The sequence below is a fragment of the Aeromonas sp. S41-2 genome (assembly GCF_027705845.1).
GTDB classification, from domain to species: Bacteria; Pseudomonadota; Gammaproteobacteria; order Enterobacterales; family Aeromonadaceae; genus Aeromonas; species Aeromonas hydrophila.
The window spans coordinates 1-56,678 of the sequence record NZ_JAPDCG010000006.1 but is presented as its reverse complement, the minus strand read 5'-3'; the positions used below and the strand labels follow the sequence as shown (position 1 = coordinate 56,678).

The following is a 56,678-nucleotide window of genomic DNA, read 5'->3' as shown; positions in this document are numbered from 1 at the left end:
CTCCAGCTGGGACGGCATCATCAACAAGTTTGCCGCCGAGCTGGTGATGCAGGCCAAAGAGAAGAACAAGGTCGAGGAAGACGAGTACGGCGACGTCGACGACATGTTCAGCTTTCTGGATTAAGGAGCCCATTCATGCAGTTAGTCATTCGCGATGCCAACCAGGGCCCCTTTCTGACCCAGGTGCTGCGCTTTGGCCGCGACAATGAACGTTTGACCGAGCAACAGCTGGCCGCCATCAAGGGCAAGGCGGTGCTGATGAGCCTCAAATTCGCCGACAAGTACTACAACAAGTACAAGATGCACCTGCTGGAGCAGGCCGCCCACGACGTCATCGGCGTGGTGAGCCTCGGCCTGCAGGAGCTATCCCAACGGGATCCGGCCAAGGCGCTGGCGCTGCTGCAGGCGCCGGAAGGCCCCATCAAGCCGTTCCAGAAGGGCTGGTCGATGCTCATCACCGTCAGCCCCAAGCAGGCTGGCAACAGCCTCTACGGTGACGTTGATGCGCGGCTCTTGGACAAGATCTCGAGCCCGCCGGACGTGGAAGAGTGGCAAGGGTGGCAGGAGTACGAGAAGGCGCTGACCGAGCACAACAAGAGCCGCCTGATGGCACTCATCGACCAGCACTTCTTCGCCTGCGAGAGCGACCACCCCACCATGGAGGACAAGCTGGCCGAGGCCCTGCTCTACCGCATCCTCTGCGGCAAGGGCAGTGGCGCCGCTCCGCTCAAGGTGAAGCAGGATCTCAAGCGCAAACTGGCGCGGGAGATTGAGCTCGACGAGCGCTGGTATGACACCGACTACCTCGCCGCCCAGCTCACCCTGATGCTGAACGCGCTACCCGCCGACATGGCCGCCGCCCTGCGCCAGGAGCTGAGCCCGGGCTTTGTGTCCAACCTGCTGCACACCCTCGGCTTTGTGCGCCAGTACCAGCTGCTGCAAAAAGAGAACGCCTCGCCGGAGAAGCTCGACAACATCGAGATGCGCGCCGGTCTCAAGCACCCGCTGCTCGGCTGGCCGCTCTATCACGACTTCTAAGGGGCCATGCCCCCTTGCAGGGCGGTACCCGCTGCTTTTCCCCACAACGCCCGGCTTGCCGGGCGTTGTGCTATCCGGCATTCCACTGACAGCAAAAACCCTCGCCATGACAGCCACCCTTGGCAGAGAACTACCCCGTAAGCGTCATTGGCCCCATTTTTGGCAAGGATATAATGACTCCCCCATACCAGAGCCGGGGAACGAGCAGTGAGTAGAAAGCCGGACCGCATTACCGCGATGCAGCAGATCATCGACGCCGTGAAGGCGGAATTTCCCCTCTACCAACCGGATACCTTCAAGTGCGGACCAGACAACACCTGCATCGGCTGCCCCAAGAAGCTGATGGAGCTGGTGGATACGGATCTCTGCTACTGGCAATATCAGATCGATCGCGGCATCCCGCCCTCCTTCGACGAGATCAACCGATTCGGCAAGATGTGCAAAAACATCCGCCGGGCCCTGGTACGCAATGGTCGCATCCCCGCCTGAGCGCCCCATCGCAGCCAAAAGAGAAAATCCCGCCGGCAACCCCCGAGAGGAACAGTTTATGACCCAGGAAAGGATACAGATCCGCTACACCCTGAATGGCCCCCTTGCCAGCCACGCCGAACTGGAGCAGGCCATCGCCCGGGCGATAGAGGCCCACAAGCAGGATTTCTTCCCCCTGCTGGAGCGGCTGGTGGATGTGGGTGACAGCCGGGTCAAGCTCAGTCAGAAAGAGCCGTTGCGGGTACTGGGGGTGGAAATCGACGGGGCTCACACCGGCGGCACTGCCCGCCTCAGCTACGAATCCAACTTCGCCGAGAGCTGCCGCCTTATCGATGAATATGACCACCACCAGACCAGCGTGGCCTTTCGTCTCGACGGGGATCAGCTGATATTCGATCTTGAGCTGCCCATCGAGTGGAACTTCGACAACTGATTTGCGGCGCTGCCATTCCCCTGGCTTGTTGTTGCCAACTGCGACTTCCCCTCACCCTGACCCTCTCCCAAGGGGAGAGGGAATATATCGCACCACCATGGTGCCCTCTGGTTGCCTTTACCCAAGCCGCACACCTCTAAGCCCCCTAATGCCACCGTCATCCGATATAGCTACGAGCAGAGCTCCCTTCTCCCCTTGCGGGAGAAGGGTCGGGGATGAGGGGGAACAAACCATCCCAACCGAAGCCATCGACAAGCAGCAGAGCGTTAAATCAAGCAGGAACACGTAGGGCCGATTAGCGCAGCGTAATCGTCCGCACCATCAGCACCGTGGCGATAAGCAAAAGAGAGAGAAGAGGAGTTACCAGCAGAACAGCGACAACCAGCTTTCACACACACCTAATGATGTTTCCTGCCTATCTCTCATATCCTGATTCAAAGGCTTCAATTCCCTCCCTAACAACAGTACACTGCTCTAAAAATTATGATTGGTATCTTAATTATTTTTGGATACCGAATTTTAAATAAACAAATGGAAATTAATGAGACAATACAATGATGAGCATACCTGACAGATATTCCGGTGAAAATGCATATATCTACTCATCACGTATTTTGAATTTCAGAGGTATCTCGTCAGTTAATAAATTATTATCATCAGATGTATTTTTAATGTCGCTAGATAGTAATAACACTTTATCTTATAAAAAAGATGGAAAAATAACACACGATATATTAGAAATACAAATGGCATTGAATGAACAAGGTATGCATGTTGAGAACCACAGAGATTTTATTGAATCCAACAGCCATCAGATCTATCATTACGCCTTCCTAATAGCTCTTAATATGCTTCTAGCAGAAAAAAGATTATTTAATTCCTCTTATTCATTTCCATTGCCAAAAATACGATTTTTCATGCATCCTGTGTCAATAGCCACGGAAAAATCTGACAATTTTGAGTTGTATCTCCCCTTAGTATCTATATATGATGATGGCACAATTCAGCTTTCCTTCAAGTCCATATCAGGATTTAATAATTATACCGAAAAAGAGTTGATGGAAAATACAATAAACAAAAGCCAGTTAAACGTCACTTCTTTTCTTTGCTGTAAAGATCTACTCTTAGCAGCCATAAATCATGAGTTATCTAAAGAGCCATTATTAACGAAATTCATTAATAGAAAAGAGCTTTACCACATAATAGAATTATCCCTGGAAAGACCCCACACAATAGAGTTTGGGGAAGAAGAATTAACTTTATTTAATCTTGTGCAAACTGATGTAATAACAATAACTGATATTTCAAGAAATCTACTCTCACTACTAGCTTCATCAATAGAAAAAGAGAGAATAACGTTAGATTTTAAGTGGTTTAAGAAAAGATTCCAAGATACATCTCTTGGTTCTTTCTGGTGTGCAAAACCAGTGGTTTTTATCGATGAACATTCCAGGCAAATGAAAAAATCATCTGATAATTGGAATTCTCATAAATATTTTGTTGACTCCGTGATGTCTCGAGTAACCCCTGCCCCAGAGCAGTTAAACAAAACAAAAGACATAAGATTATTCAATGACTTCAATCATTTTTTTAGTGACTCAATTTCTTTAGTTTTAATGGCTCAAAATGCGACTGAATATCTTAACGCTCAAGATTCTTACACTTTTGACAATGTCATTGCGGATACACTAACACTTAATGAGATTGGAGAATACATAAAAATTTATTATAACTACGCTGAAAAGCGGATCGAGAAATGTCAAAATACAATTGAGTTAGTTCAAGAGGAATTATCTATAATAAATTTTGAGTCATCATTAATATCAGCTCAAAAATATGGTGAGATTGCGGCTTTCATAGAGAATGTAAAAAGTGGCGATTTTGTTTCAAAAAGCATTGAAAATGTAAATAAAAGGCTTGAGGGTGTAAGAAAATCATTGGATTTGAATGAGAGAATATCCTCAGACATTGATAGCAAGAGAATTACAATTTTTTTTGGCGTGCTCGCCTCCGCATCACTATCCCCTGAATTTATACAACCAGCACTTCAGTCTATGGACTTAGCACCAAAGGAAGACAGCACTTTAAAAATCGTTGGATTCATAATATCCATTATATTTATTTGTTTGTGTTTACCTCTAACAAAATTAATATGGAGACACCACCCTAGAAAATAACCAAAACAGGTTAGTTAATATACTAATCATGCGTAATGGGTTTATTTTCTAATTTAATATAAAGGGCGCTTTCGCGCCCTTTATATTAATTACCCTTCCTGATTTTCCCCGGCTACCGGCTCGGCGCCGGCGGCGGATTCAATCTCGATACGATCGACCCGCTGCAGACCGCGGGGCAGCTTGGCGCCACGGCGGCCGCGCTCGCCGCGGTAGTAGTCAAGGTCAGATGGCTTGAGGGTGAGCTTGCGCTTGCCGGCAAACAGGGTGACCGACTGGCCCTGCGGGATGACGGCGGCCATCACCACAAACTCCTCCCGCGCCTTCACCCGCGCGGACGGGATGCTGATGAGCTTGTTGCCCTTGCCCTTGCCGAGCACCGGCAGGGTATTGAGCGGGAACAGCAGCATGCGCCCCTCGTTGGAGATGGCCATGCAGAGATCGGTGTCCGGCGCGCCTATCTTCTGGGGCGCCATCACCAGGCCCCCTTCCGGCACGGTGAGCAGCGCCTTGCCGTTCTTGTTCTTGCCAATGAGGTCGTCATATTTGCAGACGAAGCCGTAACCGGCGTCGGAACAGATCAGATACGGCTCGCCCTCGTTACCCATCACCAGATGGCGTACCTCTTCGCCAGCACCCAGCGCGAAGCGACCGGTGAGCGGCTCGCCCTGACTGCGGGCGGAGGGCAGTGTGTGGGCCTCCAGCGAGTAGGTTCTCCCCAGGGTGGAGAGGAACACCGCCTGCTGGTTGCTGCGGCCATGGGCGTGGGCGAGGTAGTTGTCCCCCGCCTTGTAGGAGAGGCCCTCCACATCGACGTCGTGGCCCTTGGCGGCGCGCACCCAGCCCTTGTCGGACAGGATCACGGTGACCGGCTCGCTCGGGGTGAGCTCCTTCTCGGTCAGCGCCACGGCGGTGGCGCGCTCCACCAGCGGGGTGCGGCGATCGTCACCGTACTTCTCGGCGTCCGCCAGGATCTCTTTCTTCAGCAATGTGCTGAGACGGCGCTCGGAACCCAGGATCAGTTCCAGCTTGTCGCGCTCTTCCGCCAGTTCGTTCTGTTCGGCGCGCAGCTTGAACTCTTCGAGCTTGGCCAGGTGACGCAGTTTCAGCTCGAGGATCGCCTCAGCTTGGGTTTCGCTGATGTTGAAGCGCTCCATCATCACCCGGCCCGGCTCCTCTTCGGTGCGGATGATCTCGATCACCTCGTCGATGTTGAGGTAGGCAATGAGCAAGCCTTCGAGGATGTGCAGGCGGGCCAGCACCTTGTCGAGGCGATACTGCAGGCGGCGACGCACCGTTTCACGGCGAAAGCTCAGCCACTCGGTGAGAATGGTCTTGAGGTCTTTCACCTGGGGCCGGTTGTCCAGACCCAGGATGTTGAGGTTGACCCGGTAGTTCTTCTCCAGATCCGTGGTGGCGAACAGGTGGGCCATCAGCCCCTCTACGTCCACCCGGTTGGAGCGCGGCACAATCACCAGACGGGTCGGGTTCTCGTGGTCCGACTCATCGCGCAGATCGGTGACCATGGGCAGCTTTTTGGCCACCATCTGGGCGGCGATCTGCTCCATGATCTTGGCGCCCGAGGCCTGATGGGGCAGCGCTGTGATGACGATGTCGCCATCCTCTTCGCTCCACACCGCCCGTTGCTTGATGGAACCCTTGCCGGTCTCGTAGATTTTGCGGATATCGTCGCGCGGCGTGATGATCTCGGCATTGGTCGGGTAGTCCGGCCCCTGCACATGGGCCATCAGGGCATCCAGGCCAGCATTGGGATTATCCAGCAGTTCCACGCAGGCGTGGGCCACTTCCCGGGCGTTGTGGGGTGGGATATCGGTCGCCATCCCCACCGCGATGCCGGTCACCCCGTTGAGCAGGATGTGCGGCAGGCGGGCAGGCAGCACCACCGGCTCTTTCATGGTGCCGTCGAAGTTTGGCGTCCACTCCACCGTGCCCTGGCCGAGCTCGGAGAGCAGCAGCTCGGAGAAGCGCGACAAGCGCGCCTCGGTATAACGCATGGCGGCGAAGGATTTGGGATCGTCCGGCGCCCCCCAGTTGCCCTGACCATCCACCAGCGGGTAGCGGTAGGAGAAGGGCTGGGCCATCAGCACCATGGCTTCATAACAGGCGATGTCGCCATGGGGGTGGTACTTACCCAGCACGTCACCCACGGTACGGGCTGACTTCTTGTGCTTGGACAGCGCCGACAGACCCAGCTCGCTCATGGCGTAGATGATACGCCGCTGCACGGGCTTGAGGCCGTCGCCGATATGCGGCAGGGCCCGATCCATGATGACGTACATGGAGTAGTTCAAGTAAGCCTGTTCGGTAAAGGTGCGCATTGGCTGGCGCTCTACCCCGTCCAGACTGAGCTCGATAGCATCACTCATATGTTTTTCTCTTGCTATGGCGCGCCCTCAGGGGGCACGCCTGAAATGCGGGTCGGCAGGTGACCGACGGCTTAGATGATGGCGAGGTTGCCCTTCTCTTCCAGCCACTCGCGGCGATCACTCGCCCGCTTCTTGGCCAGCAACATGTCCATCAGCTGCAGGGTCTCGTCCCCCTCGGCCTCTGGCCCCATGGTGAGCTGCACCAGACGGCGGGTGTTGGGATCCATGGTGGTTTCCCGCAGCTGTTTCGGGTTCATCTCACCCAGGCCCTTGAATCGGGTCACCATCACCTTGCCCTTCTTCTTCTCGGCCTCGACCCGCTGCAGCACGCCGTTCTTCTCGTCCTCGTCGAGGGCGTAGTAGACCTCCTTGCCGATGTCGATCCGGTAGAGGGGCGGCATGGCTACATAGACGTGGCCCTGATTGACCAGCGCGCGGAAGTGTTTCACGAACAGGGCGCAGAGCAGGGTGGCGATGTGCAGACCGTCCGAGTCCGCATCCGCCAGGATGCACACCTTGCCGTAGCGCAGGCCGGAGAGATCGTCGGAGTCCGGGTCGAGCCCGATGGCCACCGAGATATCGTGCACTTCTTGCGAGGCGAGCACCTGACCGGCCTCCACCTCCCAGGTGTTCAGGATCTTGCCGCGCAGCGGCATGATGGCCTGAAACTCCCGATCCCGCGCCTGCTTGGCACTGCCACCCGCGGAGTCACCCTCCACCAGGAACAACTCACCTTGCATGGGGTCGGCGCAGCCGCAGTCGGTGAGCTTGCCGGGCAGGGCCGGGCCCTGGGTTATCTTCTTGCGCACCACCGTCTTGGCGGCGCGCATCCGGCGCTGGGCGCTGGAGATGCAGAGCTCGGCCAGCTGTTCGGCCAGCTCGGTGTTGCTGTTCAGATAGAGGCTGAAGGCATCTTTCACCACGCCGGAGACAAACGCCGAGCTCTGGCGGGAGGAGAGCCGCTCCTTGGTCTGGCCGGCAAACTGCGGATCCTGCATCTTGATGGAGAGGATGTAGGCGCAGCGATCCCAGATATCTTCCGGAGTCAGCTTGACCCCGCGCGGCAACAGGTTGCGGAACTCGCAGAACTCGCGCATGGCGTCGAGCAGGCCCTGGCGCAGACCGTTGACGTGAGTACCACCCTGGGCGGTGGGGATCAGGTTCACATAGGATTCGGCGAGGCATTCGCCCCCTTCCGGCAGCCAGCACAGGGCCCAGTCCACCGCCGACAGCTCGGTGCTGAAGGCGCCGACGAAGGGCTGCTCCGGCAGGCAGGTGAACTGCTTGACCGCGTCGACCAGATAATCCTTGAGGCCGTCTTCATAGCACCACTCCAGCTTGATGCCGGTGTTCTTGTCGAGGAACTTGATGGTGAGCCCCGGGCAGAGCACCGCCTTGGCCTTGAGCAGGTGTTCCAGCTTGGAGACCGAGAACCTGGGCGAATCGAAGTAGTGGGCTTCCGGCCAGAAGCGCACCCGGGTGCCGGTGTTGCGGCGCCCGCAGGTACCGGTGATGGTCAGCTCCTGCACCTTCTCGCCCTTCTCGAAGGCGATGTCGTAGACCTGGCCATCGCGGCGCACCGTCACCTCGACCCGCTCGGAGAGGGCGTTCACCACCGAGATGCCCACCCCGTGCAGACCGCCGGAGAACTGGTAGTTCTTGTTGGAGAACTTGCCGCCCGCGTGCAGCTTGCAGAGGATCAGCTCCACCCCGCATACCCCTTCCTCCGGGTGGATGTCGACCGGCATGCCGCGACCGTCGTCGATCACCTCGAGGGACTGATCTTCATACAGGGTCACCTCCAGGGTACGGGCGTGACCCGCCAGCGCCTCGTCGACGCTGTTGTCGATGACCTCCTGGCCGAGGTGATTGGGCCGGGTGGTGTCGGTATACATGCCGGGGCGGCGACGCACCGGTTCAAGGCCATTGAGGACCTCAATGGCATCCGCATTGTATTGAGTAGACATGGAGGGCCTTGCGAATTGACGTTTGGGGAGAATCTTACTCGTTGGGAGGGTATTGGACAAACCCGGCGGCGGCAAAGCTTGATCCGGACGGGGTAAGTCGCCCCGCCGGCCCGTTCAGCGCGCCTCGGCCGCCACCGGCAGCGCCTGCTGCAACTGGGAGAGAGAGCTGTGCAGCCGCCACACCATGCCGGCCAGCTCCCGCGCCGTCGGCTCCCTGTGGTTGGCCAGGGCCGCGCTGATCCGCTGCAGCTCGGCCAGGGTGCGATCCAGGGAGGCGTGCTGCACTCCCTGCTCGGTGAGGATCCCCTGCAGAGAGCGGATGCAGTTGTCGCGCACCAGATAGAGGGGCTGATCCTCGCCGCGCCACTGACGCAGCTGCCAGACGATGTGGCTGCAGTTGAGCAGCACCACGCCCCAGCGCAGCACCCAGAGGCGGGCGGTCTGATCCTGGCTCTGGCTGAGCTGGCTGATGCAGTGATAGATGAGCGATTCGAACTGGCTCTCGCTCTGGCGCGGGGCCGGCTCCAGCTGATCCATGAAGTGGCGGCGCAGGGAGCGGATCAGGCGGCGGCTCTTGCGCCGATCCGAGCTCGGTCGCAGCAGCTGGAATGCCAACCCGGCGCTCATCACCCCCAGCGCCTGCCCCAGGCTGCTGTTGATGTACTGCAGATAGTCGTAGCTGGGCGGATTGGTGATGGCGAGAAAGGAGCCGAGCAGCACGATGAGCTGGCCCCACAGCACCGCCTGCCTGGGCTGTTGCTGCTTGAACAGCTGCATGGTGATGAGCACGGGGAACAGCAGGGCGCAAAAGAGCCAGAAGTCGTCGAGGCGGATCATCAGGCCGAATTTGACCGCGAAGCAGATGAGGCTGAGCAGCAGGATCGCCTTGAGCATGGTGTTGGCCCCCTTGGCGGGCGCCGGGGTGGCCGAGTAGAGCACGCAGCAGATGGAGAGCAGGGTCAGCGCCGAGCTGCCCGCATCCCACTGGCTGTGGATCCAGAAGGCGCAGCCCAGCAGCACGCAGAGGAAGGTGCGCCCGCCGTTGTAGGCCGCCTCCAGCGTGTCGGTATGGCTGGTGAGCGAAGAGTGGCGCGGCGGTGCCGGCCACTCCTGATCGTCGTAGCGGGCCAGCCGATCCAGCCAGCGCTGACACTCCAGATAGCTCCAGCAGAAGTGGCGCAGCCGCCGCCAGAAGGTGTGCAGCCGGTAGTCGCTGGCCGCCGTCGGCACCAAGGGGGCCAGCAGCCGGGCGATGCGGTACTTGTCGCAGCCGGGCTGACCCAGCTCGACCAGCAGCCGCTCCAGCAACGCCTGCAGCCCCTCCGGTTGCGTCGGCCAGTTGTGCAGCATGCGGCGCTGGCTGGAGATGAGGCTGATGAGCCGCAGCTGGCGGTGCAGCAGGAAGTTGAGCAGCCGGTTGTGGCGACGCAGCCGATGGTGGCTCCAGACCGCCTGGATGCGTAGCACGTTCATGGTGAGGATCTGGCCGATCAACCCCTCGTGGGCGGTGCGCACCTCCGGGCTCGCCTCCCCCAGCCAGAGCAGCTGGGCATGCTCCAGCAGTCGGGCCTGGGTCTTGTGCAGCGACTGCAGCAGGGTCTCACCATCCGAGGTGCTGGGCAGGATCATCATCAACAGGCCACCGCAGAGGATGCCGATGATCACCTCGCTCACCCGCGCCTGGGCGATGTCGAAGATGTGTTGCGGGTCGGTCACGTTGACGCAGGAGAAGGCGATGATGGCGGCGGTGTAGCCCGCCAGCGCAAAGGCGTAGGAGACGTTGTTCTGATGGTGGTTGGAGATGTAAGTGCAGAGCGCCAACCAGAGCGCGATGAGGAAGCTGAACAGCCAGGGGTCGCTGATGCCAAGGCCGGTGATCACCACCGCCGCCATGGCACCGATGAGGCTGCCCACCACCCGTCCCAGACTCTTGCTGATGACCCCCCCCACGGTGGGAAAGCTCACCACGGCGGCTGAGGTCATCGCCCAGTAGGGGGAATCCAGCTCCAGCACGAAGGCCAACCAGAGCGACAGGCACATGGCCAGGCTGTTGCGCAGGGCATAGCGCCACTGGCCGCCATTGGCCTTGCCCCAGGGGGTCTGGCGCCAGAGCGAGGCGGCCACCTTACTCCCCTATGGTGATGGTGCAGGTGGTGCCCGCAATCAGCGTCAGCCCGGGCGGCACCTCCAGCAGCTTGATCCGCACCGGCACCCGCTGGGCCAGCCGCACCCAGGGCACATTGGGTTTGACGTCCAGCAGCAGGTTGTCGGCCCCCTCCACGCTCTGATCGTGGATGGCGCGCCCTATGCTCTCCACTTCGCCGCGCAGCCGCTGCTCCCCGCTGTAGAGCACCACCTCGGCCGGTTTGCCCGGCGCTATGTGCCTGAGCTTGGTCTCCTCGAAGTAGCCCTGCACGTAGAAGGAGTGGATGTCTACCAGTGCCACCAGCGGCACGCCGGCGCTGGCATAGTTGCCGACCCGGGTCTGCAGGTTGGTGATGTAGCCGTCGCTCGCGGCATGTACCCGGGTCTTGGCCAGCGACCATCTGGCCTGCTCCAGATTGGCCTGGGCCACCTGGTAGGCCGCCTTCATCGCCTGGGCATTGAGGCGGGCCTCGTCCACCGCCTCGGCGGAGATGACGCTGCGCGACAAGCCGCTGCGCCGGCTCGCCTCGTGCTCTGCCTTGTCGAGATCCGATTTGGCCTTGGCCAGCGCCGCCTGGGCGTTGTCCAGCGTGATCCGGTAGGGCTCGGGATCCAGGGTAAAAATCTCCTCCCCCGCCTTCACCAGCTGGTTGTCCTTCACCGCTATCTTGATGATCTTGCCCGACACCTCGGGGGTGATGCTGACCAGCTCGGCCCGCACCTTGCCATCCCGGGTCCAGGGCCCCTGCATGTAGTAGTTCCACAGCCACCAGCCCGCCGCCAGCGCCAGCGCGCAGACCAGCAGGGTAGAGAAGTATTTGAGGGTCGCCAGGGGTGATTTAGCCATGTAGCAATATCCATAGGGCGCCGCTGACGGCGAGGATAAACAGGGAGAGATCCATCAGCAGGGGATGCCAGACATCCCCGCCGTAGAGCCAGTCGCGCAGCAGATGGTGCACCGGCAGCCAGCCCAGCAGGCCGAGCAGCACCGCCTTGAACAGGGGTGGAAAGTAGAGAGAGGCGCCCAGGATCAGATCCGGCAGTGCTGAAGTTGTCACAAGCGGGCTCCCTGTTGGCAAGCGAGATAATGCGGACTCAAGGCCCGCCATGCGGCGGGTCTGGCAAGACTATCACAGCCCCGCAGGGCGCTACAGGAGCAGATGAGACCCTGCCGGTCAGACCAGCCGATCCGCCGGATGGTTGATGCCATCGAGCAGTGGCACCTCGCCCAGCTCGAACGGATTGACGCCTTCAAGGCAGGCGAGGTTGTAACCATACTGGGCCGGATTGGAGCGGCGCTGATGGTGGGTGTAGATGCCGCAGATGCTGCAGAAGTAGTGCTTGGCGGTGCGGGTGTTGAACTGGTAGCAGCTCAGCACCCCCTCCCCCTGCAGGATGCGGATGCCGGCCAGCGGCACCGAGGCGACGATGGCGCCCCGGCGCCGGCAGAGCGAACAGTCGCAGCGGCGCGGATCCACCACGCCATCCGGCAGGGTCAGCTCCAGCACCACGGCGCCGCAGTGGCAGCTGGCCTTGTGTCGCTCCTGAATGGGGGTATTGCCGATGCGCTTGATCATGCTACCTCCTTGCAGACGGGTTCAGGTTCCGAGCCAATCAATCAAACAGGGTATCCTGCCGCCCCTGCAGCAAGTGCTCATGGAGAGTTCGCAGCTGGGACTCCAGTACCCGATGGCGGGAGAGCGGGGGCAAATCGTCGATGGGAAAGAACCCCGCCCCTTTGGTTTCATCGGTTTCGTCCAGCAGCTGGCCGCCGGTCACCTCACACAGGAAGAACGCCTTGTGAGCGTGGGGCAGCTGGGGCGGATGAGGGTGCTTGAGCTTGTCGAACAGCGCCAGCAGTTGCACGGCCCGACACGCCAGACCGGTCTCCTCCACCACTTCGCGCACCACGGCCTCCGCCGGCGAATCGCCGATGTCGCACCAGCCCCCCGGCAGAGTCCAGCAGCCGTCGCTGCGCTCCTGCACCAGCAGGATATGGCCTGCATCGTTCTGAATGAAGGCCCGCACATCGAGCTTGGGGGTGGGATAACCGCGATCGAGGGCGATCCAGTCGCTGATGGCTTCAGGTGCCAGCTCGCTCTGGCTGGCGATGAGCGCCACCGTAGCCGCTCGCAGCGCCTCGAAACGGCCGATGTCGAAGGGATCCTTGGAGTAGGTGAGGCCCGCTTGCGCCGTGGCCAGCACCTGTTCCAGAAAGGTGGCCAACAGCGGCTGCATGGCTAGAGCCCGAGGAAACGGACGATCTGGGCGGGGTAGCGCTCGAACGCCACGAAGGCGTGGTCGCCGCCGCACTCCAGCGAGAGACGGGCAAAGCGGTATTCGTCCAGCGCCTTGCGGTAGTCGAGCACCTCGTCCTCCTGCTGTTGCAGTACCCAGAGTCGCTCGGGGGCGCTCACCGGTACCGCCAGCGCCCGCAGCTCATCCATGTGTTCAGGCAGCAGTTGATACTGCTCCCCCGTGTAGGGGTTGGTCTGGGGGCCGAGGTAATCACAAAGCAGCTCGTGCGGGCGCACCGCCGGGTTGATCAGGGCGGCGTGGCAGCCGTATCGCTCGCTGACCCGGGTTGCCATAAAGCCGCCGAGGGAGCTGCCCACGGCACCAAGCTTGAATTCGTTGCCATAACAGCTCTGCAGATCGGCAATGGTTTGCTCAATGGCCATCCAGGCCGCCGCCGGGGTGTTGGGCTGGGCCGGGATCACTACCTCGATATCGGGTCTGTGCTCAGCCACCCAGGCAGCCATCTGCTGCGCTTTGGCAGAACCGGGCGAGGAGTTGAAACCGTGCAGATAGAGGAGAACGGACTTCATCGCGACTCCTCAATAACCGGTGGCATTGGGATCGGGCACGAACTGTCCCACCGGCAGACGCCACACCTGGCTGGCGATGCGGCCATCCGGGTAGAGGGTGAGGTAGCGCCAGCCCGGGCCGGATTCGTCCAGCGCGAAGCCATCAGAGAGCGGTTTGAACTGGATGCAGGTGGAGGGGCTGGCGATCAGCCGCACCCCGCGGTGCACCTCGTCAAACTCCTGGTGGACGTGGCCGAACAATATGGTCTTCTGCTGCGGGTGGCGAGCCAGCACGGCAAACAGGTCGTCGGCATTCTTGAGATTGTGCTGATCGAGCCAGGCACAACCCACCGGCACCGCCTGATGGTGCAGGGCGATCAGGGCATGACGCTCGGGATGCTGGCGCAGCGCCTGATCCAGCGCCGCCAGCTGGTGATCCCCCAGCACCCCGTGAGGTTTGCCGCGCACCTGGGTATCCAGCAGGATCACCTGCCAGTGTTCACCCACCAGCTGTTTGGCCTCGCTGATGCCGGCCGCGTGCAGGTATTCGGTCATCAGGGGGCCGTCGTCGTGGTTGCCGGGCAGCCAGTAGATGGGGCGCGCCAGCGGCGCCATCATGGAGGCGAAGCGCTGGTAGGATTCCGGACTGTGATCCTGGGAGAGATCCCCGGTGGCGAGGATCAGATCGAACGGATGGTCATTGGCCTGCACCCGTTCCAGCACGGCAGCCAGGCTCTCGGCAGTGCGCACGGCCAATAGCCGCCCCTCGGCACTCGCGAAGAGGTGGGTGTCGGTAATTTGCAACAGGCGCACACTGCCGTCCTGCGCCTGGGGTAGCTCTGTTTCCAAAATCACGCTTCTTTTTATGAGTTCAACTAGAGGATGTTTATCAGGCTGGTACCATGTCTGAGACAAAATTTTAGCCAATCGGCCAGAAACAGGTTTACCTGCTCCTTTTCATCCCGCTGGTGCATATTTTTATTGGGATAATCATAACGTGGTTGCAACCTTGAAATCTGTTGCGCCGCACACACTTCCGCCATCCGCACGTCATGGTACAAACGAATCTCTATTCGGGCCTGCAAATAACTCGGCAATTCCGGGTTGTGCTGGGCCAGGATCACCTGGCTGGTGAAGCGACTCTCCTCGCTCACCGTGAGCTGAAACTGCAGCCCGTTGCCCACCTGATAGCGGCGTTCGGCGCCGACACTGCCGCCCGGGGGCAGCAGTTTCATCAGGGTCATGTAGTTGACCTCACAGGTACGCTGCAAGGACATCAAATCAGGCACATAGCGCTTCATCGGGCTCTGGACTAACGACATTTCTCAGCTCCATCAATCCGAGCACATGCATAGTTGACCTCACAAGTACGCTGCAAGGACATCAAATCAGGCACATAGCGCTTGGCCTGGGTATGAACGAGCGCCACCTCAGCGCCCCGCCAGCCAGCGGGCACGCAGCTCGCCGTGATTGAGAGCCAGCCACTGCAGGGCGATGACGGAGGCGGCGTTGTCGATGCGCCCCTCTTTGAGCCAGGCATAGGCCTGCTCGCGGCTCACCACGTGGACCCGGATGTCTTCCCCCTCTTCCGCCAGACCGTGGATCCCCTCGGCCTTGCTGGCATCCACCTCGCCCACGTAGACCTCGATACGCTCGGTACTGCCGCCCGGGCTCACCAGATAGCTGATGGCGTGCTCGCAGCGGCCGACCTCGATGCCCGCCTCTTCCACTGCTTCGCGCCGCACCACCTCTTCAGCGACCTCGCCCGGGTCTATGATGCCGGCCACCAGCTCCAGCAGCCAGGGGGTGGCGCTGGTCTCGATGGCGCCGATACGAAACTGCTCCACCAGCACGATCTGGTCGCGCACCGGGTCATAGGGCAACAGGGCGGCGGCATGGCCGCGCTCGAACAGCTCGCGGACGATGGGCTCGTTCCAGCCCCCCGCAAATAACCTGTGCTGCAGACGATAGACGTTCACTTTGAAGAACCCGTTATATCCTGCTGATTTATCGATAATTTTTACGTCATCGGCAGAGTAGTGACGGGTTTGGGGCAAGGCTTGCTGCGACATACGAGACTCCCGCCAGCTTGACTTGGCTCGGTTAGGCCATAAAATCCGGGAACATGAATGAACATTCATTCACTCGCTCCCGTCGGAGATGAGGGACGGATTTTAGCAGCCACAGGACATTTGGCTAGGCACGAGGGGGAGAAAACTCACCCTCGTTCTTGACGTTCCTGTCGCTGGAAAAGAGACAGTTATCATAAAATTTTGCTTATAGTAGAGTGATTAAGCTGCAATCAAGCTTGGTCGGTGACAATATTTGCCCTCTCCAGCAACCAGTTTGGGTTACTACATAAGGTTAAATCGATCTATGAAAAGAACACTTTTGTCCGTCATGGTGTTGCTGGGCGTCAGTGCCGGTGCCCATGCCGAAAACCTGCTCGACATCTACCAGCAAGCCCAGATCAAAGACCCGCAGTTGCTGCAGTCCAAAGCCGTTCGCGATCAGGCCTTCGAGAAGATCAACGAAACCCGTGCCCCTCTGCTGCCCCAGATCGATCTGGGTGCCGGACTCAATTATCTGAAAAACAAGAACGATACCCAGAGCAACAACAACGCCAAGGGTGAAGTGACGCTGTCGCAGTCCCTCTATCGTCGCAGTAACTGGGTCAATCTGGATATCAGCGAGAAGCAGGCTACCCAGTCTGATGTCGCATACAACCTCGAGATCCAGAGCCTGATGCTGCGTACTGCCCAGGCCTATTTCAACGTGCTCAAGGCGATGGACACCCTGGAGTTCGTGCGCGCCAACAAGGTTGCGGTAGAGCGTCAGTTGGAACAGACTCAGCAGCGTTTCGAAGTGGGTCTGACCGCCATCACCGACGTGCACGAAGCCGAGGCCTCTCGTGACCAGGCGCTGGCGGACGAGATCAACGCCGAGAACTCGCTGGACAACAGCTACGAGACCCTGCGCGAGCTGACCGGTATCGATCACCGTCAGCTGGACGTGCTCAACACCGATCGCTTCAGCCCGCAGAAGACCGCCTTCGGCTCCGACAAGTGGCTGGAGCTGGCGCTGGACAAGAACCTGCAACTGCACAGTGCCCGCATCGGCAAGGACATCGCCAAGGAGCAGATTGACCTGGCCAAGACCGGCCATGAGCCGACCCTGGATCTGGGTGCAGGTCTGCAAACCAGCAATACCGATTACAAGCTTGATAGCATGCCGGGCGGCAATGACAATCAGGCCAACATCGGCCTGACCTTCAAGCTGCCGCTCTACAGCGGTGGCGCCACTAGCTCCAAAGTGAAGCAGGCTCAGTACAACTACGTGGCGGCCAGCGAACTGCTGGAGAAGAACTTCCGCTCGGTGCAGAGCACGGTGCGCTCCTCCTACAACAACGTGAACGCCAGCATCGGCTCGGTACGCGCCTACAGCCAGTCCGTCATCTCCGCCGACAGCGCCCTGAAGGCGACCGAAGCGGGTTACGAAGTGGGTACCCGTACCATCGTCGACGTGCTGGACTCCACCCGCAAGCTGTACGAGGCCAAGCAGAAGCTCTCCGAAGCCCGTTACAACTACATCCTCAATATCCTGAGCCTGAAACAGGCTGCCGGTGTGCTGGAAGCGCAGGATCTGGTGGAAGTAAACCAGGGTCTGATGCCTGCCACTGCAAAAGCCAAGACCAAAGTCTGATAGTCGTTATCGGCAATGAAAAAGGCGACCATCAGGTCGCCTTTTTGTTATCCGGGTCTCGTCGCTTGCTGGCGATGGCCCCGGATAAACGGGGCCATCAGTATTAGCCGCGTTCGCGGATGGTCTTGATGATGTCGCTGGTGGAGCAGCCATCCTCGAAGTTGAGGACCCGCACCTCGCCGCCGTTGGCGGTCACCTCGGCATAGCCGGCAATCTCTTCAGGCTGGTAGTCGCCGCCCTTGACCAGCAGGTCCGGCAGCACCTCGGCGATCAGCCGTTGCGGGGTATCCTCGGCGAAGGGCACCACCCAGTCCACGGCACCCAGCGCCGCCAGCACGGCCATCCGGCGCTCGGTCGGATTGACCGGACGACCCGGCCCCTTGAGGCGGCGCACCGACTCGTCGGTGTTGACCGCCACGATCAGGCGATCCCCCAGCTTGCCGGCATTGGCCAGGTAGGAGACGTGACCGGCATGCAGGATGTCGAAGCAGCCGTTGGTCATCACCACCTTCTCGCCACGCAGGCGGGCGGCTTGCACGGCAATCTTGAGCTGGGCTTCGGACATGACGCCAAAGCCGGTCTCCTGCTCGGTGTAGAGGGCGTTGGCCAGCTCGACCGGGCTGACGGTGGAGGTCCCCAGCTTGCCGACCACGATGCCGGCGGCGGTGTTGGCCAGGGCACAGGCTTCGTCCAGGCTCTTGCCGGCGGCCAGCGAGGTGGCCAGGGTGGAGATGACGGTATCACCGGCACCGGTCACGTCATACACCTCGTGGGCCTGGGCCGGCAGGTGCAGCTCGGGCTGGCCTTCGCGGATCAGGGTCATGCCGTTCTCGGAACGAGTGACCAGCAGGGCCTCCAGTTCGAAGCGCTTGACCAGCTCCAGCCCCTTGGCAACCAGCTCCTCTTCGCTCTTCACCTTGCCCACCACGGCCTCGAACTCGGACATGTTGGGGGTCAGCAGGGTAGCGCCGCGGTACTTCTCGAAATCGGTCCCCTTGGGATCGACCAGCACCGGGATGCCGGCGGCGCGAGCGCGCTGGATCATGCCGGGCACGTCGTTGAGGGCGCCCTTGCCGTAGTCAGAGAGGATCATCACGTCGCTGTGCGGCAGCGCCTGCTCGACCTTGCCCATCAGCAGGGTGGAGTCCACATCGTGGAAGGCCTCTTCAAAGTCCAGACGCAGCAGCTGCTGGTTGCGCGACAGCACGCGCAGCTTGGTGATGGTCGGGTAGTCGGCCAGACGAACGAAGTCACAGGCGACCTTGACGCCGGCCATCTGGCCAGCCAGGGCATCGGCGGCCTCATCCTGACCGGTCAGCCCCAGCAGCACGGCGTGGGCGCCCAGCGCGGCGGAGTTGAGCGCCACGTTGGCGGCGCCACCCGGGCGCTCCTCAATGTGTTCGACCTTAACCACGGGCACCGGTGCCTCGGGCGAGATCCGGCCGGTGGGGCCATGCCAATAACGGTCCAACATGACATCGCCAACGACCAGAACGCGGGCTTTTTCAAACTCGGGCAGGGTGATCTTCATCTGTATCGACTCTCAAAACCTGAAAAATCAGTCGCCGATTTTATCACACTCTTTTATTTGAGGGAGAAAAAGCAAACCTGCGGTTTCCATTTAAAGAAACCGGTAGTGACGATTCCCGTCACGCCAGTGAACCACCATCAGCCCCTCTGACCAGCACATAGCCATTCGCCCCCGACCCCGCTTTTCGGCTAGAATCCCCGCTTGCGAATAAAACGATCCGTTCAGGATCCCCACGTGCCTTTATCGCCTCCCCTTATTCGACCGGGCTTGCCCGGTGCATGGCGATTGCGAACAAGAGACTTTTCATGGCCCACGACAATGCTCCCCGCCTCGAACCCCGCCTGTTTCATCCCCGCTACTGGGCCAGCTGGTTCGGCCTCAGCCTGCTCTGGCTGCTGGTGCTACTGCCCTGGCGCAGCCAGATGTGGCTGGGACGCCAGCTCGGCAGTCTGGCCCGCAAGCTGCTGAAATCTCGCGTCAAGATTGCCCGCCGCAATCTGGAGCTGGCGATGCCCGAGCTGACCAAGGATGAGCGCGAGAAACTGCTCAAGCAGAATTTCGAGAGCGTGGGCTGCGCCATCTTCGAAGTCGGCATGGCCTGGTTCTGGCCGGATTGGCGGATGCGCAACCTGATGAAGGTGGAAGGGGAAGAGCACGTCATCACCGCCATGGAGAAGGGTCAGGGCATGCTGCTGCTCTCCTGCCATTTCCTCACGCTGGAGCTCAACGCCCGCTGCTTCGGCCTGGTACGGCCCGGGGTCGGCGTCTACCGTCCCAACACCAACCCGGTGCTGGAGTATGCCCAGTACCACGGTCGCTGCGCCTCCAACAAATACCTGGTGGACCGGATGGACGTGAAGGGGATGATCAAGGCGCTGCGCAACGGCGATGCGCTCTGGTATGCGCCGGATCATGACTACGGCAGCCATGCCAGCGTGTTCGTGCCCTACTTCGCGGTGGAGCAGGCCGCCACCATCACCGGCACCGCCACCCTGGCGCGGGTGAAAAATACCGTCACCCTGCCCTGCTACAACATTCGCACCAGCGAGGGTTACACCCTGCATATCGGGGCGCCGCTCGCCGACTATCCGAGCGGTGACGACCTGGTCGATGCGACCCGTGCCAACCGCGAGATAGAAGCCGCCGTGCGCAAGGCGCCGGAGCAGTACATGTGGCTGCACCGCCGCTTCAAGACCAGACCCAACCCGGACGATGCGGGCTATTACTGAGTCGGAAAAAACCGAAAAAGCCGCCGAAAGGCGGTTTTTTCTGGCCTGTCGCCGGTAAAGGGTTTTCATTCGTGGCTGAATATTTTATTAATGGCCCTGCCGAGCGGCGGGCCCAGGCCCGCCAGCAATACCAATAACGAAGGGAAGCGAACATGAAAGCCACTCTTTTGCTGGGCGCCCTGTGCGCATTGACCGGCTGCAGCCAGCAGACCCACAGCGTCCATCTGACCTCCCTCCCCTTAAGCGATCTCAAGGAAGTGAGCGCCCAGTGGAGCCCGCTCACCCGGATGGAGTCCCGCTACCCCAAAGAGGCCATCCTGGCCGGGCAGACCGGTTGCAGCTCGCTCGAGTACGTGATCAACCCGGCGGGACGGGCCGAACAGATCCGGGTGCTGGACAGCAGCGACCCGCAGTTCAGCGATGCCGCCATCGCCGTGCTGCAGCAGTGGCAATGGCAGGCCACCCCCACCAACTCGCAGCACATTCCGGTAAAATCCCGTACCCGCTTCGAATTTTGCATCGAGCACAACGGCCAGCCCTGCGACACCAGCGAACTGGAACTGCGCTGCCAGGGGGAAGACGTGGTGCGCAGCACCGGACTGATCTACACCCAGGTCTGAATCAGCCGCGCAGACCTCCATTGCCAGCCCGCTGGCCCCATCGACAGTTAAAGAAAAAGGTGAGCCAGGCTCACCTTTTTGCATTGCAAGCGCTGCGGCGCAGCTCATCACCCTTGCCGATGCAGCCAGGCGGCGATGGCCAGTTGCAGGCGCACATAGTCGGCCTGAAGGAACAGGGCCGGCAACGCCTGCTGCCAGTCGGCCTGTCCGGCTACCGAGGCCAGCCGCGGCCCGAACCGGGTCAGCTCAACCAGCCAGTCCGCTGCCGGCAACCTGCCGGCCGCCTCTGCAATCAGGTCCATGCCCAGGCGCAGCTGCTGCAACGCCAGCCCCTGCGCCTCGGCGTCCATCTGCTCCAGCCAGTACTGCTCGTGGTGCTGCCAGTGCTGCAGGCCGAGGGCGATACGCTCGGCCGCACTCAGGTCGATCAATGCAGGCAAGGCTTGCAGCGCCAGCGGCTTGCCGAGCCCAGCCAGCCGATAACCGCGCTGGGCCTTGGACTGAGCCCCGAGCCGCAGGCCACCAAGCCCGGCCAGCTGCTCTGCCAAGCCGAACAGGGCGCTCGCCTCGCCGGCTTTGAGCTCAAGCTCCAGCTCGTCGATGCGGCTCTTGCCGAGCACGCCGACGATCTCCCCCTGATCCCAGGCCAGCTCGATTTCGGCCCCCTCGAAGGCAATCAACCAGTGGCGGCGCAGGAAGTCGGTACGAAACTGGGCCACCAGGGAACCCTGGATTGCATCCCGTGTGGAAAGACTCGGCCAAATCTCGTCAGGAAAAGCGTCAAGCGCGGGCATATCGCCAGCGACCGGGGCATTGTATTCGGGTCTGGCATGCAATCCGCCCACCGCCTGACCCCGACATTTAATCGTCTGTTCGGCGAAATCATCGCTGCGACGGATCCGCAATCCCATCTCTAGGCGGCGCAAATCCAGCGTTGGCGTATCAAAATAGACATTGCCGAGCTCGGCTTGAGAGTTGGATATAATTTCCAGTGAATTCAGAAGGTTGAAAAAAGGCTGTCGAATATCTCGGGAGACAAAAAACTTTATCTCGATCTCAGTTTGCATAGTCATTCCGGGCTGGCAGGCAACTTTGGGGGGCGTGATGCTAAGCGCGAGGATATAATGCCTGCGATACATCAGGATTAATTCACGGTTTTATTGATGGCGCAGTTCGGTTACCATGCGCCCCTCATAAAATCGTATCGAGTGTTTTTTCACCGACACAGGTTTGGCCATGCCAGTAAATACTATTTTGGGGCTTTTTGCCAAGTCCCCCATCAAGCCGCTGCAGAAGCATATCGTCAAGGTTCACCAGTGCTCCCAGCAGTTGGTTCCCTTCTTTGATGCCGTTGCCGAAGACCGTTGGGAAGATGCCGAGAAGATCCGGCAGCAGATTGCCCAGCTGGAAAAAGAAGCGGACATCCTCAAGCGTGAAATTCGTCTGAAGCTGCCTCGCGGCCTGTTCCTGCCGGTTGCCCGTACCGACCTGCTCGAACTGCTGACCCAGCAGGACAAGATTGCCAACCGTGCCAAGGATATTTCCGGCCGCATGCTTGGCCGCAAAATGGAATTCCCCTCCGAGATGCGTGCCGATTTCATGGCCTATCTCAAACGCTGTATCGATGCGACCGCCCAAGCCGAGAAAGCCATCGGAGAACTCGATGAGCTGCTCGAAACCGGCTTTAAAGGACGTGAGGTTGAAATGGTTGCCGAGATGATCCACCAGCTGGATCTTATCGAGGACGATACTGACACCATGCAGATCGGGCTGCGCCAACAGCTGCAAGCCGTTGAGCAGAAATACAATCCGATCGACGTTATGTTCCTCTACAAGATCCTCGAATGGGTAGGTGACCTGGCAGATCAGGCCGAGCGCGTTGGCGCCCGTCTGGAACTGATGCTGGCTCGTTCGTAATCGACTGACTGGGTAAACACTGAATGGACATTATCGCGAATTACGGCACTACCCTGGTGCTCGTGGCGGCCTTGTTCGGCTTTTTGATGGCCTGGGGTATTGGCGCGAATGACGTCGCCAACGCCATGGGCACGTCGGTCGGCACCAAATCCCTGACCATCCGTCAGGCCATCATCATCGCCATGATCTTCGAGTTTGCCGGTGCCTATCTGGCCGGCGGCGAAGTGACCGCTACCATCCGCAACGGCATCATCGACAGCAACGCCTTTGCCGATACGCCGGATCTGCTGGTGCTCGGCATGATCGCCTCCCTGCTGGCTGCGGGCGCCTGGTTGATCCTGGCCTCCTACTTCGGCTGGCCCGTCTCAACCACCCACTCCATCATCGGCGCCATCGTCGGTTTCGCCGTGGTGAGCATAGGCCCGGAAGCGGTACAGTGGAGCAAGTTCGGCGGCATCGTCGGCTCCTGGATCATCACTCCGGCCATCTCCGGCGTGATCGCCTACTTCATGTTCATCAGCGTGCAGAAGCTCATCTTCAACACCGATGATCCCCTCAACAACGCCAAGCGCTATGTCCCCTTCTACATGTTCCTGACTGCGCTGGTGATCTGCCTGGTGACCATCAAGAAGGGGCTGACCCACGTCGGTCTGCACCTGACTGACGGCGAGGGTATCCTGCTCTCCATCGCCATCTCCATCGCGGTGGCGTTTGCCGGCTGGCTCTACATTCGTGGCCAGCAGTACAACCCGCAGGATGACAGCAAGATGCACTTCGCCAACGTGGAGAAGGTGTTCGGCATCCTGATGATCATCACCGCCTGTGCCATGGCCTTTGCCCACGGCTCCAACGACGTGGCCAACGCCATCGGCCCGCTCTCCGCGGTCGCCTCCATCGTGGCGGCTGGCGGCGAGATCGGCGGCAGCTCCCACATCGCCTGGTGGATCCTGCCGCTCGGCGGCATCGGTATCGTCATCGGTCTGGCCACCATGGGCGAGAAGGTGATGGCCACCGTCGGTACCGGCATCACCCACCTGACTCCGAGCCGCGGCTTCGCCGCCCAGCTGGCCACCGCCGCTACCGTGGTGATCGCCTCCGGCACCGGTCTGCCCATCTCCACCACCCAGACCCTGGTCGGTGCGGTCATGGGCGTGGGTCTGGCGCGCGGTATCGCGGCGCTGAACCTGGGCGTGCTGCGCAACATCGTGGTCTCCTGGGTCATCACCCTGCCGGCGGGCGCCATCCTGGCCATCGCCATCTTCTACGTGCTGCAGATCTGCTTCTCCTGAGGCGCGCTGCAATGAAAAGCCCGGGTCATTGACCCGGGCTTTTTTTATCTCGGCGCGCTCATCCACCCCTTGGGGATGCGAGCAACTTGCATCACCCGCCCCACAGGCGCAGACTGTTTGGCCTTGTTTCGACTCAAGGCACCCATCATGACGCCAGCCATCAACCTGCTGAAGAAGCTCAAGATCCCCCACAAGCTCTACCCCTACGAATGCGAAGCCCACGACGACTTCGGCAAGCATGCCGCGACCCAGCTCGGCCTGCCGGAGGCTCAGGTGTTCAAGACCCTGATCGCCCATCACGACAAGCAGGCGGTGGTGGCCATCGTCCCCTCGTCCGGCCTGTGCAGCCTCAAGCAGCTGGCCAAGGCCACCGGCCTCAAGAAGGTGGAGATGATGAAGCCGGCGGAGGCCGAGAAGCTGACCGGCTACAAGGTCGGTGGCATCAGTCCGCTGGCCCAGAAGAAGCTGCTACCCACCGTGCTCGACGACTCGGCCATGCAGTTTGACGAGATACTGGTGAGCGGTGGCAAGCGCGGCCTCTCGGTCGGGGTAGCGCCTGCTGACATGCTGCGCCTGATGCAGTGGATTGCCGCCCCCATCGGGGAATAGAGGCGTGAGCGGGCCCGCCACTGCGCAGGCCCGCCCGGCCAGTCTCGTTTACGGGAGCATGCCCAGTGCGCGGCGACCATGGTCGTTCAGATCGGCCAGGGTGAAGCGACCCTGCCACTCCGCCTCGTAATCTTCGCGGGGGAAGTCGCCAGGCGAAGTTCCCTGCTCCAGCGCTTGGCGCACCAGGCGCGCATAGGCCATGTTCTTCTCGCAGCGGGGCGCCGCCGGAATATACATGACGTTGCCCCACCCCTGCTGCTGCTCCACCGGCGCCACGCCGTGGATCAGGTCGCAGTGCCACCAGACCGAATCGCCTGCGGTCACCGCCGGGATCGAGCTCATCGCCCGCAGCAACAGCGGGTGCCAGGTCTCGGAGACCGGCAACACCTTGCCCGGTGCGACACCGCACAACTCATCCTCCGGCACGTCCGGCTGCAGCGGCCGCAGCAACACGTAGGCCATCGCCTCGGGGATCGGCACCACGTGCAGCAATCCCTGCCCCGACAACATGTCGGAGAGCGCCGTCCACCCCTGGAAGGTACGAAATACCGAGCACTTGGTGGTGTTCTCCACACTGTACTCCTCGACCTCGGTGCGATGGGCCGCATCCCAGGGATCGTAGGCGGCTATGTCCCCCCGGAAAATCGACGCAAACACCTGCTGGTAGGCCGGCAGCAACCAACGCTCGAGGGCCCCCGAGTCGGTATGGGCACCCAGCCCGCGAGAACAGGTGCCGGGCGGACGGCGGCGAATGCGATCGGGATAGATGATGCTCACATCCGGGTCGAACCAGTTTGTCCCATCCGGCCGCTCGAACTGCCACAGACGGTTAAGGAACGACTGCACGGTCGCCATCTCGTCGCTCTGGCGCGCCTCCATCTGGGCCCGTGACCAGTAGATGGGATAAATCTCGGGGCGCGACGCAGCAAGGGAGCCGAAGAAACTGTCGCCGGGCCCGCGATACAGCTCATCAAAACGGTTGAGATCCAGGTAGTCGAGCATGTCGCGATCCCAGGCCAGCGCCCGTTCCCGTGCAAAGTGCCCGCGGATCACCAGACAGCCGCGCCGCCGTATGGCTGCACGCTCGGCCTCGCCGACCTGGCCCGCCGCCAGTGCCTGGTAATCCAGTTCTGGCCACACCGGCTCACCACGGGCACGCAACGCTTCCACCTCGGCCACCCGCGCCCCGATGCGGCGGCTGACCTCGGCAAAGACCGCCTCCACGTCGCCGAGTTGGGCGCGCAGGGCTTGTTTCATCTGACGGATGGCCGCCTTGTGATCGGCGGGCAACTGGGTATGGGTGACGCTCATCTTGCCTCCTGGATAATGGACGAAAGCCAGCAAAAAAACTTTCGTTCGAAATGGCATTTAATTTCAAAAACAAGATACATTAAAAAAATGTTAATACAATCCTCTCCGCTCTCGGGCAGTGAAGACGCAGTCAAGAAGCAGTGCAGGAAGAGAAGGGAGATCAGCAGCGAGCAGACAAGACGACAAAAACAACAGGGCGGCCATGGCCGCCCTGGTTTATTCAAGCGCCGCGCAAGGCGGCCGTGAGGGTCGAGAGGCGCAGGCGCTGGTGCCCCTGCGCATCGAAGTTGTCAGGCGCCAGCCAGCGCGCAAAGCAGGCCTGCAGCGCCGGCCACTCGCTGTCGATCACCGAGAACCAGGCGGTATCGCGCGTGCGCCCCTTGTCCACCCGGCTCTGGCGAAAGGTCCCCTCGTAGCTGAAACCAAGGCGCAGCGCAGCCTGCCAGGAGGGCTGGTTGAAGGCATTGCACTTCCATTCGTAACGCCGATAGCCGAGGGCAAAAGCATTGGCCATCATCAGCGCCATCGCCGCCGTCGCCAACCGCGAGCGCTGCAAGGCGGGGGAAAAGTGCAGCCAGCCCACCTCGATGCTGCCGGCCAGAGGGTCGATGCGCAGGTAGCTGGCCAGCCCCAGCGGCTGTTCACCATGCTCGTCGAAGATGGTGTAGAACTGGGGGTCGCTCTTGGCGGCGCACTCTCGCAGCCAGACCAGCATGTCGGCCTCTGTTGCGTAAGGGCCTGTGGTCAGGTAGGTCCACATGGCCCCGCTGTCGGCGCTGAAGGCCTGCCACAGGCCGGGGCCGTGACGCTCAGGATCCAGCGGCGCCAGCCGGCAACCCCAGCCGTTGAGGGGGCGACGGGGCGGGAACTCGGCGCCCCGCCAGTCGGGCAGCGGCGCACCGACCGGCTGGCCGAACTCGTTCAGATGGATGTCAGCAGCCACAGGCAATCCCTCCCGTTTGCAGCACGCCCGGTTCGCTACCGGTGGCGACGGCAAAGCCGTCCTGCCGCCACCAGTGCAGACCGCCGATCAGCTCCTTGACCTGAAAACCGAGCGCCGCCAGCTTGCAGGCACCCCGGGTCGAGCCGTTGCAGCCGATGCCGTCGCAATAGCAGACATAGACCTTGTCCCGCGCCAGCGCGGCCGTAGTGGCCGGGTTCATGGTGGCGTGGGGAAAGCTGATGGCACCGGGGATGTGTCCCTCGGCATAGTGACCGGCAGAACGGGTGTCGATGACCACGATCCGCTCTTCACCGGCCAGCAGATCGGCGGCCAGATCCGCCGGATCGGTGCGAAAGGCCAGCTGGGCCTCGAAGAAGAGGCGGGCTTGTTCGGCACTGGCCAACCCGCTGCTCAATACATGACTCATAGTGACGCTCCTTGTACTCAAACCCGGATCCGGGTGGTGATGTCGGTGGTGACCGAGTTGGCGATGAAACACTCCTCGTGTGCCTGGTGGTGCAACTGCTCGAGCGCGGCCAGATCTGGCTGACGTTCACCGCCGAACTGCACCAGCGGCTGCAGGGTGACCCGGGTGATGGCCTGACGACCACGGGCATTGGCTTCCATGATGCCCACCGCCTCGTCCCGGTAGCTCTCCACCAGGTAGCCCGCCCTGGCCGCCAGCCAGAGGAAGGTGAGCATGTGGCAGCTGGAGATCGCCGCGACGAAGGCCTCTTCCGGGTCGACGTTCTCGGCCACCGACCAGGGCAGCGGCACCACGTGGGGAGACGAGGAGGCGGGCACCCTGACGCCGCCGTCGAACTCCCACCAGTGGGCCCGGCTGTAACCTTGATCGACGAAGGGCTCGCTGGCCCCGCGCTGCCAGCTGATGGTGGCGCTGTACTCCGACATGCAGACTCCTTTCATTGCCAATAGTTGTGAATCCCGAACCTTGAGCCTCAATGTAGCGACATAATGGCCTTGCCACGCCGACCAATTTTGCCAATATGAGCAGACCAATTAGCGCCCGGGAGATCCCCATGCCTGCCCTGCCCACCCTGTTTGCCACCCAGCAAGCCAACGATCTGCCGCTGCACGAACAGCTGGTCCGCACCCTGCGCTCGGCCATGCTGGCCGGCCACCTGCCCCAGCACAGCCGGCTGCCCGCCAGCCGCATGCTGGCCGCCGATCTGGGGGTCTCCCGCAGCACGGTGGAGCTGGCCTATGGCCGGCTGGAGGCGGAGGGCTATCTGGTGCGCAAGGTGGGGGCCGGCAGCTTCGTGGCACTGGCCGCGGTCTCCCCGACTCCGCGCCCACCCCAGTCGGCGGCCGGTCTGTCGCGCCGAGGTCAGGAGATGGCCGACAGCGGCGCCTGTCACGACGTGCCCGAGGTGGGCCGCTCCTTTGCCTCCAGCCAGCCGGATCCCCGCCTCTTCCCGCAGGTCCTGTGGGGCCGGTTGATGCAGCAGCAGTGGCGCCGGCACGCCGGCGACTGGATGAATTACGGGAAGCCGCAGGGGCTGGAGGCGCTGCGCGGCGCCATCAGCAGCTATCTGGTGCAATCGCGCGGCGTGGTGTGCGAGCCGGACCAGATCCTGATCCTCACCAGCTCCCAGCAGGGGATCCTGCTGGCGACCCAGCTGCTGATCGATGCCGGCGATACCGTCTGGGTGGAGGATCCCGGCTACCCCGGGGCCCGCACCGCCATGGAGAGTGCCGGCGCCCGGGTGCACCCGGTGCCGGTGGATGAAGAGGGGCTCAACCCGCAGGGGGAACACCCGGTGCCGCGGCTCATCTACACCACGCCGGCCCACCAGTATCCGCTCGGCGTGCCCATGAGCCTGCCGCGGCGGATGGCGCTGCTGGCCGAGGCCGAGCGGCACGGCGCCTGGATCCTGGAAGACGACTACGACGGCGAATACCAGTACGATCAGCGGCCACTCCCCGCCCTGCAGGGGCTGGATGGCCAGGGGCGGGTGCTCTACGTGGGCACCTTCAGCAAGGTGTTGTTCGGCTCGCTGCGCCTCGCCTACCTGGTGCTGCCCAGGCCGCTGATGGAGTCCTTCTGTCGGGCCCGGGCCGCGGTCGACGGCCACAGCAACCAGCTGCTGCAGGCGGTGACCGCCGACTTCATCCGCGCCGGTCACTTCGCCACCCACCTGCGCCAGAGCCGGCTGGTCTACCAGAGCCGCCGCGACCTGCTGCTGGCCGAGCTGGCCAGCCACTGCCCCGCCCTTACCCCCATCCACAGCGGGGCCGGCCTGCAGTGCGCCGTGCTGCTGCCCCCCGGCGGCGAGGCGCGCTGGACAGAGGCCGCCAACGCACAGGGGCTGGGGCTGGGGCTGCGCCCCCTCGGCCAGTTCTACCTGGGCCCACCGACGCAGGAGGGGTGGCTGCTCGGCTTTGCCTCCCTCGACAACCAGGCCCTGCGCCGCCTCTGCCGCCAGCTGGGCAGTCTGCTGGCCGCCCGCTGAAGGGGGCCCGTCCACTCAGCCTTGGGAGCCGGTTTGCCCCTGCTCGCGGCAGAGCGCCAGCCAGGCCTCGGCGGTACGGGAGAGATAGCGCTCGCTCGGCCAGATCACCCCGAGCCGCCAGCTCAGCTCGGGTACCAGCGGTCGCAACACCAGGCCATCCGGCGCCAGCCGCCGGCAGATGGGCTCGGGCAGAAAGGCGACCCCCATGCCGCTGCGCACCATGGCGGTGAGAAAGTCCCACTGGCTGCTGCGCGCCGCCACCTGGGGCTCGAAGCCGGCCGCTCGGCACGCCTGCTCCAGCCGCTCGCTCAGGGTGAAGGCCTGGGTGTAGAGCAAGAAGGGCTCGTCGCAGAGCACCTCCAGCCGGATTTCAGGGCAATCCCGCCAGCGCGGGAGGTCGGGCAGCACCACCTGGATCGGGTACTGGTCCAGCTCCAGCGCACTGAGGGCTCCCCCCTCCCTGGTCGGCAGCATGGTGATGGCGAGATCCAGCTCCCCTTCCAGCACCGCCTGCTCGATGCGCCGGCCGCCGTACTCGACGATGGAGAGCTCGACCTTGGGGTAGCGACTGCGGTAGGCGCGGATCAGATCGGCATAGACGTGGCCCACCATGGGCGGAATGCCGAGCGCCAGCCGGCCGAATTGCAGGCTCTGCAGATCGGCGAGCTCCGCCTCCAGCTGCCGCATCTCGGCCAGAATGGTCTGGGCCCGGTTGAACAGCACCTGGCCGCTGTCGGTCAGGGTGAAGCGGCGCCCCGCGCGGCTCAGCAGCGGCTGACCCAGCTCCTCCTCCATGTTGCGGATCATCTTGCTGATGGTGGGCTGGGTGACGAACAGCTTCTCGGAGGCGCGGGTGAAGCTCTGTTCCCGCACCAGTTCGACAAAGTAACGCAGGGCGCGGATGTCCATGGCTCTCTCCTGGCGGACGGCAAAACCTGATCATGCCTCTTTGGCATGATTTTGATAATTTAAATTCATTTTTTGCAGGTTCGGCCTCTCTCTATACTGTGAGCAAGTTCACAGAAAGACCTAGATCATGAAAGCCCTCTGCATTCGCTGGTTCCAGACCCCCTTCCAAATCGCCCTGCTGGCCGCCATCTGGCTGCTGGCCGATCTGGCGGTACGTACCTTCCATCTGCCGCTGCCTGCCAACCTCACCGGCATGCTGGCCCTGCTGGCCTTGATCCTGCTCGGCGTGGTCAAGACCCACTGGTTCAGCGCCGGTGCCCGCTGGCTGCTGGCCGAGATGCTGCTGTTCTTCGTGCCGGCGGTGGTGGCGGTGGTCAACTATCAGGATCTGCTGCTGCAGGAGGGGTGGCGCATCATGGTGGTGCTGCTGCTCAGCACCATACTGGTGCTCGGCACCACGGCGCTGGTGGTGGACCGGGTCTATCGCCTCGAGTTGAAACTGGCCCGCCGGAGTCGTCGTCATGTCTGATACCCTGCTCGGCCTGCTCTGCTTCGCCCTCACCCTGCTGTTCTACTACGCCAGCAAGTGGCTCTACGGCAAGAAACGCATCCTGCCCCTGATGCCGCTGCTGCTGGCCCCCACCCTGCTGGTGGCGGTAGTGATGCTGTTCCACATCCCCTATCAGGACTACATGGCCGAATCCCACTGGCTGCTGTGGCTGCTGGGGCCGGCCACCGTCGCCTTCGCGGTGCCGGTCTACGAGAACCGCCAGCTCATTCGCCGCCACTGGCTGTCGTTGTCGGTGGGGGTGGTCGCCTCGGTGGTGATGGCGGTGGGCAGTACCGTGCTGCTGGCCCGCTGGCTCGATCTTTCCGACATGCTGCAGCGCAGTCTGGCGATGCGCTCCATTACCACCCCGTTTGCAGTGGAGGCGACTCGCGCCATCGGCGGCCAGACCGATCTCACCGCCCTGTTCGTGGTGCTGACCGGCGTCATCGGCATGGCGGTCGGCGAGAGCGTGCTCACCCTGCTGGCCATTCGCAGCCGCCTCGGCAAAGGTGCGGGGTTTGGTGCCTCGGCCCACGGCGCCGGCACCGCCAAGGCGTATCAGATGGGCAACGAGGAGGGGGTGGTCTCCAGCATGGTGATGATGATCGCCGGCATGGTGACCGTGCTGCTGGCCCCCCTGCTCGGCCAACTGTTCTGGTAACCTGCGCGTCGGTAAAAGCCGGGTTTCCCGGGCCCAGGCCCCCAGCCTTGGCGCCACAGCCGCTACACTCAACTCAATGTGACAGCAGTGAGCGGTATGATGAACCACAGAGTGATGATCCTCGGGCTGCTGGCCGGCAGCCTGTTCTTCTCCCCCCTTCTGCCGGCCCTGGACATAGTGACCCACGTCAGCCCCGAGAGTGAGCGGGACCTGCGCACCCTCTACGGCCAGCAGCTGCTGCAACTGGCGCTGGAGAAGACCCGCGACAGCTTCGGCGACTACGAGCTGCGACCGGCCCCGCCCATGAGCCGAACCCGGCTGCGCCAGGTGCTGCAGTACAACCTCTACCCCAACCTGCTGGCCATCGACAGCTTCCCGCGCCCGGAGGGGAGCCACGATCTCGACTACGTCCGCTTTCCGGTGGATCTCGGCATCCTCGGCTATCGCATCTGCTTCGTCAGCCCCAAGCAGCAGCAGGCCGTGGCCCGGGTACGTACCCTGCACGAGCTGCAGCAGTTCAGCCATGGCCAGGGCCGCGGCTGGCAGGATGCCGACATACTGCGCAGTGCCGGCTTCAAGGTGCAGGAGGTGGAGGGCTACGAGCGGCTGTTCAAGCTGGTGGTGCGTGGCCGGGTGGATCTGTTCTGCCGGGGGGCCAACGAGCTGCTGACCGAACTGGATACGCACCGGGATCTGGGGCAATTGACGGTCGACCAGCATCTGGCGCTCTACTACCCCTTCATCCACCTCTTCTACAGCCACAAGGACAACCAGCACGCCCTGCGCCGGGTTCGGGCCGGCCTGCAACTGGCCTGGCAGGATGGCTCCCTGCAGGCGCTCTGGCTCAAGACCTTCAAGCCGGCGCTGGATTTCGCCAGGCTGGACCAGCGGCTGCTGTTCAGGCTGGACAACCCCTTGCTGCAAGGGCTCGACTTCGATTACCAGCCCTATCTTTACGATCCCCTCACCCAGCGCTTCGGGCCCGGCCAGCCGTCCAGCGGCAAGCAGTGAGCCCGGCGGCTCCCCGCCCGCAGCCGGGGAGAGCCACTACACTCAGAGGAGTCTCAGCCTTTCACAGGAGCTCATGATGCACTGGACCCCGCTGCTCGCCCTGCTGCTGGCCCTGCCCGTGCTGGCCAGCCCGACCCTGTTCACCTACATGAGTCCGGAGAGCGAGCACGATCCCAGGAGCACCTATGATCGCGAGCTGCTGCGCCTGGCGCTGGAGAAGACCCGCGCCAGCCATGGCGACTACCGGATGCAGGCCGCGCCCCCCATGACCCTGGCCCGGATGTGGGTCAGCCTGCGCTTCAATGACTACCCCAATCTGTTCGCCATGGACAGCTACCGCTCCGACCGGGACATGAGCGGCATCGACTACGTGCGCTTTCCCATCCACCTCGGCATCGTCAGCTACCGCATCTGCTTCGTCAGCCCAGAGCAGCAGAACGCCGTCGCCGGAGTGACCAGCCTGGAGGGGCTCAAGCGCTTCGACATCGGTCAGGGCAAGGGCTGGCTCGACGTGCAGATCCTGCAGCGGGCCGGTTTCAAGGTGCAGGAGGTGGAGGGCTACGAGCAGCTGTTCAAAATGGTGGCGCGTGGCCGTTTCGCACTCTTCTGCCGCGGGATCAACGAGTTGCCTCAGGAGAAACTGAACCACAGGGATGTACCCGGGCTGGTGATGGATGAGAACGTGGCGCTCTACTATCCGCTGCCCAGGGTCTTCTTCACCCACAACAGCAACCAACAGGCCATCGCCCGGGTGCAACAGGGACTCAAGGCCGCCTGGCGCGACGGCTCCCTGCAGGCGCTCTGGCTGAAGACCTTCAAACCCTCCCTGAGCTTCGCTCACCTCCATACCCGCCGGCTGTTCCGGCTGGAAAACCCCTACATCGAGGGGATCGACTTCAACTATCAGGCCTACTTCTACGATCCCGTGCAGGAACGCTTCGGCCCCGGTGAATAGCCGCTCGCCGTGCAGGCGCAGCAATGAAAAAGCCCGGGTCAGTGACCCGGGCTTTTTTGTCAATGTCTCGTCTCTATGCCTCGTCAATCCTCGAGAAAGGTCCACTCGTCGCGCACCCGGCTGATGGCGTCAAGCCGCCGCTTGGCCAGCTGCTCGCGAATAGCCTCCCCCTTGAACCCGGCCGCCACTATCTCCTTCACCGGCACGGCCTGGGCCGCCGCCAGCGCCTGCGCCACATAGTCGGGCTCGGCATAGACCCGCTCCTCGAAGCCGGTGCGGCCGTGGAAGTCGGCGCGGCAGGCGTCCAGCAGCTGGGCGAAGCGCTCCGGCCTGCGCCAGACATCGGCTTTGTCGAACACCTTGAGCAGGGTCGCAGGCTTGAGCTCGAAGGCGATGTGGATATGGGTGTGCAGGTCGCTCACCAGCAGCGCCAGATCGCGGCACTCGTTCGGTACCCGGAACCGCTCGCAGAAATCGCGGATCAGCGGCAAGCCCTTCTGGCCGTGACCGTGGTGACTCGGCCAGAACTCCGGCGGAGTCAGCCCCTTGCCAAAGTCGTGGCACAGCGCCGCGAAGCGCACCGCCAGCGCTGGCGAAAGCCGGCAGGCCTGTGCCAGCACCATCATGGTGTGGATGCCGGTATCGATCTCCGGGTGCCACTTGGCGGGGGCAGGCACCCCGAACAGGGCATCCAGCTCGGGGAACAGCGCCGCCAGGGCGCCGCACTCGCGCAGCACCTCGAAAAACACCTGCGGGGTCGGCCCCAGCAGCACCTTTTCCAGCTCCTTCCAGACCCGCTCCGGGGTCAGGTGGGCCAGCTCGCCGGCCTCGGTCATCTCGCGCATCAGCGCCAGCGTCTCGGGGGCCACCACGAAACCCTGGGCGTGGAAGCGGGCGGCGAAGCGGGCCACCCGCAAAATGCGCAGCGGATCTTCGGCAAAGGCGGGGGAGACGTGGCGCAGCAGCCGTTGTTTCAGATCCTCGATGCCGCCATAGGGATCGTGCAGTTGCCCCGCCTCATCCTCGGCGATGGCGTTGACGGTGAGATCCCGGCGCAGCAGATCCTGCTCCAGCGTCACCTCCGGCGAGGCGTGGCAGACGAAGCCGGTATATCCCCGGCCCTGCTTGCGCTCGGTGCGGGCCAGCGCGTACTCCTGCTGGGTCTTGGGGTGCAGAAACACGGGAAAATCGCGGCCCACCTGGGTAAAGCCCAGTGCCAGCATCTGTTCCACGGTCGCCCCGACCACCAGGTGATCCCTGTCGCCCTGCGGCAATCCCAGCAGGCGATCCCGCACCGCGCCCCCAACCAGATAAGTCTGCAAGCTGTGTCTCCCTTGATAAACCTGTCCCGATTATACCGGTTTGGCCGGTGGAGACTATGGCTGCCCCCATCCCCCGTCGGCGGGACGAGCCCATGACGGCCCCATGAGAGGCAAAACGCCCCTCGCCACCCGCCTCGCCAGCCAACCCGGCAGCGCCCTTTCTCCCGCCGGCAAATCAGGGTGCGCGCTGGCCCCCCTTATGGCATCCGGGTCTTTGACATCCCTTTGGGGAGGCTTTAACCTGCCGCCCATAACAACGGAATGGATCCTTATGTACACACAGTTCTTCGGTCTGTCGGAGCACCCGTTCTCCATCTCGCCCAATCCCAAATACCTCTACATGAGTGAACGCCACGGGGAAGCCCTCGCCCACCTCAACTACGGGTTGCAGGATGGGGGCGGCTTCGTGCTGCTGACCGGGGAAGTGGGCACCGGCAAGACCACCGTCTCCCGCTGCCTGTTGCAGCAGTTGCCGGCCGAGACCGAGATCGCCTACATCCTCAATCCATCCCTGACCGAACGAGATCTGCTGGCGGCCATCTGCGACGAGTTCCAGCTGGCCTATGGCCAGGATGCCGGCCTCAAGCAGCTGTTCGACCTCATTCGCGATCACCTGCTGGCCAATCTGGCGGCAGGCAAGCGCAGCGTGGTGCTGGTGGACGAAGCCCAGCACCTGCTGCCCGGCGTGCTGGAACAGCTGCGCCTGCTCACCAACCTGGAGACCGACGAGAAGAAGCTGCTGCAGGTAGTGCTCATCGGCCAGCCCGAGCTGCAGCAGATGCTGCGCCAGCCCCTGCTGCGCCAGCTGGCCCAGCGCATCACCGCCCGCTACCACCTGCTGCCGCTCTCCTGCCAGGACGTGGACGCCTATGTCCGCTTTCGCCTGCAGGTAGCCGGCTGCGTGCAGCCCATCTTCACCCCCAAAGCGATCCAGACCCTGCACCGCCTCTCCGGCGGCATCCCGCGCCTCATCAACCTCATCTGCGACCGCGCCCTGATCGCCGCCTTCGCCCGCGGCAGCCACAAGATAGTCCACGGCGACATCAGCCTGGCGGCCTTCGAGGTGAGCGGCATCCGTGACGAGGGCACCTGGCAGTCCGGCTTGATGGTGGCGCTGGTCGGCGCCTTGCTGGTGGCCACCGGCTGGTGGGGCTGGCAGTTCTTCGGTTTCTTCCCGACCCGCCCGGTGGTCACGGTGGAGGTGCCGGTCAAGGTGGACGACACCCCGGAGCAGCAGGAGCAGCTGACCCGCGCCATCAATCAGGCGCTGGAACCGGACAGCGCCATGCAGAATCTCTACAAGGTGTGGGGCTACCAGACCGAGCTGGAAGAGGCGACCTGCGACAACGCGCCGCGCGCCGGCCTGCGCTGCCAGGAGGGCGAGGCCTCCCTGGCCGATCTGCAGGCCCTGCAGTATCCCGCCCTCGTCAGCCTGACCGACGAGACCGGCGGCACCTATTACGCCACCCTGGTCAACCTCGGGCCCGACAAGGCCAACCTGCTCATCGGCAACCAGAGCTGGCAGGTGGACAGGCAGTGGCTGAGCGATTACTGGGGCGGCAGCTACACCCTGCTGTGGCGCATGCCCAAGGGGGGTGTCACCCTGATCGGCAACAACGCCGGCCCCAACCAGGTGCAGTGGCTCGACAACGCCCTCAGCCGGGCCCTGCAGCAGCCGGATCGCAAGGTCCGCCGCTTCGATGCCGAGCTCAAGACCAAGCTGCAGCAGTTCCAGCGCGCCCAGGGGCTGAACCCGGACGGCATCGCCGGCAGCAATACCCTGCTGCGCCTCAACGTGATGGCTGGCGAACCCATGCCGAAGCTGGAAGACCCTGCCCAGCGGGCCAGCAAGCCGGCCAAGCTGGATCCGGCAGAGGATGACGATGCCATGAACACACTGTCGGAGGAGGCTTCCTGATGTCCACCCTGCTCAAGGCGCTGCGGCGGGCCGACCAGCCCCAGTTCACCCCGCACATCCCGGCAATGGGGCTGCCGGTCAGCCAGGAAGAGGAACAACCCAGGCGCTGGATCTGGTGGCTGCTGGCCCCGCTGGCACTGGTGATGGGGGCCGCCGCCAACTACGGCTGGCACCTGCTCAACAACCGCCCCATCGAGAAGACGGTGGAGGTGAAGGAGGTCGTGACGCCGCCCTTCGTGCGGGTCGAGCCCAAGCCGATGATCACCCGTCCGCTGCCACCGCCGCCGCCCGAACCCGTGATCATCCCCAAAGCCGATGCCCAGCCCGCACCGGCACCCGCCGACAGTAGCCAGGGGCTGGCCGAGCGCATCCTCAATGCACTCAACAACACCCCGTTGCAGCAGAGCGCGCCACCACAGGTGCCGGAAGAACTGCAGGCCACGCCGCTCAGCGCCCTGCCGCAGGCACTCCGCCAGCAGGTGCCGCCGCTGGCCTACGGTGCCCACGTCTTCTCCTCCAACCCGGCCAACCGGGCCGTGACCCTGAACGGGCGCACCTACCGGGAAGGCAGCGAGGTCGCCCCTGGCGTCACCCTGCTCGCCATCGCCCAGGATTACATCATCCTGCAGGTGGGCGGCCAGAACGTCAGCCTCAAGGCGCTGCAGGACTGGCGCGGCTGAAGCGCGCCCCTGCCAGCCCGAAGCTGGCCACCATTTCAAGAGGGAGCCTGAGAGCTCCCCTTTTTAATCAATAACATGAGAACAACGTGAGCAATCCGAACCACACCACCTTCGCCAACCGGGCGTTGCACTGGTGTCAGCGCCAAGACCGCTACACGTTAGTCAATTTAGTTTTAAATCAATAACATGAGCATAATGTGAACAACTCAGATAACGCGACCTTCGCCACCAGGATCCTGGACTGGTATCAGCTCCACGGCCGCAAGACCCTGCCCTGGCAACAGGAGAAGACCCCCTACCGGGTCTGGGTCTCGGAAATCATGCTGCAGCAGACTCAGGTCGCTACGGTCATTCCCTACTATCAGCGCTTTATGGCCCGCTTTCCCGACGTGCTGGCGCTGGCCGACGCCCCCATCGACGAGGTGCTGCACCACTGGACCGGGCTCGGCTATTACGCCCGCGCCCGCAACCTGCACAAGGCGGCCCAGCAGATCCGCGACCTCCATGACGGTCTCTTCCCGGAGCGACTGGAGGAGGTGATGGCGCTGCCGGGGATCGGCCGCTCCACCGCGGGCGCCGTGCTCTCCCTCTCCCTTGGCCAGCCCCACGCCATTCTGGATGGCAACGTGAAGCGGGTACTCACCCGCTGGCTGGCCCTGCCCGGCTGGCCCGGCCAGAAGCAGGTGGAGAACGATCTGTGGGAGCTGGCCACCCGCCTCACCCCCAAGCTCGGGGTGGCCCACTACAACCAGGCCATGATGGACATGGGCGCCACCGTCTGCACCCGCAGCAAGCCCGCTTGCGAGCGCTGCCCGGTGCGGGAGGATTGCCAGGGGCTGTCGCAGGGCAACCCCACCGCCTACCCCAACAGCAAGCCCAAGAAGAGCATCCCGGCCCGTACCGGCATCATGCTGCTCATCCGCCACGGCGATCAGCTGCTGCTGGAGAAGCGGCCGCCGCAGGGGATCTGGGGCGGGCTCTACTGCTTCCCCCAGGTGGAGTCGGACGCCGAAGTGGCGGGGCTGTTGCAGCGGCTCGGCCTGACCGGCAGCGAACCCCGTGAACTGGCCGGTTTTCGCCATACTTTCAGCCACTTTCACCTCGATATCCGGCCCATGCTGCTCGAAACCGACGCACCGCCGGCCCCCCTGCTCATGGAAGCGGATAACCGACTCTGGTATAACTTACGCCATCCTGCAGAGGTGGGTCTGGCGGCCGCCACGGCCCGTCTGCTCGCCTATCCGGACTTACAACCATAGAGGTCAACATGAGCCGTACCGTATTTTGCCAGCGCCTGAAAAAAGAGGGCCCGGGTCTCGATTTCCAGCTCTACCCCGGTGAACTCGGCAAGCGCATTTTTGACAACATCAGCAAGGAAGCCTGGACCGAGTGGCAGAAGAAGCAGGTGATGCTGATCAACGAGAAGAAGTTGAACATGATGAACCTCGAGCATCGCCAGCTGCTGGAGAAAGAGATGGTGAACTACCTGTTCGAAGCGGGTGAAGTGGCCATCGACGGTTATACCCCGCCCAGCAAATAATCCGTGAACGGGGCCGGCGCAGGCCGGCCCCGTCGACTCACGGCAATGACGGAAGTGACGGGCGGCCCGCCGCCCAGTTTGAGGACTCTATGGGCCGAATTTTCTGGCTGCTGTGCACCCTGCTGTTTCTCTCTGCCTGCTCATCCTCCCCCAAGCCCAATGGCAACGAGGATGACGATCTCGTCAACGGCAAGGACATCCGCGGTTTCGAACACATGATCAGCGCGCTCTCCCACAACGTGAACGAGATATGGGGGCGTGAGGCGCTGTTTGCGGGCAAGTTTGACTACGTCAAATACACGGATCAGTACAAGAGCCGGGCCCACATCGACTTCTCCAGTGGCCACATCATGGTCGAGACCGTCTCCGGCATCGACCCGCGCTCCCACCTGCGCCGCGCCATCATCGAGACCCTGCTCACCCCAGACGATCCGGCGGAAGTGGATCTTTACTCCGACGCCGAGATCCTGCCCGGCGGCGAGCCCTTCCTTTACGGCCAGGTGCTGGACAACCAGGGCCAGCCGATCCGCTTCGACTGGCGCGCCGAGCGCTATGCCGACTACCTGCTCAACACGGCGATGAAGAAGCGCACCTTGGGCATTCGCACCATCTTCTTCGTCGACATCCCCATGGTGGCCAACCACGAGGATCGACGGGGCTACAAGTACGCCAGCCTGATCCGGGAAGCCTCCCGCAAGTACGGGGTGGCCGAGAGCCTGATCTACGCGGTGATCAAGACCGAGAGCAGCTTCAACCCCTATGCGGTCAGCCATGCCAACGCCTACGGCCTGATGCAGGTGATCCCGGCTACCGCCGGGCGGGACGTCTACGTACGGGTCAAGGGCAAGAGCGGCCAGCCGACCCGGGAGGACCTGTTCAACCCGGCCTACAACATCGACGTCGGGACCGCCTACCTGCACCTGCTGCAGACCGTCTATCTGGTGGATATCCAGGATCCGCGCTCGCGCCGCTACGCCGTCATCTCCGCCTACAACGGCGGCGCCGGCGGGGTGCTCAACACCTTCTCCAGCGACCGCAAGGCGGCGCCCGGCATGATCAACCAGCTCTCGCCCGAGGCGGTGTACCAGATCCTGACCGAGCAGCACCCCAAGGCGGAAGCCAGACGCTATCTCTACAAGGTCAATCAGGCCGAGAAGGGCTTCAAGCGCACGCTGGCCCGTACCGGCTAAGCAGACCAAGACCAAAAGCAAAAGAGCGCCTAATGGAGGCGCCCTTGTTACGTCTGGCGTAGGGGGTCAGGCCTTACTTGGCGATGAAACCGCCCTTGCTCTGCGGGGCGGCGCCCACCTTCTCCAGGCTCTCCACCTCCACTTCGGTCTTGTTCCAGCTGTGGTCCACCTCGCCACGGATACGGATCAGATCGTCCGGGCCCACCTCGGTGCCGCGCCACACATCCTGATCCACTTCCACTTCCACCTCGCCACTGGCGTCGCGGAACATGTAGTTCTCGCCGCCCAGGTGCTTGACCAGCTTCCCTTCCAGGGTGGCCCAGCTGTCATCGGCCAGATCCTTCAACTGCGCGACGGACACCTTGTTCTGCTCCTGCGGGCCGGTATAGGCCGCCATGGCGAAAGAAGAGATGGACATCAGGGTCAACAGACCGATTACTCTTGCCTTGTTCATTTCATGCTCCTGTCATTGGGTACGGGAGCAGTGTGCCGGCCGGTGCGTGAAACAAACGTGAAGCCTCCCCATCTGGGGGACAGCGGTGTGACCGTAATCGATTTAATCCATATCGCATACTGCGAAATTAAATTCGGCTAGATACCCTGCAAGATGGCAAAACAGCTTCCCAGCACCTTTGCCTATCGAGGAACAGCCTGCAGGCACCACCTGCTTCCAACCAATGAGAACAACAAGATGAAGAAATGGTTTGTGTGTTTATTGGGACTCTTCGCGCTGACAGTTCAGGCAGCCGACAGTCGCCCCGCCTTCTCCCGGATCGTGATGTTTGGCGACAGCCTCTCCGATACCGGCAAGATGTACAGCAAGATGCGCGGTTACCTCCCCTCCAGCCCCCCCTACTATCAGGGCCGCTTCTCCAACGGGCCGGTCTGGCTGGAGCAGCTGACCCAGCAGTTCCCGGGACTGACCATCGCCAACGAGGCGGAAGGGGGCGCCACCGCGGTGGCCTACAACAAGATCTCCTGGAATCCCAAGTATCAGGTCATCAACAACCTGGATTACGAGGTGACCCAGTTCCTGCAAAAGGACAGCTTCAAGCCCGATGATCTGGTGATCCTTTGGGTCGGTGCCAACGATTACCTGGCCTATGGCTGGAACACCGAGCAGGATGCCAAGCGGGTGCGCGACGCCATCAGCGATGCGGCCAACCGCATGGTATTGAACGGCGCCAAGCAGATTCTGTTGTTCAACCTGCCGGATCTGGGCCAGAACCCCTCCGCCCGCAGCCAGAAGGTGGTCGAGGCGGCCAGCCATGTCTCCGCCTACCACAACCAGCTGCTGCTGAACCTGGCACGCCAGCTGGCCCCCACCGGCATCGTCAAGCTGTTCGAGATCGACAAGCAGTTCGCCGAGATGCTGCGCGAGCCGCAGAACTTCGGCCTGAGTGACACCGAGAACGCCTGCTACGGCGGCGGCTATGTGTGGAAGCCGTTTGCCTCCCGCAGTGCAGCCAGCGTCGCCAGCGACAGCAGCCTCTCCGCCTTCAACCCGCAGGAGCGGCTCGCCATCGCCGGCAACCCGCTGCTGGCCCAGGCCGTTGCCAGCCCCATGGTACGGCGCAGCGCCAGCACCCTCGACTGCGAAGGCAAGATGTTCTGGGATCAGGTGCACCCCACCACTGTCGTGCACGCCGCCCTGAGCGAGCGGGCCGGCGCCTTCATCGAGGCTCAATACGAGTTCCTCGCCCACTGATGAAAAAGGGCCGACGACAGTCGGCCCTTTTTATTGTGCGGCCCCGGCGGACCCACCGCTCAGCGGTAGCGCTTGACGATGCCGTCGTAGATGCCGTTCTGCTTGATGGTGGCCAGCGCCTCCTGCAGTCGCTTGATCACCTCGGGCGGCGTCTTCAGACTCGCCGCCACGTACAGATCGCCTCCGGTAAAATCCTCGATGTCGTGCACTATCTTGAGGGCCTCAGGCCCATAGCCTGCCTGATGCACATAGTAGTTGGCCGTCTCCTGCGATACCGGCCAGAGATCGATGCGCCCCATCAGCAGTTTGAGCATGTTGGCCTCGTGGTTGTTGTTGCGTTGCAGGTTGGAAAACTTGCGACCGATCAGGTACTGCTCCAGCGCGTCGTTGCGCACCGTACCGATGGACCAGGCCCGAGCCTGCGACAGCTGGCTGAACGGCTTGATGTCGTCCCGCTTGGCCAGGGCGAAGACGTGAAAATTGATCTGCGCTATCGCCCCGATCCACTGGAACTGCGCCTCGCGCTCGGGGAAGCGGCTGATGCTGTAGATGAGCACGTTGGGGCGGCTGCGCGCCAGCGAGATGGCCCGCGCCCAGGGGTAGATATCCAGCGTGTATTCGAAGCCGGCCTGCTCCAGCATGGCCTCCACCACCTCGGTGCCGAGCCCTTTGACGTCAGCCTCCTCCAGATAGTTGTAGGGCGCATAGTCCTCGGTCACCACCTGCAGGGTCTCGGCCGCCCAGCCCGGCGCCAGCCACAATGCCCAGCACAGCCATATCCATCTGATGTTCATGCCCACCTCGCAGCAAATCCGCCTCGGTTAACTATTGCGTTCCCTCGCCAGAGCGCAAATCCCCGCGGCAAATTGCGGCAATGGTAATCACATTATGTTTTATATCAGTTGGTTGAGAACCTGCTTAAAGCGACTACCCTTAATCTGTTGTGGCTGTGCTATAAGCCCCGACCCATAAGGAGAGGCGACCCTATCAACCTCCCCCCAACAATATGAAATTGCAGAGGCTCAACATGAATAAAACACTGATTACCTTGCTGGTTTCAGGCTTGCTTGCGGCCAACGCCCAGGCAGCCGGACAGGACAACACCTGGTATGGCGGTGCCAAGCTGGGTTGGTCCAACTTCTATGGCGTCGATCACAACCAGGCTATCAAGGACGACTACGCCATCAGCGAAGAGGACAAGAATGACGTCGGTGCCGGCGCCTTCCTCGGCTATCAAATCAACCAGAACCTCGGTGTCGAGCTCGGTTATGACTGGCTCGGCAAATACAAGTACACGGCGACCGACAAGCTGATCCCCACCGACATCAGCCGAGACGAGATCAAAGCCCAGCTGGCCCAGCTCACCATGAAGATCGGCCTGCCGGTCAGCGAGAGCCTGGATCTCTATACCCGCCTGGGTGGCGCCTACGCCTGGACCGACAGCAAACAGCTGGACAATGACAACGGCGCCGCCTTCGTCGGTGCGCTGGGCGCCGAATACGCCTTCAACCGCGACTGGGCCGCCCGTCTCGAATACCAGTACACCACCCCGCTCGGCGACAAGGCGCTCGACAAGACCGGGGCCGAACTCGACAACGGCCTGCTGGCGGTCGGCGTGGTCTATCGCTTCGGTCAGGTAGCCCCCGTGGTGGCCGCACCGGTGCCGGCCCCGGCGCCCGAGCCGGTAGTGGTCGACAAGCAGTTCACCCTGAGCTCGGACGTGCTGTTCGACTTCAACAAGGCCACCCTCAAGCCGGCCGCCGGCCAGGCGCTGGACAACCTCTACAGCCAGATTGAGCAGGCCAGACCCAAGGATGGCGTCGCCACCGTGATCGGCTATACCGACCGCATCGGCTCCGATTCCTACAACCAGAAGCTCTCCGAGCAGCGCGCCAGGACCGTCGCAGACTATCTGGTCGGCAAGGGCCTGCCGGCAGGCAAGGTCAACGTGGAAGGTCGCGGCAAGGGCAATCCGGTCACCGGCGACAGCTGCACCAGCAAGTCCAAGAAAGAGCTGATCGTCTGCCTGGCCCCGGATCGCCGGGTTGAGGTCAAGGTCGAAGGGATCTCGGAAGTTCAGCAGTGATCATCAAGCGTGGCTGACAGCCACGAATAAAAAACGGGAGGCCAAGGCCTCCCGTTCCATTTTGGGTCGTGCATCGGCACAGCGTCAGGCGCCCTTGCGCACCTCTGCCGCAATCTGATCGAGCAGTTGCTGCCAGCCAGCCCCCAGCTCGCTCACCAGAGTGCCGTAGCCATCGGCCGGCAACACCCGCACCTGCTGGAAGGGGACGTCACGCAGTACCGTGCCCTCTTCGGTCAGCAGGCGCCAGCGGCCGCTCAATACGGCGCGACCGTCGTGGCGCCCCTGGAAGCGCTCCACCGAAATGGTCAACACCGGCCCCTTGCGGGCACCGTCCTGCCGCACCACCCAACCCGGCAAGCGGCTGGAGAGGCCGTTCAGGGTCAGCTGATCGAGCTGGGCATCCAGCGACCCCGCCCAGCGATGGTACTCGGCGAAGTGCAGCTCCTTGCCCTCCAGCTGATAGACCAGGCTCATCCGATCCAGCTGGCCGGAGAGGGACACCGGCTTGAGCACCAGCTGGTGCTGCGGCTGAGCCACCACCGCGGCCGCTTGCTGCGCCTCGGCGTCGAGGGAGTAGTAGTGCAGTTGCGTCGGCGCGGAACTGCAACCCGCCAGCAGGCCCAGCAAGGCCAGCGCCATCATCTGTTTCTTCATCATTGACCTCGCTTGGGCTCGGGATCACGGGGGCGAGCCCGATCGAAAATCAACGAGCTCGGCTGCTCGTTGAGCGAATGCACCAGCGGCTGCAACTCACGCATCAACTGGTTGAGCGACTGCACCGACTGCCGCAGATCCTGGTTGGTCTGGGAGTTGGCATCGTACTCCTGCAGCGTGCTCTGCAACTGCTTCAGGCTGTCGTTGAGGGACGCCGGCAACTGCTGGGTCGCGCTCTGACCGGTGAACTTGTCCAGATTGGCGCTCACCGCACTGACGTTCTTCAGGGTCTGCTCCAGGGTCACCAGGGTGTGGTTCACCTGGTTCAGCGTCTTGGCGGTGTCCATGTCGACGAACTTGTCGAGGATCTGGTTCACCTTGCGCTCAATCTGATCCAGCCCGGCCTGTACGGTCGGGAACACCTGATAGCCCGCCAGCTTGGTGGGCTGGAACCTGGGCGCATCTGGATAGAAGTTCAGATCCACCACCTTGCCCCCGGTCAGCAGGCTGGAGGTCTTGAGCGTCGCCCGCAACCCTTCCTTGAACTGCCGACCGAACAGCGCCCGCCACTGCTCCTTCTCCGCATTGGCATAGCGGTGGGAGAGACGTTGTACCTCGATCCGCGCCAGTACCGGGATCTGCCGGCTCTGGAACATCTGCACCCCTTTCTCGTCGATGAGATAGGGGGCCGAGATGACGGTGCCGACCCGGATGCCGCGATACTCCACCGCTGCGCCCGGGTGCAGGCCGCCGACGCTGTCCTCGAACAGGAACACGTAGTCGATGAACTGATCCAGGCTACCGGCCAGTACGCTGGCCTGATCCTGGAACAGGGTGAAGTCGTCCATCTGCTTGACCGGCTCGCCGGGCGCCCAGCCGGGCGGCAGCCCCATGGTGATGCCGCCGTCCAGCAGGCTCTCCAGCGAATCCATCTTCACCTTCATCCCCTCGCTGCTCATGGAGACTTCGAAACCCGGGGTCATCCAGAAGCGGGAGTTGCTGCTCACCAGCACGTCATAGGGGGCATTGATGAAGATCTGATACTGCATCTCGCTCTTCTCGGGCAGGAACTTCGCCTCTTCCACCTGGCCTATGGTGAAGCCCTGGTAGTTGATGGGCGAGCCGACCCCGAGCGCCCGGGTGTCGCGGCTGCTCAGCGATAGTCGCAGCCCCTTGGCGTCCTGCGAGGCCAGTGGCGGCTTGTCCAGCATGGCGTACTCGTCGCGGGCCTTGCCCTTCTTGCCGGGTGCCAGTTCGATGTAGGCGCCGGAGAGCAGGGTACCGAGGCCGGAGACCCCCTCCCGACCGACTCTGGGCTTGACCACCCAGAACTGGCTGTCCTTCTTGAGCATGCCGGCGGCGGCGTTGGTCAAACGGGCCTTCAGCACCGCATGGCTGTAGTCCTCGCTGAGCTCCACCGCCTCGATGCGGCCCACTTCCACCTCGCGGGAGCGGATCACCGTCTTGCCCGCCACTATGCCTTCGGCCGTCGCCACCGTCAGGGTGAAGCTGGGACCTTGTGAATACCAGTGCTGGAACAGCATCCAGATCCCGATGAACAGCGCCAGCAGCGGCACCATCCAGATAGCGGCGGCCGAGCTCAGAAAATCAGAGCCGGGTTTCCACCTTTTCTTACGCTCACTCACGTTCGCGTTCTCCTTGTTGTAAATCCCAGATCAGGCGGGAATCGAAGCTCATGGCTGCCACCATGGTGATCAGCACCACACCCGCAAAAGCGACGGCCGCAGGGCCCGGATAGATGGTCATCAGGTTGTCGAGCCGGATCAGGCCCGCCAGGATGGCCACCACGAAGACGTCGATCATCGACCAGCGTCCCACGAATTCAGTCATGCGATAAAGTTTGAGCTTGCCAAGGGGCGATGCCCCCTGGCCACGCTGCACCATGTAGCAGAGCCACAGCAGCGCCAGGATCTTCACCAGCGGCACCACCACGCTGGCGAAAAAAATCACCGCGGCAATGGGATAGGAGCCCATGGCCCACAGCAGCACCACCCCGCCGAGAATGGTGGAGGGGCTGTCATCCCCGAGGAAGACGGTGTCCATGATGGGATAGAGGTTGGCCGGGATGTAGAGGATCACCGAGGTGAAGAGCAGCGCCCAGGTCCGGTTCAGCCCACCCGGTTTGCGGCTGTGCAGATGATCGCCGCACCGTTTGCAACTGTCGGCCCCGGCCTCGCTCAGGGCGCCGCAGATGTGGCAGCCCACCAGCCCGGAGGTCATGGCGCTGGCCTCGTCATCCTCCACCGTCAGCCCGTGCAGCTCGCTCGGCCCGAACAATCGTTGCCACAGCCACATCCGGTCCAGCGACGAGATCATCTTGATCAGCAGCACCGTGTAGCCGACGAACGCCCAGAACGACAGGCCCATCTTGATGTCGGCCATCCCCATCAGCTTGACCAGCGAGATGAGCACCCCGATGAGGAACACATCCACCATCAGCCAGGGCTTGATCCGGCACAGCAGCCGGCCGAGGGAGCGCAGGGCGTTGCTGTGCAGATCCTTGTCGACCCGCCACAACACCAGCATGATGGAACCGATATAGACCAGCGGCAGGCCGATCAGGGTCAGGCTCAGCACGGCCCCGAGGAACAAATAGCCCTGATCCACCAGGGTGGTGATGCACTGCAGAAAGGTCATCTCCTGCCCCACCCCTTTGGCGGAGAAGGACATGAAGGTAAAGGAGTTGGAGAGCGCGAACATGATGATGGCCGCAAAGCCGTAGGCGATGGGCCTGCGCTCCTGCTCCGGCAGATGGCGGCTCAGGGTGTGACCGCAACGCGGGCAGCTGCTCGCCTCCCCCACGGCCAGCGTGGTGGCCGGCACCAGCAGGTCGCACTCTTCGCACGCGGTGGCGTCATGGGTATAGGTGGGTTGGTGTTGGTGTGAAACCGGATGCAAGATGAAACCCCAGCATGAGGCCCGCCACGGGGCCAGAGCCGCCAATTATTACAGCAGCGGCCCGCGCCGACCAGCCCTGTCGTTGCACCATCCGGGTCAGGTGTGAGAATGACTTTGACAAGCAAGTGACCATTTAGCACAATCAAACGCCACTTTTTTTCCGCGGGACAATAATTTATGACAACTGAATCCCCAAGCTACTCCACGATTGAGCAAGCCTTCTCCCTCGGGAACGGGCAAGATTCTGCCCTCAACTGGTTGCGCAAGAATCGCAGTCAGGTCGCCATCTTCCTGGTGAGCGGCATCAAGCTGGAGGGGACCATCAGCGGTTTCGACCAGTACAGCGTGCTGTTGACCGATGCCCACGGCAACCAGCAGCTGGTCTACAAGGCCAAGATTTCCACCATCGCCATGCACTCCGGCCGGCCTCAGGTCAGCATCCAGCGTGCCCGCAAACCCCGCGTCTCCATGGCGCCGCGCCCCCATGGCGCGCCCGGTCGTTACGACGACAACCAGGGCGGCGGTAGCAGCGAGCAGTAATGCACTTGCCTGGGTCACCCCGACGCCATTGCTGCGTCAAAGGGTGACCGAGTCCATTCTCATGTATCATGTCTGTCCCGTATGAGAATGGACTCCACTCTTCCTCCGAGTAGAACCATCCGTTTTCTCTCTCTTCCCTTCAATACTGCAAGTCGACCGGTCGGCCATCCCTGACCATGCAGGTCTGCATCCCCGCAGCCTGACCAGCCTGCACGCCGATCCCCGTATCCTCGAATACCAGACAGCCTGCCGGCTCGACCCCCAGCCGACGTGCGACCAGCAGAAACGTATCGGGATGGGGTTTGTGCAGTTCCACATCGTCGGCGGTCACCACCACGGGGAAGTAGCGATCCAGCCCGGTGTTGCGCAGCACGGCCTCGGCATTGATGCGGGGCGAGCCGGTACCGATCCCCATCGGGATGCGGCCATGGTAGTGCTCAACCAGTTCCAGCATGGCCGGGAAGACGGTCGCCTTGTGCAGGTTGGCCACGTAGTGTTCGGTCTTGCAGCGGGTCACGATGAGCGGATCCAGCGCGATCTGTTGCTGCTCGGTCACCAGCAGGGCGATTTTGCGGCTCGGCATGCCGCCCAGCTCATAGAACCAGTCGGCATCGAAGTGAAAGCCAAATTCGCGGGCCGTGTGCGCCCAGGCGGCGAGGTGCAGCGGCATGGAGTCCACCAGGGTGCCGTCGAGGTCAAATACCAGGCCTTGAAATCCGGATAGGGTCATGTGCGGAGTCTGTCTCTGAACAAAGGGTCCCCATTCTAGCCAGAGCCATCTTTGCTCGCCACGGCCTAGGTGGCGAGAAACGCTTGCCCCCACATTTGTGCCTGAAAATAGATGGGCGTCAGTCTGGCGGGCTCCAGCTGATAAGTGGGCGCCAGCTGGGCCAGCAAGGGCCAATCCCCCTGTTCATAGCTCTTCACCAGTTGGAACAGATGAAAGAGCGGCCCCTCGCGAGACTCCAGCGCCCGCCTCACGTCCTTGGGCAGGTGGGCCTTGAGCTGCTCGGAGAGCAGCGAGCCATCTAGAACCAACCCCACCAGAAAGGCCCAGCTGGCAGCCGCCTTGCCGAGCGCATTCAGGGCGATCAGCTCGCAGAAGCGGCCGCGGGCGATGGCCATGCGGGTGCAGGCCTCCGGCATGTGCTGGCTGACCCTGGCCAGCCCGTAGATGAGCACGAACTTGCGGATCTCCTGCTCCCCCAGATAGGAGAGCGCCCGGGTGACCGAGACGATGGGGCTGGCGTGATCGAAACCGGGGGCATTGACATAGCTCAGCAACTGCCCCGGCAACCAGGCATCCTGCTCCAGCAGGGTGGCCACCCGGGCGAAGGAGAACTCCTCGCGGCAGATCAGCTGCAGTATCTCCTGTACCAGCTTCATGTCCGGCTGGGCGGCACGCTGGTTGACCAGCTCGGGGCGGGCGAGAAAACCGCCGGCGAAGAAGTCGACTCCCGCCTCCTTGAGCGGCAGGAAGTCTCCCCAGGTCTCGATGTCGAGGGCCATCCGCTTGTGCTCGGTCGGCTGGCGGATCCCCTCTTCACCCATCCAGAACACCAGCAGCCGGGAGGCGTTGAACCAGCGCGGCTCGCGCTGGGCACCGTGCACCGCCAGCCGGCGCCGGTAGTCGCGCCACTGCTCCAGCACGGGGAAGGAGGCGGGCAGCCGATCGGCCGAGGCTTCGACCAGCGGTATGGTGTCCTGATCGAACAGCAGGGGGCGCAGTTCATCGAGCTGCTCGTGAGTGAAGGGCAGCAGGTATTGCCGTCCCTGTGCCAGCAGCCGGCACTGAGCCGCCAGCAGCGTCCATTCGGACGGGTCGGCAAGCTGATAGTCAATGCCATAGGCGACGAGGGCAAGGCGGCGGTTGAAGATGGGATAGCGACGTAACAACATGGGCTCACCGATAGGCTAGCGTACACGCCCTCCCCTGCGATTTGGCATGATAGAGCGCCTGATCAGCCTGTTCGGTCAAGCTCTGCCATGTTCCATCCAGCGAGGGAACCAGATAGCTAAAGCCTATGCTAACCGTAATGAAATCAGCAACTCGGGAGGCCGGATGCGGGATCTTTAATTCGCTGAGCCCCTGGTGAATCTGTTCCGCCAATCGCTCCGCTTCGCCGGGTTGCGGACCGCACAACAGGATCACGAACTCTTCGCCGCCGTAACGGGCCACCAGGTTGGTGCGCCGCCGCTCCGCCTCCTGCAGCAGACCGGCCACCTGCTGCAGGCATTGGTCCCCCTTGGCGTGGCCGAAGTGATCGTTGTAGGACTTGAACTCATCCACATCGATCATCAGCACCGCCAGCAGGTTTTGATGGCGGCGCGCCCACTCCCACTCCCGCTGCATGGTGAGATCCCAGTGGCGGCGGTTGGCGATACCGGTCAACGGGTCCTCCAGCGACAACAGCGACAGGCGCTTGTTGGCCTCCTCCAGCGCCCGGTTGGTCTCCGCCAGCTGCATGGTGCGCTCGCTGACCCGCTGTTCCAGCTCACGATTGAAACGCTCAAGCGCCTCCTGGGTACGCTGGCGGATCAGCAACTGGGAGAGCATGGCCGCATACTGCTTGAAGATCTCGCTCTGATAGGCCTTGAGCGGTCGACGCCACAGCAGGTTGTCGGCCGCAATCCAGCCGATCGGGGTGGCGCCGTCCCACAGCGACACCATGGCGTTCCAGCCGCGCCCCACCTCCTGCTTTTCGTAGTAGAGCGGCGCATCCTCCAGCACCAGCACATAATCCTTGCGGCGCAGCGCCTCCTGCACCGTGGGGTGATCGGGAATGGGACTGATGAAGTGATGTTCGTCGATCAGCTCGCCCGCTTCGTTGGTACCCCAGGTACCGTGCATGGTCTTGAACTCGGCGTCGACCAGGAAGATGGCGATGCGATCGAACTGCAGATCCTGGCGGGCCAGCACCACGGCCTCGCGCAGCAGTTGATGCTCGCTGTCGCAGCGGGAGAGCTGAACCCCCACCTGATGCAGCGCCTGCAACATGCTGAGGAAGGAGCCTTGCAGCGCCTGGCTGCGGATGAGATCGGCCTGGGTATGCAGTCGTTGATCCCGCTCCAGATCGATCTGGCTGGCGAGCAACCGGCTCTCCAGTTCGGCGGCAAGATAGTGCATCAGCAGCTGAATGCTCTGTTGCTGGCGACGGGAGAGGCGATCGAGGCGGCGGCGGGTCTCCAGGTAGACCACTGCCTCCAGCCCCTTGTGGCGCTTGAGCGGGAAACAGGCGCGCAGGCGTGTCGTCTGCGGCTCAACCGTCTCCCAGATGTCGTGAGGGTGGGCTAGCTGCTCCACCACCAGCTGTCCCTTGTCGAGGGCATGTTCGATGAAAACGATTGGCAGCTGGAGCGTAGCAAGGGCGTCGGCAGTCAGGCAGACCAGCCCCTGTTCGAGCTGAAAGCTGTATAGCTGGGACTCGGGCGCCCGCAGCCACAAGTAGATCTGTTCGGCTTCGGTTTTTTCCCTGACTGCCGCCAGCGTCACTTCACAGAGATGTTCAAAACTGGTGAAGTGCTCTGGATCCCATTCCTGCATGCCTGCCATCCTTGGTTGTATCCAAGCGAGTATATCGACAAACATTGCACTTTAATTGACTAGCCAGTCAAAAGCGCGATCCAGAGCCCACTTTTTATAACAGATTCAACGCCTGCATCGCGTCACGAATGCGGGTGCGCGTCGCCTCGGACAGCGGCATCACCGGCAGACGGCACTCCTCGCTGCAAAAGCCCAGCAGGGAGACCGCATACTTGGCACCGGCGGGGCTCGGCTCGGCAAACATCGCCTGATGCAGCGGAATCAGCTTGTCTTGCAGCTCACGCGCGGCTTGCCACTGGCCGGCCAGCGTGAGGTTCTGCACTTCGGCCACCAGCTTGGGGGCCACGTTGGCAGTCACCGAGATGCAGCCCTGACCGCCGCCGATGTTGTAGGCCACGGCGGTGGCATCTTCACCGGACAGCCAGGCAAACGGCTTCTTGATCAGCTGGCGTTCGGTCCAGGGGCGGGCCAGATCGCCGGTGGCGTCTTTCACCCCGGCAATGCGCGGCAGCTCGGCCAGTCGGGCCAGGGTGGCCGGTTGCACGTCGACGATGGCGCGCGGCGGGATGTTGTAGACGATGATCGGCTTGCTGGTGGCGTCGTGCACCGCCTTGAAGTGGTGGTAGAGCCCCTCCTGGTTGGGGCGGTTGTAGTAACCGGCCACGTGCAGGGTGGCATCGGCCCCCGCCTGCTCGGCATGACGGGTGTACTCGATCGCCTCGACCGGGTTGTTGGAGCCGGCCCCGGCAATCACAGGAATGCGGCCCGCCACCAGCTTGACCACCAGCTCCACCACCCGGCAGTGTTCGTCATGGGTCAGGGTCGGGCTCTCACCCGTGGTGCCCACCGGCACTATGCCGTGGGTACCCTGTTCGATATGCCACTCCACCAGACGCGCCAGCGCCTCTTCATCCAGCTTGCCCTGTCGAAAGGGGGTAATCAGGGCGACGATTGAACCTTTGAACATGGAATTTCCTTCTCCGTTGACTCATGAATGTGGCAATAAAAAACCCCGGTACGATGTGCGCAACCGGGGTTTGAATCTGCTCAGGGATGAGAGGTTACGCGCGAACGTCGGCAGGCCCGAATGTCAGGCTCTTTTTATGCTTTCGTTTCAACCCGTTGAACCGCATTGCGTCATCTCTGCTCAAAAAATGGTGTCTGGGCATATTTCGGGAACACGGCATAAATGTCAAGGCGAAAGCGGCTATGTATAATGGCCGCCCAAAATTGCGTGGAGAGACCCGATGAGCAGCCCGATCAGTGCCGTCAGCCAGATGCTGGAACGAAACCAAGCCCTCTTTGTCGGCAAGCGGCTGCTGGTGTGCGGCGCGCTGGAGGATGACTATCCCCTCCAGCTGGCGACCCTGACCCACTCCCTCACCGTCTTTACCACGGATTACTGCTACTACCGCAGCCAGCAGGCCGCGCTGGGGGATACCATCCTGTTCGACCATCAGCTCGGCGGCGCCCCCCGTTTCGATGCCCTGCTGCTGCTGATGCCCAAGGCCAAGGCCGAGGCCCAGTATCTGCTGGCCATGATGACCCCACTGCTGGAGGCCGGTGCCGAGCTGTTCCTCGCCGGTGAAAACCGCGGTGGCATCAATGGGGCCGACAAGCTGCTGGCCCCCTATGGCGACAAGCCGGTCAAACGTGACTCGGCCCGCCGCTGCTCCCTCTATCACGGCGAGCTGAGCAAACCGGTTGAACCGTTTGAGCTGGATGGCTGGTTCGGCCACTACCAGTGCCAGGCCGGCGACACCGAACTGACCGTGCTGGCGCTGCCCGGCGTGTTCAGTGCATCCGAACTGGATCTCGGCAGCCAGATGCTGCTGGCCAGCCTGCCGGCCATGCAGGGCTCGCTGCTCGATTTCGGCTGCGGCGCCGGGGTGATTGGCTCTGTGCTGGCCAAGCGCAATCCCGAACTCAAGGTCACCATGGTGGATATCAACGCGCTGGCGCTGGAGTCCAGCCGCCGTACCCTGGCCATCAACGGCCTGCAGGGCGAGGTGCGGGCATCCGACGTCTATTCCGACATTCAGGGGAAATTTGACCGCATCGTCTCCAATCCGCCGTTCCACGCCGGCCTCAAGACCTTCTACGCAGCCACCGAGACCTTCCTGGCCAAGGCGCCGGATCATCTGCAATCCCAGGGCTCGCTGACGATAGTTGCCAACGCCTTCCTGCGATATCAGCCTATACTGGAGACGCACTTCAAACGGACTGAAGTGATCAGCAGCGATGCCAAATTCAAGGTCTATCTGAGCAAAGTGTAAATAAGTGTAACCAGTCACCGGAAACAGGTAGAGAGCCCCATACGGGATCTGATAAGGTAATTGTCACACCTCAAACCACCCCTTTAGGGGTGTTTTTTTGCATCAAGCTGAAAACCTTTTCATAGTATGAATTCAGGGAGAGAAATACGATGGCAGGCATACTCACCATGATCCTGGCCGGCGGCGAAGGTACTCGCCTCCAGCCACTCACCACCACCCGCAGCAAGCCCTCGGTTCCCTTCGGCGGCAGCTACCGACTGATCGACTTCGTCCTCAACAACTTCGTCAACGCCGACTTCCTGCGCATCTACGTATTGACCCAATTCAAGTCCCAGTCCCTCTATCTGCATATGAAGAAGGGCTGGAACATCGTCGGCATCACGGATCGCTTCATCGACCCGATTCCGGCCCAGATGCGGATGGGCAAACGCTGGTATGACGGCACCGCCGACGCCATCTACCAGAACCTGCGTTTCATCGAGATCTCCGACCCCGAGCACGTCTGCATCTTCGGCTCCGACCACATCTACAAGATGGACGTGAGCCAGATGGTGACCTTCCACAAGCAGAAGGCCGCCGCCCTGACCGTCGCCGCCCTGCGCATGCCCATCGAGGAGGCGAGCGCCTTCGGGGTGATCGAGGTGGATCAGGAGGGCCGGATGATCGGCTTCGAAGAGAAGCCCAAGCGACCCAAGCACATCCCCGGCGATCCCACCCAGGCGCTGGTCTCCATGGGCAACTACATCTTCGAGACCGAGGCGCTCTATCGCGAACTCAAGCGCGATGCCGCCGAGGAGAACTCCAGCCACGATTTCGGCAAGGACATCATCCCCAGCCTGTTCCCGCGCGCCCCCGTCTATGTCTATGACTACAGCACCAACGTCATTCCGGGCGAGAAGCCCAACGTCTACTGGCGCGACGTGGGGACTCTGGACTCTTACTGGCAGGCGCACATGGACCTGGTGGCCGACGATGCTCCCTTCTCTCTCTACAACCGCAAGTGGCCGCTGCACACCCACTACCCGCCGCTGCCGCCCGCCACCTTCGTCGATACCGACAACTGCAAGGTGAAGATCGCCAACTCGTTGATCTCCGGCGGCTGCTTCATTCAGGGCAGCCAGATCCAGCGCTCCATCCTGGGTTTTCGCTGCAACGTGGGGCCTTGCAGCCACATCAGCGAGTCGGTTCTGCTCGGGGACGTGAAGATCGGCGAGGGCTGCTCCATTCGCCGCGCCATCATCGACAAGAACGTTGAAATTGCGCCCGGCACCGTGATCGGTGAAAATCTGGACCATGACAGAGAACGATTTACCGTGTCCGAAGGCGGTATCGTCGTGGTACCTAAGGGAGCAAGAGTTGGCTATTAACCCACTGAAAATCCTGTTCGTTGCCTCGGAAGTTGAGGGGCTTGTGAAGACTGGGGGTCTGGCTGACGTGGCCAGAGCCCTACCGCTGTACCTGGCTCAGAAGGGGCATGATGTCAGGATCATGCTGCCCTTCTACAAGACGATAAAGCGACGGGATGAGGCCAAACTGCTGGTCTCGCGCTGGCTGCCAACCCACCCGGGCCTGCCGGATATCGGCTATCGCATCTATCAGATGGATCTGGAGGGAGTCTGCGTCTACCTGCTCGACTGCCCGCAGTACTTCGATCGCCCCCAGCTCTACGCCGAGAACAACCAGGCCTATCCGGACAACGGCGAGCGCTTCGCCTTTCTGGCCGCGGCCGCGCTGCACGCCAGCGAACAGCTCGCCTTTGCTCCCGACATAGTGCACTGCAACGACTGGCACACCGGCCTGCTGCCGCTGCTGCTGAAAACCCGTCACGCCCACAACCCCTTCTTCCAGCACACCCGCAGCGTGATCAGCATTCACAACGCGGCCTTTCAGGGGGTATTCGAGCGCCAGCAGTTCTGGGCCGTGCCCGAGATTGCCGACTACGAACAGCGCATCAGCTACGACTACGGTCACGTCAACCTGCTCAAATGTGGCGTGCTCTATGCCGACAAGATCAACGCCGTCAGCCCCAACTATGCCAGCGAATTGCTGACTCACCTGGGTGCTCACGGCATGGCCAGCATCTTCCAGCAGCGGGCGGCGGATCTGCGCGGCATCCTCAACGGCTGTGACTATCAGGACTGGGATCCGGCGTTTGATGACTTCCTGCCGGCCACCTATGACGTCGACGACCTGGCCGGCAAGCGCATCTGCAAGCAGAGCCTGCAACAGGAAACCGGCCTGCCGGTGGCGGATCTGCCCATCTATGGCATGGTGTGCCGGCTGACCGAACAGAAGGGCGTTCACCTGCTGCTGCCCGTGCTGGACAAGTTTCTGCATCACAAGGTGCAGGTGGTGATCGTCGGCTCGGGCGATCCCTCCCTTGCAGCCCAGTTGCAGACCCTGGCGCAACAATTCCCGGACCGGCTCGCCTTCATCAACACCTATGACGACCGGCTCGCTCATCTGGTGGAAGCGGGTGCCGACTTCTTCCTGATGCCCTCCCTGTTCGAACCGTGTGGACTCAACCAGATGTACAGCCTGGCCTATGGCACCCTGCCGCTGGTGCGGGCCGTCGGCGGCCTGAAAGATACGGTGGTGGACTGGGATGCCGACCCGGAACACGCAACCGGCTTCTGCTTCAATGATCCGACCGCCAACATCTTGCTCGATGCCATGCGCCGCAGCCTGCTCTACTACCTGCAGGATCCCGAGCAGTTTGCCCGGGTGCAGCGCAACGCCATGAACACCCGCTTCAACTGGCCGGATTCGGTCACTCAATACGAGCAGATGTATCAGGACGCACTGGCCCGCCACTGAGGCAGATTGCTGAAGTTTTGTCCCCTTGATGCTGCTTTGAACGTCAACAGCGAAAAAAGTCCCCTTTGGCTGTTGACGCTCCTTCAAAACTCTATAGAATCCCCCACCGCAGTGATGCGAAGGTGGCGGAATTGGTAGACGCGCTAGCTTCAGGTGTTAGTGTCCCACGGATGTGAGGGTTCGAGTCCCTCTCTTCGCACCATACTGCAAGATGCTTTATCAGACAGCATGTCAATCCAGACTGATAACCCGAATGTGCGAAGGTGGCGGAATTGGTAGACGCGCTAGCTTCAGGTGTTAGTGCCCCCCGGGTGTGAGGGTTCGAGTCCCTCT

Annotated in this window: 55 protein-coding genes and 1 tRNA gene (1 of these 56 running past the window's edge); 28 read left to right on the top strand and 28 right to left on the bottom strand. The window is 62.1% G+C overall.

The features are described 5' to 3' along the window. From atcB to OKC44_RS14900, 5 genes are all read left to right on the top strand, one after another. Positions 1-124, top strand: the 3' end of a protein-coding gene (gene atcB / locus OKC44_RS14920; protein ID WP_005343119.1) for a cold adaptation protein AtcB. 644 nt of this gene lie to the left of the window's left edge; only the last 124 of its 768 coding nucleotides appear in the window; its start codon lies beyond the left edge, outside the window; it ends in the stop codon at positions 122-124. Positions 125-135: 11 nt separating this feature from the next. After that, a complete protein-coding gene (gene atcC, locus OKC44_RS14915; protein ID WP_270813709.1) occupies positions 136-1,038 on the top strand; it encodes a cold adaptation protein AtcC in 903 nt (300 codons plus the stop codon). A 237-nt stretch (positions 1,039-1,275) separates the two neighbouring features. Continuing rightward, positions 1,276-1,527: a hypothetical protein gene (locus tag OKC44_RS14910; RefSeq protein ID WP_045525551.1), complete on the top strand. Its 252-nt coding sequence runs from the start codon at positions 1,276-1,278 to the stop codon at positions 1,525-1,527. Between the two features lie 58 nt (positions 1,528-1,585). Further along, positions 1,586-1,960 (top strand): hypothetical protein, encoded by a 375-nt coding sequence (locus OKC44_RS14905; RefSeq protein WP_270813707.1) that lies wholly within the window; start codon positions 1,586-1,588, stop codon positions 1,958-1,960. A 554-nt stretch (positions 1,961-2,514) separates the two neighbouring features. Next, entirely contained in the window at positions 2,515-4,137 is a 1,623-nt protein-coding gene (locus OKC44_RS14900; RefSeq protein WP_270813706.1) for a hypothetical protein, read from the top strand. Between the two features lie 89 nt (positions 4,138-4,226). Here OKC44_RS14900 and parC read toward each other — a convergent pair whose 3' ends face one another. The 11 genes from parC to nudF form a co-directional block, all read right to left on the bottom strand. Next, on the bottom strand, positions 4,227-6,521 hold the full coding sequence (parC, locus tag OKC44_RS14895) for a DNA topoisomerase IV subunit A (protein ID WP_101149788.1): 2,295 nt from the start codon (positions 6,519-6,521) through the stop codon (positions 4,227-4,229). A gap of 71 nt (positions 6,522-6,592) precedes the next feature. Beyond that, positions 6,593-8,488, bottom strand: a complete 1,896-nt coding sequence (gene parE / locus OKC44_RS14890) for a DNA topoisomerase IV subunit B (protein ID WP_017409518.1) — start codon at positions 8,486-8,488, stop codon at positions 6,593-6,595. Between the two features lie 114 nt (positions 8,489-8,602). Further along, on the bottom strand, positions 8,603-10,612 hold the full coding sequence (locus OKC44_RS14885) for an FUSC family protein (RefSeq protein WP_270813705.1): 2,010 nt from the start codon (positions 10,610-10,612) through the stop codon (positions 8,603-8,605). A 1-nt stretch (position 10,613) separates the two neighbouring features. Beyond that, positions 10,614-11,480 carry an efflux RND transporter periplasmic adaptor subunit gene (locus OKC44_RS14880; protein WP_270813703.1) on the bottom strand — a complete coding sequence of 289 codons (867 nt, stop codon included), beginning with the start codon at positions 11,478-11,480 and terminating at the stop codon, positions 10,614-10,616. Next, positions 11,473-11,742, bottom strand: a complete 270-nt coding sequence (locus tag OKC44_RS14875) for a DUF1656 domain-containing protein (RefSeq protein ID WP_051773537.1) — start codon at positions 11,740-11,742, stop codon at positions 11,473-11,475. Before OKC44_RS14875 ends, OKC44_RS14880 begins: the two co-directional genes overlap by 8 nt. A gap of 66 nt (positions 11,743-11,808) precedes the next feature. After that, the gene (locus OKC44_RS14870; RefSeq protein WP_270813701.1) at positions 11,809-12,210 is read right to left on the bottom strand and encodes a GFA family protein; all 402 of its coding nucleotides are present in this window, start codon (positions 12,208-12,210) and stop codon (positions 11,809-11,811) included. Between the two features lie 37 nt (positions 12,211-12,247). Continuing rightward, complete coding sequence (locus OKC44_RS14865; protein WP_270813699.1) at positions 12,248-12,871, bottom strand: NUDIX hydrolase; 624 nt, start codon at positions 12,869-12,871, stop codon at positions 12,248-12,250. 2 nt (positions 12,872-12,873) lie between these two features. Beyond that, a complete protein-coding gene (locus tag OKC44_RS14860; RefSeq protein WP_270813697.1) occupies positions 12,874-13,461 on the bottom strand; it encodes a YqiA/YcfP family alpha/beta fold hydrolase in 588 nt (195 codons plus the stop codon). Between the two features lie 9 nt (positions 13,462-13,470). Continuing rightward, positions 13,471-14,289: a 3',5'-cyclic-AMP phosphodiesterase gene (gene cpdA / locus OKC44_RS14855; protein WP_011707475.1), complete on the bottom strand. Its 819-nt coding sequence runs from the start codon at positions 14,287-14,289 to the stop codon at positions 13,471-13,473. A gap of 26 nt (positions 14,290-14,315) precedes the next feature. Next, positions 14,316-14,762, bottom strand: coding sequence for a DUF1249 domain-containing protein (locus tag OKC44_RS14850; RefSeq protein WP_017409511.1), 447 nt, complete (start codon positions 14,760-14,762; stop codon positions 14,316-14,318). A 108-nt stretch (positions 14,763-14,870) separates the two neighbouring features. Further along, the gene (gene nudF / locus OKC44_RS14845; RefSeq protein ID WP_016352088.1) at positions 14,871-15,512 is read right to left on the bottom strand and encodes an ADP-ribose diphosphatase; all 642 of its coding nucleotides are present in this window, start codon (positions 15,510-15,512) and stop codon (positions 14,871-14,873) included. 304 nt (positions 15,513-15,816) lie between these two features. Between nudF and tolC the strand changes: the two genes are divergently transcribed. Then, positions 15,817-17,142, top strand: coding sequence for an outer membrane channel protein TolC (gene tolC, locus OKC44_RS14840; protein ID WP_024944694.1), 1,326 nt, complete (start codon positions 15,817-15,819; stop codon positions 17,140-17,142). 103 nt (positions 17,143-17,245) lie between these two features. Here the strand turns inward: tolC and hldE are convergent, their stop codons facing one another. After that, a complete protein-coding gene (hldE, locus tag OKC44_RS14835; RefSeq protein ID WP_043127108.1) occupies positions 17,246-18,673 on the bottom strand; it encodes a bifunctional D-glycero-beta-D-manno-heptose-7-phosphate kinase/D-glycero-beta-D-manno-heptose 1-phosphate adenylyltransferase HldE in 1,428 nt (475 codons plus the stop codon). 305 nt (positions 18,674-18,978) lie between these two features. Here hldE and lpxL point away from each other — a divergent pair, with 305 nt between their 5' ends. Both lpxL and OKC44_RS14825 read left to right on the top strand, forming a co-directional pair. Continuing rightward, entirely contained in the window at positions 18,979-19,902 is a 924-nt protein-coding gene (gene lpxL / locus OKC44_RS14830) for an LpxL/LpxP family Kdo(2)-lipid IV(A) lauroyl/palmitoleoyl acyltransferase (protein ID WP_124252084.1), read from the top strand. 152 nt (positions 19,903-20,054) lie between these two features. Further along, a complete protein-coding gene (locus tag OKC44_RS14825; protein WP_158196603.1) occupies positions 20,055-20,522 on the top strand; it encodes an energy transducer TonB in 468 nt (155 codons plus the stop codon). A gap of 107 nt (positions 20,523-20,629) precedes the next feature. Here OKC44_RS14825 and OKC44_RS14820 read toward each other — a convergent pair whose 3' ends face one another. After that, complete coding sequence (locus tag OKC44_RS14820) at positions 20,630-21,589, bottom strand: CYTH domain-containing protein (RefSeq protein ID WP_270814075.1); 960 nt, start codon at positions 21,587-21,589, stop codon at positions 20,630-20,632. A gap of 169 nt (positions 21,590-21,758) precedes the next feature. On the opposite strand from OKC44_RS14820, the gene OKC44_RS14815 reads away from it, so the two are divergent. The 3 genes from OKC44_RS14815 (at position 21,759) to ybaK (ending at position 24,337) form a co-directional block, all read left to right on the top strand. After that, the gene (locus tag OKC44_RS14815) at positions 21,759-22,439 is read left to right on the top strand and encodes a TIGR00153 family protein (RefSeq protein ID WP_005305357.1); all 681 of its coding nucleotides are present in this window, start codon (positions 21,759-21,761) and stop codon (positions 22,437-22,439) included. Positions 22,440-22,462: 23 nt separating this feature from the next. Further along, positions 22,463-23,728, top strand: coding sequence for an inorganic phosphate transporter (locus OKC44_RS14810; protein ID WP_016352095.1), 1,266 nt, complete (start codon positions 22,463-22,465; stop codon positions 23,726-23,728). A 147-nt stretch (positions 23,729-23,875) separates the two neighbouring features. Then, a complete protein-coding gene (ybaK, locus tag OKC44_RS14805; RefSeq protein ID WP_011707484.1) occupies positions 23,876-24,337 on the top strand; it encodes a Cys-tRNA(Pro) deacylase in 462 nt (153 codons plus the stop codon). A 48-nt stretch (positions 24,338-24,385) separates the two neighbouring features. Here the strand turns inward: ybaK and OKC44_RS14800 are convergent, their stop codons facing one another. The 4 genes from OKC44_RS14800 to OKC44_RS14785 form a co-directional block, all read right to left on the bottom strand. Continuing rightward, positions 24,386-25,648: a DUF1479 domain-containing protein gene (locus OKC44_RS14800; protein WP_270813693.1), complete on the bottom strand. Its 1,263-nt coding sequence runs from the start codon at positions 25,646-25,648 to the stop codon at positions 24,386-24,388. Positions 25,649-25,868: 220 nt separating this feature from the next. Then, on the bottom strand, positions 25,869-26,591 hold the full coding sequence (locus OKC44_RS14795) for a GNAT family N-acetyltransferase (protein ID WP_077095191.1): 723 nt from the start codon (positions 26,589-26,591) through the stop codon (positions 25,869-25,871). Continuing rightward, complete coding sequence (locus tag OKC44_RS14790) at positions 26,581-27,018, bottom strand: rhodanese-like domain-containing protein (RefSeq protein ID WP_139390706.1); 438 nt, start codon at positions 27,016-27,018, stop codon at positions 26,581-26,583. The genes OKC44_RS14795 and OKC44_RS14790 overlap by 11 nt, the downstream gene beginning before the upstream one ends. A 17-nt stretch (positions 27,019-27,035) precedes the next feature. Next, positions 27,036-27,503, bottom strand: coding sequence for an OsmC family protein (locus OKC44_RS14785; RefSeq protein ID WP_011707488.1), 468 nt, complete (start codon positions 27,501-27,503; stop codon positions 27,036-27,038). 128 nt (positions 27,504-27,631) lie between these two features. Here OKC44_RS14785 and pdxR point away from each other — a divergent pair, with 128 nt between their 5' ends. After that, positions 27,632-29,065 (top strand): MocR-like pyridoxine biosynthesis transcription factor PdxR, encoded by a 1,434-nt coding sequence (pdxR, locus tag OKC44_RS14780; protein ID WP_270813689.1) that lies wholly within the window; start codon positions 27,632-27,634, stop codon positions 29,063-29,065. A gap of 15 nt (positions 29,066-29,080) precedes the next feature. Here pdxR and OKC44_RS14775 read toward each other — a convergent pair whose 3' ends face one another. Then, on the bottom strand, positions 29,081-29,974 hold the full coding sequence (locus tag OKC44_RS14775; RefSeq protein WP_270813687.1) for a LysR family transcriptional regulator: 894 nt from the start codon (positions 29,972-29,974) through the stop codon (positions 29,081-29,083). Between the two features lie 127 nt (positions 29,975-30,101). Between OKC44_RS14775 and OKC44_RS14770 the strand changes: the two genes are divergently transcribed. From OKC44_RS14770 to OKC44_RS14755, 4 genes are all read left to right on the top strand, one after another. Next, complete coding sequence (locus OKC44_RS14770) at positions 30,102-30,503, top strand: CidA/LrgA family protein (protein WP_011707491.1); 402 nt, start codon at positions 30,102-30,104, stop codon at positions 30,501-30,503. Beyond that, positions 30,496-31,185: an LrgB family protein gene (locus OKC44_RS14765; RefSeq protein WP_011707492.1), complete on the top strand. Its 690-nt coding sequence runs from the start codon at positions 30,496-30,498 to the stop codon at positions 31,183-31,185. Before OKC44_RS14770 ends, OKC44_RS14765 begins: the two co-directional genes overlap by 8 nt. 96 nt (positions 31,186-31,281) lie before the next feature. Further along, positions 31,282-32,196 (top strand): hypothetical protein, encoded by a 915-nt coding sequence (locus tag OKC44_RS14760; RefSeq protein WP_130631598.1) that lies wholly within the window; start codon positions 31,282-31,284, stop codon positions 32,194-32,196. 76 nt (positions 32,197-32,272) lie between these two features. Further along, a complete protein-coding gene (locus OKC44_RS14755; protein ID WP_270814073.1) occupies positions 32,273-33,151 on the top strand; it encodes a hypothetical protein in 879 nt (292 codons plus the stop codon). Positions 33,152-33,234: 83 nt separating this feature from the next. Here the strand turns inward: OKC44_RS14755 and OKC44_RS14750 are convergent, their stop codons facing one another. Continuing rightward, the gene (locus OKC44_RS14750) at positions 33,235-34,473 is read right to left on the bottom strand and encodes a multifunctional CCA addition/repair protein (RefSeq protein WP_270813684.1); all 1,239 of its coding nucleotides are present in this window, start codon (positions 34,471-34,473) and stop codon (positions 33,235-33,237) included. Positions 34,474-34,744: 271 nt separating this feature from the next. Here OKC44_RS14750 and exeA point away from each other — a divergent pair, with 271 nt between their 5' ends. The 5 genes from exeA to mltC all read left to right on the top strand — a co-directional run bounded on the left by exeA (position 34,745) and on the right by mltC (position 39,801). Beyond that, positions 34,745-36,391, top strand: a complete 1,647-nt coding sequence (gene exeA, locus OKC44_RS14745; protein WP_270813683.1) for a type II secretion system protein ExeA — start codon at positions 34,745-34,747, stop codon at positions 36,389-36,391. Further along, positions 36,391-37,071: a GspB family T2SS assembly factor variant ExeB gene (gene exeB, locus OKC44_RS14740; RefSeq protein ID WP_171279799.1), complete on the top strand. Its 681-nt coding sequence runs from the start codon at positions 36,391-36,393 to the stop codon at positions 37,069-37,071. The genes exeA and exeB overlap by 1 nt, the downstream gene beginning before the upstream one ends. A gap of 197 nt (positions 37,072-37,268) precedes the next feature. Then, positions 37,269-38,330: an A/G-specific adenine glycosylase gene (gene mutY, locus OKC44_RS14735; RefSeq protein WP_270813680.1), complete on the top strand. Its 1,062-nt coding sequence runs from the start codon at positions 37,269-37,271 to the stop codon at positions 38,328-38,330. A gap of 8 nt (positions 38,331-38,338) precedes the next feature. Further along, positions 38,339-38,611 carry an oxidative damage protection protein gene (locus tag OKC44_RS14730; RefSeq protein WP_005305420.1) on the top strand — a complete coding sequence of 91 codons (273 nt, stop codon included), beginning with the start codon at positions 38,339-38,341 and terminating at the stop codon, positions 38,609-38,611. Positions 38,612-38,700: 89 nt separating this feature from the next. Beyond that, positions 38,701-39,801: a membrane-bound lytic murein transglycosylase MltC gene (gene mltC / locus OKC44_RS14725; protein WP_005305423.1), complete on the top strand. Its 1,101-nt coding sequence runs from the start codon at positions 38,701-38,703 to the stop codon at positions 39,799-39,801. A gap of 73 nt (positions 39,802-39,874) precedes the next feature. Here the strand turns inward: mltC and OKC44_RS14720 are convergent, their stop codons facing one another. Next, positions 39,875-40,255 (bottom strand): YgiW/YdeI family stress tolerance OB fold protein, encoded by a 381-nt coding sequence (locus tag OKC44_RS14720; protein WP_270813678.1) that lies wholly within the window; start codon positions 40,253-40,255, stop codon positions 39,875-39,877. Between the two features lie 237 nt (positions 40,256-40,492). Here OKC44_RS14720 and OKC44_RS14715 point away from each other — a divergent pair, with 237 nt between their 5' ends. Next, a complete protein-coding gene (locus OKC44_RS14715; RefSeq protein WP_039214012.1) occupies positions 40,493-41,509 on the top strand; it encodes an SGNH/GDSL hydrolase family protein in 1,017 nt (338 codons plus the stop codon). A 59-nt stretch (positions 41,510-41,568) separates the two neighbouring features. Here OKC44_RS14715 and OKC44_RS14710 read toward each other — a convergent pair whose 3' ends face one another. Further along, positions 41,569-42,303, bottom strand: coding sequence for a substrate-binding periplasmic protein (locus tag OKC44_RS14710; RefSeq protein WP_270813675.1), 735 nt, complete (start codon positions 42,301-42,303; stop codon positions 41,569-41,571). A gap of 233 nt (positions 42,304-42,536) precedes the next feature. On the opposite strand from OKC44_RS14710, the gene ompA reads away from it, so the two are divergent. Beyond that, positions 42,537-43,595, top strand: coding sequence for a porin OmpA (ompA, locus tag OKC44_RS14705; RefSeq protein WP_270813672.1), 1,059 nt, complete (start codon positions 42,537-42,539; stop codon positions 43,593-43,595). An 84-nt stretch (positions 43,596-43,679) separates the two neighbouring features. Here the strand turns inward: ompA and OKC44_RS14700 are convergent, their stop codons facing one another. From OKC44_RS14700 to OKC44_RS14690, 3 genes are read right to left on the bottom strand one after another with little or no spacing between them, the layout of a single operon-like run. After that, entirely contained in the window at positions 43,680-44,249 is a 570-nt protein-coding gene (locus tag OKC44_RS14700) for a PqiC family protein (RefSeq protein WP_016352114.1), read from the bottom strand. Continuing rightward, positions 44,249-45,895 (bottom strand): intermembrane transport protein PqiB, encoded by a 1,647-nt coding sequence (pqiB, locus tag OKC44_RS14695; RefSeq protein WP_011707505.1) that lies wholly within the window; start codon positions 45,893-45,895, stop codon positions 44,249-44,251. The genes OKC44_RS14700 and pqiB overlap by 1 nt, the downstream gene beginning before the upstream one ends. Further along, the gene (locus tag OKC44_RS14690) at positions 45,888-47,168 is read right to left on the bottom strand and encodes a paraquat-inducible protein A (RefSeq protein WP_270813670.1); all 1,281 of its coding nucleotides are present in this window, start codon (positions 47,166-47,168) and stop codon (positions 45,888-45,890) included. Before OKC44_RS14690 ends, pqiB begins: the two co-directional genes overlap by 8 nt. Before the next feature lie 177 nt (positions 47,169-47,345). On the opposite strand from OKC44_RS14690, the gene hfq reads away from it, so the two are divergent. Further along, positions 47,346-47,708 carry an RNA chaperone Hfq gene (hfq, locus tag OKC44_RS14685; RefSeq protein WP_011707507.1) on the top strand — a complete coding sequence of 121 codons (363 nt, stop codon included), beginning with the start codon at positions 47,346-47,348 and terminating at the stop codon, positions 47,706-47,708. 139 nt (positions 47,709-47,847) lie between these two features. Here the strand turns inward: hfq and OKC44_RS14680 are convergent, their stop codons facing one another. From OKC44_RS14680 to dapA, 4 genes are all read right to left on the bottom strand, one after another. Further along, the gene (locus tag OKC44_RS14680; RefSeq protein WP_203133555.1) at positions 47,848-48,438 is read right to left on the bottom strand and encodes an HAD family hydrolase; all 591 of its coding nucleotides are present in this window, start codon (positions 48,436-48,438) and stop codon (positions 47,848-47,850) included. Between the two features lie 65 nt (positions 48,439-48,503). Beyond that, positions 48,504-49,607 (bottom strand): EAL and HDOD domain-containing protein, encoded by a 1,104-nt coding sequence (locus OKC44_RS14675; RefSeq protein ID WP_011707509.1) that lies wholly within the window; start codon positions 49,605-49,607, stop codon positions 48,504-48,506. A gap of 4 nt (positions 49,608-49,611) precedes the next feature. Further along, positions 49,612-51,252 (bottom strand): GGDEF domain-containing protein, encoded by a 1,641-nt coding sequence (locus tag OKC44_RS14670; protein WP_139392614.1) that lies wholly within the window; start codon positions 51,250-51,252, stop codon positions 49,612-49,614. 94 nt (positions 51,253-51,346) lie between these two features. Then, entirely contained in the window at positions 51,347-52,219 is an 873-nt protein-coding gene (dapA, locus tag OKC44_RS14665; RefSeq protein WP_011707511.1) for a 4-hydroxy-tetrahydrodipicolinate synthase, read from the bottom strand. 280 nt (positions 52,220-52,499) lie between these two features. Between dapA and rsmC the strand changes: the two genes are divergently transcribed. From rsmC to OKC44_RS14645, 4 genes are all read left to right on the top strand, one after another. Beyond that, positions 52,500-53,528 carry a 16S rRNA (guanine(1207)-N(2))-methyltransferase RsmC gene (gene rsmC, locus OKC44_RS14660; RefSeq protein WP_270813667.1) on the top strand — a complete coding sequence of 343 codons (1,029 nt, stop codon included), beginning with the start codon at positions 52,500-52,502 and terminating at the stop codon, positions 53,526-53,528. A gap of 149 nt (positions 53,529-53,677) precedes the next feature. Continuing rightward, positions 53,678-54,895: a glucose-1-phosphate adenylyltransferase gene (gene glgC, locus OKC44_RS14655; RefSeq protein ID WP_270813664.1), complete on the top strand. Its 1,218-nt coding sequence runs from the start codon at positions 53,678-53,680 to the stop codon at positions 54,893-54,895. Continuing rightward, entirely contained in the window at positions 54,885-56,345 is a 1,461-nt protein-coding gene (gene glgA, locus OKC44_RS14650; RefSeq protein WP_270813663.1) for a glycogen synthase GlgA, read from the top strand. Before glgC ends, glgA begins: the two co-directional genes overlap by 11 nt. A 116-nt stretch (positions 56,346-56,461) precedes the next feature. Further along, positions 56,462-56,547: transfer RNA gene (locus OKC44_RS14645), tRNA-Leu, on the top strand. The last annotated feature ends 131 nt before the right edge of the window (positions 56,548-56,678 follow it).

Coding starts and splice junctions, on each gene's coding strand:
- OKC44_RS14675 (WP_011707509.1), bottom strand. CDS start 49,607: ATGTTGTTACGTCGCTATCCCATCTTCAACCGCCGCCTTGCCCTCGTC.
- parC (WP_101149788.1), bottom strand. CDS start 6,521: ATGAGTGATGCTATCGAGCTCAGTCTGGACGGGGTAGAGCGCCAGCCA.
- atcC (WP_270813709.1), top strand. CDS start 136: ATGCAGTTAGTCATTCGCGATGCCAACCAGGGCCCCTTTCTGACCCAG.
- OKC44_RS14810 (WP_016352095.1), top strand. CDS start 22,463: ATGGACATTATCGCGAATTACGGCACTACCCTGGTGCTCGTGGCGGCC.
- OKC44_RS14755 (WP_270814073.1), top strand. CDS start 32,273: ATGCACTGGACCCCGCTGCTCGCCCTGCTGCTGGCCCTGCCCGTGCTG.
- ompA (WP_270813672.1), top strand. CDS start 42,537: ATGAATAAAACACTGATTACCTTGCTGGTTTCAGGCTTGCTTGCGGCC.
- hldE (WP_043127108.1), bottom strand. CDS start 18,673: ATGAAGATCACCCTGCCCGAGTTTGAAAAAGCCCGCGTTCTGGTCGTT.
- parE (WP_017409518.1), bottom strand. CDS start 8,488: ATGTCTACTCAATACAATGCGGATGCCATTGAGGTCCTCAATGGCCTT.
- OKC44_RS14775 (WP_270813687.1), bottom strand. CDS start 29,974: ATGGACATCCGCGCCCTGCGTTACTTTGTCGAACTGGTGCGGGAACAG.
- OKC44_RS14715 (WP_039214012.1), top strand. CDS start 40,493: ATGAAGAAATGGTTTGTGTGTTTATTGGGACTCTTCGCGCTGACAGTT.
- OKC44_RS14765 (WP_011707492.1), top strand. CDS start 30,496: ATGTCTGATACCCTGCTCGGCCTGCTCTGCTTCGCCCTCACCCTGCTG.
- OKC44_RS14760 (WP_130631598.1), top strand. CDS start 31,282: ATGATGAACCACAGAGTGATGATCCTCGGGCTGCTGGCCGGCAGCCTG.
- OKC44_RS14905 (WP_270813707.1), top strand. CDS start 1,586: ATGACCCAGGAAAGGATACAGATCCGCTACACCCTGAATGGCCCCCTT.
- pdxR (WP_270813689.1), top strand. CDS start 27,632: ATGCCTGCCCTGCCCACCCTGTTTGCCACCCAGCAAGCCAACGATCTG.
- OKC44_RS14860 (WP_270813697.1), bottom strand. CDS start 13,461: ATGAAGTCCGTTCTCCTCTATCTGCACGGTTTCAACTCCTCGCCCGGT.
- ybaK (WP_011707484.1), top strand. CDS start 23,876: ATGACGCCAGCCATCAACCTGCTGAAGAAGCTCAAGATCCCCCACAAG.
- tolC (WP_024944694.1), top strand. CDS start 15,817: ATGAAAAGAACACTTTTGTCCGTCATGGTGTTGCTGGGCGTCAGTGCC.
- OKC44_RS14820 (WP_270814075.1), bottom strand. CDS start 21,589: ATGCAAACTGAGATCGAGATAAAGTTTTTTGTCTCCCGAGATATTCGA.
- lpxL (WP_124252084.1), top strand. CDS start 18,979: ATGGCCCACGACAATGCTCCCCGCCTCGAACCCCGCCTGTTTCATCCC.
- OKC44_RS14875 (WP_051773537.1), bottom strand. CDS start 11,742: ATGGCGGGCCTTGAGTCCGCATTATCTCGCTTGCCAACAGGGAGCCCG.
- hfq (WP_011707507.1), top strand. CDS start 47,346: ATGACAACTGAATCCCCAAGCTACTCCACGATTGAGCAAGCCTTCTCC.
- OKC44_RS14850 (WP_017409511.1), bottom strand. CDS start 14,762: ATGTCGTTAGTCCAGAGCCCGATGAAGCGCTATGTGCCTGATTTGATG.
- OKC44_RS14910 (WP_045525551.1), top strand. CDS start 1,276: ATGCAGCAGATCATCGACGCCGTGAAGGCGGAATTTCCCCTCTACCAA.
- dapA (WP_011707511.1), bottom strand. CDS start 52,219: ATGTTCAAAGGTTCAATCGTCGCCCTGATTACCCCCTTTCGACAGGGC.
- OKC44_RS14815 (WP_005305357.1), top strand. CDS start 21,759: ATGCCAGTAAATACTATTTTGGGGCTTTTTGCCAAGTCCCCCATCAAG.
- mltC (WP_005305423.1), top strand. CDS start 38,701: ATGGGCCGAATTTTCTGGCTGCTGTGCACCCTGCTGTTTCTCTCTGCC.
- OKC44_RS14720 (WP_270813678.1), bottom strand. CDS start 40,255: ATGAACAAGGCAAGAGTAATCGGTCTGTTGACCCTGATGTCCATCTCT.
- exeB (WP_171279799.1), top strand. CDS start 36,391: ATGTCCACCCTGCTCAAGGCGCTGCGGCGGGCCGACCAGCCCCAGTTC.
- OKC44_RS14865 (WP_270813699.1), bottom strand. CDS start 12,871: ATGCAGCCGCTGTTGGCCACCTTTCTGGAACAGGTGCTGGCCACGGCG.
- OKC44_RS14785 (WP_011707488.1), bottom strand. CDS start 27,503: ATGTCGGAGTACAGCGCCACCATCAGCTGGCAGCGCGGGGCCAGCGAG.
- nudF (WP_016352088.1), bottom strand. CDS start 15,512: ATGTCGCAGCAAGCCTTGCCCCAAACCCGTCACTACTCTGCCGATGAC.
- OKC44_RS14670 (WP_139392614.1), bottom strand. CDS start 51,252: ATGCAGGAATGGGATCCAGAGCACTTCACCAGTTTTGAACATCTCTGT.
- OKC44_RS14825 (WP_158196603.1), top strand. CDS start 20,055: ATGAAAGCCACTCTTTTGCTGGGCGCCCTGTGCGCATTGACCGGCTGC.
- OKC44_RS14880 (WP_270813703.1), bottom strand. CDS start 11,480: ATGGCTAAATCACCCCTGGCGACCCTCAAATACTTCTCTACCCTGCTG.
- OKC44_RS14770 (WP_011707491.1), top strand. CDS start 30,102: ATGAAAGCCCTCTGCATTCGCTGGTTCCAGACCCCCTTCCAAATCGCC.
- OKC44_RS14900 (WP_270813706.1), top strand. CDS start 2,515: ATGATGAGCATACCTGACAGATATTCCGGTGAAAATGCATATATCTAC.
- OKC44_RS14800 (WP_270813693.1), bottom strand. CDS start 25,648: ATGAGCGTCACCCATACCCAGTTGCCCGCCGATCACAAGGCGGCCATC.
- OKC44_RS14700 (WP_016352114.1), bottom strand. CDS start 44,249: ATGAAGAAACAGATGATGGCGCTGGCCTTGCTGGGCCTGCTGGCGGGT.
- glgC (WP_270813664.1), top strand. CDS start 53,678: ATGGCAGGCATACTCACCATGATCCTGGCCGGCGGCGAAGGTACTCGC.
- OKC44_RS14730 (WP_005305420.1), top strand. CDS start 38,339: ATGAGCCGTACCGTATTTTGCCAGCGCCTGAAAAAAGAGGGCCCGGGT.
- rsmC (WP_270813667.1), top strand. CDS start 52,500: ATGAGCAGCCCGATCAGTGCCGTCAGCCAGATGCTGGAACGAAACCAA.
- OKC44_RS14870 (WP_270813701.1), bottom strand. CDS start 12,210: ATGATCAAGCGCATCGGCAATACCCCCATTCAGGAGCGACACAAGGCC.
- exeA (WP_270813683.1), top strand. CDS start 34,745: ATGTACACACAGTTCTTCGGTCTGTCGGAGCACCCGTTCTCCATCTCG.
- OKC44_RS14790 (WP_139390706.1), bottom strand. CDS start 27,018: ATGAGTCATGTATTGAGCAGCGGGTTGGCCAGTGCCGAACAAGCCCGC.
- OKC44_RS14680 (WP_203133555.1), bottom strand. CDS start 48,438: ATGACCCTATCCGGATTTCAAGGCCTGGTATTTGACCTCGACGGCACC.
- OKC44_RS14710 (WP_270813675.1), bottom strand. CDS start 42,303: ATGAACATCAGATGGATATGGCTGTGCTGGGCATTGTGGCTGGCGCCG.